The 57077-nt window shown below is 62.0% G+C and carries 53 protein-coding genes (2 of these 53 only partly in view); 28 read left to right on the top strand and 25 right to left on the bottom strand.

Annotated features, from left to right (window positions below):
- Positions 1–357, bottom strand: partial view of a VRR-NUC domain-containing protein gene (locus WH265_RS16085; protein WP_339558936.1) — the 5' portion only. It extends 1449 nt beyond the left edge of the window; the window shows 357 of its 1806 coding nt (coding positions 1–357); the start codon lies at positions 355–357; the stop codon falls past the left edge of the window.
- A 301-nt stretch (positions 358–658) separates the two neighbouring features.
- Between WH265_RS16085 and WH265_RS16080 the strand changes: the two genes are divergently transcribed.
- From WH265_RS16080 to WH265_RS16060, 5 genes are all read left to right on the top strand, one after another.
- On the top strand, positions 659–1144 hold the full coding sequence (locus tag WH265_RS16080) for a DUF2325 domain-containing protein (RefSeq protein ID WP_445228543.1): 486 nt from the start codon (positions 659–661) through the stop codon (positions 1142–1144).
- A complete protein-coding gene (locus tag WH265_RS16075; protein ID WP_021028932.1) occupies positions 1141–1635 on the top strand; it encodes a hypothetical protein in 495 nt (164 codons plus the stop codon). The genes WH265_RS16080 and WH265_RS16075 overlap by 4 nt, the downstream gene beginning before the upstream one ends.
- Positions 1636–1691: 56 nt before the next feature.
- Positions 1692–2318 (top strand): superoxide dismutase, encoded by a 627-nt coding sequence (locus tag WH265_RS16070; RefSeq protein ID WP_021028931.1) that lies wholly within the window; start codon positions 1692–1694, stop codon positions 2316–2318.
- A gap of 60 nt (positions 2319–2378) precedes the next feature.
- Positions 2379–3317: a ZIP family metal transporter gene (locus WH265_RS16065; RefSeq protein WP_445228068.1), complete on the top strand. Its 939-nt coding sequence runs from the start codon at positions 2379–2381 to the stop codon at positions 3315–3317.
- 383 nt (positions 3318–3700) lie between these two features.
- The gene (locus WH265_RS16060; protein ID WP_339558934.1) at positions 3701–4201 is read left to right on the top strand and encodes a hypothetical protein; all 501 of its coding nucleotides are present in this window, start codon (positions 3701–3703) and stop codon (positions 4199–4201) included.
- 206 nt (positions 4202–4407) lie between these two features.
- Here the strand turns inward: WH265_RS16060 and WH265_RS16055 are convergent, their stop codons facing one another.
- Complete coding sequence (locus WH265_RS16055) at positions 4408–4692, bottom strand: helix-turn-helix domain-containing protein (protein WP_256460939.1); 285 nt, start codon at positions 4690–4692, stop codon at positions 4408–4410.
- Positions 4693–4842: 150 nt separating this feature from the next.
- Between WH265_RS16055 and WH265_RS16050 the strand changes: the two genes are divergently transcribed.
- The 3 genes from WH265_RS16050 (at position 4843) to WH265_RS16040 (ending at position 7681) form a co-directional block, all read left to right on the top strand.
- Positions 4843–5178 (top strand): hypothetical protein, encoded by a 336-nt coding sequence (locus WH265_RS16050; protein ID WP_339558933.1) that lies wholly within the window; start codon positions 4843–4845, stop codon positions 5176–5178.
- Entirely contained in the window at positions 5175–5678 is a 504-nt protein-coding gene (locus tag WH265_RS16045) for a ZIP family metal transporter (RefSeq protein WP_445228542.1), read from the top strand. The genes WH265_RS16050 and WH265_RS16045 overlap by 4 nt, the downstream gene beginning before the upstream one ends.
- Before the next feature lie 359 nt (positions 5679–6037).
- On the top strand, positions 6038–7681 hold the full coding sequence (locus tag WH265_RS16040) for an endonuclease NucS domain-containing protein (protein ID WP_339558932.1): 1644 nt from the start codon (positions 6038–6040) through the stop codon (positions 7679–7681).
- A 338-nt stretch (positions 7682–8019) separates the two neighbouring features.
- Here WH265_RS16040 and WH265_RS16035 read toward each other — a convergent pair whose 3' ends face one another.
- The 9 genes from WH265_RS16035 to WH265_RS15995 all read right to left on the bottom strand — a co-directional run bounded on the left by WH265_RS16035 (position 8020) and on the right by WH265_RS15995 (position 20630).
- Positions 8020–8583 carry a hypothetical protein gene (locus WH265_RS16035; RefSeq protein WP_339558931.1) on the bottom strand — a complete coding sequence of 188 codons (564 nt, stop codon included), beginning with the start codon at positions 8581–8583 and terminating at the stop codon, positions 8020–8022.
- A gap of 18 nt (positions 8584–8601) precedes the next feature.
- Positions 8602–9585 (bottom strand): hypothetical protein, encoded by a 984-nt coding sequence (locus tag WH265_RS16030; protein ID WP_339558930.1) that lies wholly within the window; start codon positions 9583–9585, stop codon positions 8602–8604.
- Between the two features lie 1351 nt (positions 9586–10936).
- Positions 10937–13207, bottom strand: a complete 2271-nt coding sequence (locus WH265_RS16025; protein ID WP_445228540.1) for a TonB-dependent receptor — start codon at positions 13205–13207, stop codon at positions 10937–10939.
- A gap of 176 nt (positions 13208–13383) precedes the next feature.
- Positions 13384–14328, bottom strand: coding sequence for a siderophore ABC transporter substrate-binding protein (locus WH265_RS16020; RefSeq protein WP_339558978.1), 945 nt, complete (start codon positions 14326–14328; stop codon positions 13384–13386).
- A 108-nt stretch (positions 14329–14436) separates the two neighbouring features.
- Complete coding sequence (locus tag WH265_RS16015; RefSeq protein ID WP_133857485.1) at positions 14437–15198, bottom strand: iron ABC transporter ATP-binding protein; 762 nt, start codon at positions 15196–15198, stop codon at positions 14437–14439.
- Entirely contained in the window at positions 15195–16163 is a 969-nt protein-coding gene (locus tag WH265_RS16010) for an iron chelate uptake ABC transporter family permease subunit (protein ID WP_339558929.1), read from the bottom strand. Before WH265_RS16010 ends, WH265_RS16015 begins: the two co-directional genes overlap by 4 nt.
- Positions 16160–17101 carry an ABC transporter permease gene (locus WH265_RS16005; protein ID WP_339558928.1) on the bottom strand — a complete coding sequence of 314 codons (942 nt, stop codon included), beginning with the start codon at positions 17099–17101 and terminating at the stop codon, positions 16160–16162. The genes WH265_RS16010 and WH265_RS16005 overlap by 4 nt, the downstream gene beginning before the upstream one ends.
- Positions 17101–18861: an ABC transporter ATP-binding protein gene (locus WH265_RS16000; RefSeq protein WP_339558927.1), complete on the bottom strand. Its 1761-nt coding sequence runs from the start codon at positions 18859–18861 to the stop codon at positions 17101–17103. The genes WH265_RS16005 and WH265_RS16000 overlap by 1 nt, the downstream gene beginning before the upstream one ends.
- Positions 18855–20630: an ABC transporter ATP-binding protein gene (locus tag WH265_RS15995; protein ID WP_339558926.1), complete on the bottom strand. Its 1776-nt coding sequence runs from the start codon at positions 20628–20630 to the stop codon at positions 18855–18857. Before WH265_RS15995 ends, WH265_RS16000 begins: the two co-directional genes overlap by 7 nt.
- A gap of 235 nt (positions 20631–20865) precedes the next feature.
- Here WH265_RS15995 and WH265_RS15990 point away from each other — a divergent pair, with 235 nt between their 5' ends.
- The 10 genes from WH265_RS15990 to WH265_RS15945 all read left to right on the top strand — a co-directional run bounded on the left by WH265_RS15990 (position 20866) and on the right by WH265_RS15945 (position 26038).
- Positions 20866–21489, top strand: coding sequence for a TetR/AcrR family transcriptional regulator (locus WH265_RS15990; protein WP_339537972.1), 624 nt, complete (start codon positions 20866–20868; stop codon positions 21487–21489).
- A 396-nt stretch (positions 21490–21885) separates the two neighbouring features.
- Positions 21886–22113 carry a hypothetical protein gene (locus tag WH265_RS15985; protein ID WP_116927743.1) on the top strand — a complete coding sequence of 76 codons (228 nt, stop codon included), beginning with the start codon at positions 21886–21888 and terminating at the stop codon, positions 22111–22113.
- 74 nt (positions 22114–22187) lie between these two features.
- On the top strand, positions 22188–22520 hold the full coding sequence (locus tag WH265_RS15980) for a hypothetical protein (protein WP_339558925.1): 333 nt from the start codon (positions 22188–22190) through the stop codon (positions 22518–22520).
- Between the two features lie 56 nt (positions 22521–22576).
- Positions 22577–23359 (top strand): multinuclear nonheme iron-dependent oxidase, encoded by a 783-nt coding sequence (locus WH265_RS15975; protein WP_339558924.1) that lies wholly within the window; start codon positions 22577–22579, stop codon positions 23357–23359.
- Complete coding sequence (locus WH265_RS15970; RefSeq protein WP_021028916.1) at positions 23332–23613, top strand: HvfC/BufC N-terminal domain-containing protein; 282 nt, start codon at positions 23332–23334, stop codon at positions 23611–23613. Before WH265_RS15975 ends, WH265_RS15970 begins: the two co-directional genes overlap by 28 nt.
- Complete coding sequence (locus tag WH265_RS15965) at positions 23567–24031, top strand: DoxX family protein (RefSeq protein ID WP_339558923.1); 465 nt, start codon at positions 23567–23569, stop codon at positions 24029–24031. Before WH265_RS15970 ends, WH265_RS15965 begins: the two co-directional genes overlap by 47 nt.
- Positions 24032–24043: 12 nt before the next feature.
- Positions 24044–24613 carry a sigma-70 family RNA polymerase sigma factor gene (locus tag WH265_RS15960; protein WP_312988188.1) on the top strand — a complete coding sequence of 190 codons (570 nt, stop codon included), beginning with the start codon at positions 24044–24046 and terminating at the stop codon, positions 24611–24613.
- A complete protein-coding gene (locus WH265_RS15955; protein WP_021028913.1) occupies positions 24610–24825 on the top strand; it encodes a hypothetical protein in 216 nt (71 codons plus the stop codon). The genes WH265_RS15960 and WH265_RS15955 overlap by 4 nt, the downstream gene beginning before the upstream one ends.
- A gap of 136 nt (positions 24826–24961) precedes the next feature.
- Entirely contained in the window at positions 24962–25363 is a 402-nt protein-coding gene (locus WH265_RS15950) for a DUF3224 domain-containing protein (RefSeq protein ID WP_339558922.1), read from the top strand.
- 189 nt (positions 25364–25552) lie between these two features.
- A complete protein-coding gene (locus WH265_RS15945; protein ID WP_339517185.1) occupies positions 25553–26038 on the top strand; it encodes a hypothetical protein in 486 nt (161 codons plus the stop codon).
- 127 nt (positions 26039–26165) lie between these two features.
- Here the strand turns inward: WH265_RS15945 and WH265_RS15940 are convergent, their stop codons facing one another.
- A complete protein-coding gene (locus tag WH265_RS15940; RefSeq protein WP_339558921.1) occupies positions 26166–28403 on the bottom strand; it encodes a TonB-dependent siderophore receptor in 2238 nt (745 codons plus the stop codon).
- 210 nt (positions 28404–28613) lie between these two features.
- On the opposite strand from WH265_RS15940, the gene WH265_RS15935 reads away from it, so the two are divergent.
- Both WH265_RS15935 and WH265_RS15930 read left to right on the top strand, forming a co-directional pair.
- A complete protein-coding gene (locus WH265_RS15935; protein ID WP_021028909.1) occupies positions 28614–29357 on the top strand; it encodes a response regulator in 744 nt (247 codons plus the stop codon).
- Positions 29347–30807, top strand: coding sequence for an ATP-binding protein (locus WH265_RS15930; protein WP_339558920.1), 1461 nt, complete (start codon positions 29347–29349; stop codon positions 30805–30807). The genes WH265_RS15935 and WH265_RS15930 overlap by 11 nt, the downstream gene beginning before the upstream one ends.
- 84 nt (positions 30808–30891) lie before the next feature.
- Here WH265_RS15930 and WH265_RS15925 read toward each other — a convergent pair whose 3' ends face one another.
- The gene (locus WH265_RS15925) at positions 30892–31299 is read right to left on the bottom strand and encodes a BLUF domain-containing protein (RefSeq protein WP_339558919.1); all 408 of its coding nucleotides are present in this window, start codon (positions 31297–31299) and stop codon (positions 30892–30894) included.
- A gap of 204 nt (positions 31300–31503) precedes the next feature.
- Positions 31504–32070, bottom strand: a complete 567-nt coding sequence (locus WH265_RS15920) for a hypothetical protein (protein ID WP_021028906.1) — start codon at positions 32068–32070, stop codon at positions 31504–31506.
- Positions 32071–32431: 361 nt separating this feature from the next.
- Between WH265_RS15920 and WH265_RS15915 the strand changes: the two genes are divergently transcribed.
- A complete protein-coding gene (locus WH265_RS15915; RefSeq protein ID WP_339558918.1) occupies positions 32432–32938 on the top strand; it encodes a DUF6314 family protein in 507 nt (168 codons plus the stop codon).
- Between the two features lie 61 nt (positions 32939–32999).
- On the opposite strand, the gene WH265_RS15910 is transcribed toward WH265_RS15915, so the two are convergent.
- The gene (locus WH265_RS15910; RefSeq protein WP_339558917.1) at positions 33000–33545 is read right to left on the bottom strand and encodes a MarR family winged helix-turn-helix transcriptional regulator; all 546 of its coding nucleotides are present in this window, start codon (positions 33543–33545) and stop codon (positions 33000–33002) included.
- A gap of 64 nt (positions 33546–33609) precedes the next feature.
- Here WH265_RS15910 and WH265_RS15905 point away from each other — a divergent pair, with 64 nt between their 5' ends.
- Together WH265_RS15905 and WH265_RS15900 are read left to right on the top strand one after the other, a co-directional pair.
- Positions 33610–34482: an EamA family transporter gene (locus WH265_RS15905; protein WP_312990105.1), complete on the top strand. Its 873-nt coding sequence runs from the start codon at positions 33610–33612 to the stop codon at positions 34480–34482.
- Positions 34483–34529: 47 nt separating this feature from the next.
- Positions 34530–35147: a nitroreductase family protein gene (locus WH265_RS15900; RefSeq protein WP_339558916.1), complete on the top strand. Its 618-nt coding sequence runs from the start codon at positions 34530–34532 to the stop codon at positions 35145–35147.
- A 92-nt stretch (positions 35148–35239) separates the two neighbouring features.
- Here the strand turns inward: WH265_RS15900 and WH265_RS15895 are convergent, their stop codons facing one another.
- From WH265_RS15895 to WH265_RS15870, 6 genes are all read right to left on the bottom strand, one after another.
- On the bottom strand, positions 35240–40993 hold the full coding sequence (locus WH265_RS15895; protein ID WP_339558915.1) for a PilC/PilY family type IV pilus protein: 5754 nt from the start codon (positions 40991–40993) through the stop codon (positions 35240–35242).
- Between the two features lie 80 nt (positions 40994–41073).
- Positions 41074–41634: a pilus assembly PilX family protein gene (locus WH265_RS15890; protein ID WP_339558914.1), complete on the bottom strand. Its 561-nt coding sequence runs from the start codon at positions 41632–41634 to the stop codon at positions 41074–41076.
- Positions 41635–41669: 35 nt separating this feature from the next.
- A complete protein-coding gene (locus tag WH265_RS15885; protein WP_339558913.1) occupies positions 41670–42803 on the bottom strand; it encodes a PilW family protein in 1134 nt (377 codons plus the stop codon).
- Between the two features lie 26 nt (positions 42804–42829).
- Positions 42830–43303 carry a hypothetical protein gene (locus WH265_RS15880; protein ID WP_339558912.1) on the bottom strand — a complete coding sequence of 158 codons (474 nt, stop codon included), beginning with the start codon at positions 43301–43303 and terminating at the stop codon, positions 42830–42832.
- Positions 43304–43371: 68 nt separating this feature from the next.
- Positions 43372–43878 (bottom strand): GspH/FimT family pseudopilin, encoded by a 507-nt coding sequence (locus tag WH265_RS15875; protein ID WP_339558911.1) that lies wholly within the window; start codon positions 43876–43878, stop codon positions 43372–43374.
- Positions 43878–44294, bottom strand: coding sequence for a type IV pilin protein (locus WH265_RS15870; RefSeq protein ID WP_339517172.1), 417 nt, complete (start codon positions 44292–44294; stop codon positions 43878–43880). The genes WH265_RS15875 and WH265_RS15870 overlap by 1 nt, the downstream gene beginning before the upstream one ends.
- Positions 44295–45372: 1078 nt before the next feature.
- Between WH265_RS15870 and WH265_RS15865 the strand changes: the two genes are divergently transcribed.
- Positions 45373–46839: a hypothetical protein gene (locus tag WH265_RS15865; protein ID WP_339558910.1), complete on the top strand. Its 1467-nt coding sequence runs from the start codon at positions 45373–45375 to the stop codon at positions 46837–46839.
- 53 nt (positions 46840–46892) lie between these two features.
- Here the strand turns inward: WH265_RS15865 and WH265_RS15860 are convergent, their stop codons facing one another.
- Together WH265_RS15860 and glmS are read right to left on the bottom strand one after the other, a co-directional pair.
- Positions 46893–47183 (bottom strand): putative quinol monooxygenase, encoded by a 291-nt coding sequence (locus WH265_RS15860; protein WP_339558909.1) that lies wholly within the window; start codon positions 47181–47183, stop codon positions 46893–46895.
- A 44-nt stretch (positions 47184–47227) separates the two neighbouring features.
- On the bottom strand, positions 47228–49117 hold the full coding sequence (gene glmS, locus WH265_RS15855; protein WP_339558908.1) for a glutamine--fructose-6-phosphate transaminase (isomerizing): 1890 nt from the start codon (positions 49115–49117) through the stop codon (positions 47228–47230).
- A 124-nt stretch (positions 49118–49241) separates the two neighbouring features.
- Between glmS and WH265_RS15850 the strand changes: the two genes are divergently transcribed.
- The 4 genes from WH265_RS15850 (at position 49242) to WH265_RS15835 (ending at position 55137) form a co-directional block, all read left to right on the top strand.
- Positions 49242–49763 (top strand): Lrp/AsnC family transcriptional regulator, encoded by a 522-nt coding sequence (locus WH265_RS15850; protein ID WP_021028895.1) that lies wholly within the window; start codon positions 49242–49244, stop codon positions 49761–49763.
- A gap of 314 nt (positions 49764–50077) precedes the next feature.
- Positions 50078–51178, top strand: coding sequence for a GGDEF domain-containing protein (locus WH265_RS15845; protein ID WP_339558907.1), 1101 nt, complete (start codon positions 50078–50080; stop codon positions 51176–51178).
- Positions 51179–51287: 109 nt separating this feature from the next.
- The gene (locus tag WH265_RS15840) at positions 51288–52598 is read left to right on the top strand and encodes a sigma-70 family RNA polymerase sigma factor (RefSeq protein WP_339558906.1); all 1311 of its coding nucleotides are present in this window, start codon (positions 51288–51290) and stop codon (positions 52596–52598) included.
- 109 nt (positions 52599–52707) lie between these two features.
- Positions 52708–55137 carry a TonB-dependent receptor gene (locus WH265_RS15835; RefSeq protein WP_339558905.1) on the top strand — a complete coding sequence of 810 codons (2430 nt, stop codon included), beginning with the start codon at positions 52708–52710 and terminating at the stop codon, positions 55135–55137.
- A gap of 34 nt (positions 55138–55171) precedes the next feature.
- Here the strand turns inward: WH265_RS15835 and glmU are convergent, their stop codons facing one another.
- Both glmU and WH265_RS15825 read right to left on the bottom strand, forming a co-directional pair.
- A complete protein-coding gene (gene glmU / locus WH265_RS15830; RefSeq protein WP_339558904.1) occupies positions 55172–56590 on the bottom strand; it encodes a bifunctional UDP-N-acetylglucosamine diphosphorylase/glucosamine-1-phosphate N-acetyltransferase GlmU in 1419 nt (472 codons plus the stop codon).
- A 155-nt stretch (positions 56591–56745) separates the two neighbouring features.
- Positions 56746–57077 carry the 3' portion of a DUF2917 domain-containing protein gene (locus tag WH265_RS15825; protein WP_339558903.1) on the bottom strand. Its footprint extends 91 nt past the window's final position, so the window shows 332 of its 423 coding nt (coding positions 92–423); its start codon lies beyond the right edge, outside the window; its stop codon occupies positions 56746–56748.

The raw sequence follows: 57077 nt of genomic DNA, 5'->3' as shown, positions 1-57077 counted from the left end.
CGTGCGCGCCAAGCCAGCGTTGGCAAATATCTGCAGCAGCTCGGGCTTGGTGTGCAGCGCAAACAGCTCGGCCAGCGCCATGTCGGCATCGGCATCGATCCAGCCCAGCGCCAGCAAGGGCTGTGCGGCGGCATGCACATCGGGGATCTCTTCGTAGACCAGCTTGTCCGCGCGGAACCAGGGCCCGCGCCGCATCAGCATGCGCACCATCAGCGCCTGCGACGGCATGGGGGCTTGGGCAAAGTCCGCCAAAAACTGCTGCTCCTGCGCATCGAGCACATCGCCATAGCGCTGCCCCAGCCACTGCAGCGCGCGCTCGAAGTTGTGCAGGTAGTAGTAGCGGTGGGGGGCCAGCATGGGGGGTCGGATGCGGTGAAGGTGAGTGATAGCTTATCTGTATTTTTATACAGCTATTTTAACTTTGCCGCCATGTCCCCTTCTGGCCGTCAGGCTCGCGCAGCCGATAGCACTATTCCACTGCTTGCAGGCAGGCTATATACAAATGAGTTTGCGAATAGAAACGATTCTCATTTATTATGTTTTTATTTGACGCTGCCTTGATGCCGAGCAAAGTGTTTTCCGTTTATCCCGTGGAGGCGAGCCAACCGTGCCAAACCCAGACAGTGACATCCATCCGTTGGTGCAGGAGCACGGTGTGATGCTGCGCCACTATGCTGCACTGCAAGCGCGCTGCACGGCCCAGGTCGATGCACTGCGCGCGGAAGTCGAGGCGCTGCGCGCCCAGGTCACCCAGCTGCGGGCCCAGGTCATCATGCGCGACAGCGCCCTCATCTGGGAGCGCGAGGACCGCCTGGTGCACCTGTCGGCCATCGCCAACCGCGCGGCCGTCACGGCCGTGCGCCGCTGTGTGGACCCGGCCGCGACGATGGAAGTGGCCGCCGTGCCCCCGCCGCCACCCGATGCCTATCTGCAAGAGCTGGGCCAGCATGCCACCAACCTGGTGATCTGCCAGACCGGCTGCATCAGCCACGGCGGGTACTGGCGCGACCACGACCAGTGCAAGCGCCTGGGCAGCACCTGCCTGCTGGAAGACCCCCAGGCCTTTGTCCCCACAGAAACTGCCAAGGCCTCGCACGCCTGGGTGATGACGGCGGCCAGCGTGCCCGCCAAGGAGCTGCCATGAGCTCGCGTTTTCCGTCCTCCGTATCGGGTCCGCTGCTGCTGCGCGAATGGGAGCGCCTGACCCAGACCGGCGTGGAAGCCAGCCGCGACAACCGCCCCGAGCAGGCGCTGGCCTGGCATGAGCATGCGCTGCGCGTGGCGCACCAGCTGTTCCACGATGCGCCGGCCGGCGTCTGCGCCGATGACCGCCTGGCCGCCTTTGTGGTCGCGCACCTGAACCTGGCCGACTGCTTCAACACCTTGAGCCAGCCAATATCGGCGGGCGAGTGCATCAACTGCGCCCACCACCAGCTCTTGGCCTTGACGCGTGACGACCATGCCAGCGCCGACCTGCGATCGGCCGCCTGCAAGCACCTGCACCACACCTTTGCTGCATTGACCGAGCACCACAACCGCTGCGCCGCCCGCGAGCGCGAGGATGCGATGGAGCGGCAGGCCCACAGCGTTCCCATGCCTTCGGGCAACCCGCCGCCGGGCACGCTGCTGCACTGACAGCCGCCGCACCGGCATTGACCTCCCTGTTCTCCACTCAACAACTGACACACGATATGTCCTATACCCTGCCCAAGCTGGCCTATGCCTACGATGCCCTGGAGCCCAACATTGACGCCCAGACGATGGAGATCCACTACAGCAAGCACCACCAGACCTATGTGAACAACCTCAACGCTGCGGTTGAAGGCACGGAGTTTGCCAACCTGTCCGTCGAAGCGCTGGTGGCCCAGGTGGAATCGCTGCCCGAGAAGCTGCGCCTGCCCGTGCGCAACAACGGCGGCGGCCATGCCAACCACAGCCTGTTCTGGGAAGTGATGTCGCCCAGCGGCGGCGGCCTGCCCCAAGGCGATGTGGCCAAGGCCATCGATGCCGACCTGGGTGGTTTTGAGGCCTTCAAGGACGCCTTCACCAAGGCGGCACTGAGCCGTTTTGGCAGCGGCTGGGCCTGGCTGACTGTGACGCCTGAAGGCAAGCTGGCGGTGGAGAGCAGCGCCAACCAGGATTCGCCACTGATGAAGGGCATTGGCTCGGGCAACACCCCCATCCTGGGCCTGGATGTGTGGGAGCACGCTTACTACCTGAAGTACCAAAACCGCCGCCCTGAATACATTGCCGCTTTCTACAATGTGGTGGACTGGGGCGTCGTTGCCCGCAAGTACGCCGCAGCGCTGGGCAAGTAAGTCACTCCCTTCTTCGAGCACGCGAGCACGCACATGACCCCAGGCAACCAACCGATGGAAATGGACAACCAGCCCGACCCGCGCGATGACGCATCGCGCAGCACCGCCAGCCCTGCGCCCAAACCGGCGCTCAAGCTGCGAACCCGCATCGGTCTGCTGATCTGTGGCCTGGGGGTGTTTGCGCTCGGCGCGCTCATCTGGGATGGCCTCAAAAACGAGCCCTCCGTGCGCAATGCGCTGCTGGGCGGCTGCATGGCCGCCCTGGCCACTGCGCTGGGCACCCTGCCCGTGCTGCTGGCCCAGCGCCCCTCTGAACGCACACGCGACACCTTGTTTGGATTTGGCGCCGGCGTGATGCTGGCCGCCTGCGCGTTCTCACTGGTCATCCCCGCACTGGATGCCGCACGCGCCTCGAATATCTTTGGCGGCAGCGCCTGGGCTGCTGGCGGCGTCGTCGGCACCTCCATCCTGCTGGGCGGCATGGCCCTCCTGGTGATGGACCGCCTGCTGCCCCATGAACACTTCATCAAAGGCCGAGAAGGCGCCAGCGCCCAGCAGCTGCGCCGCACCTGGCTCTTTGTGTTTGCGATCATCCTGCACAACCTGCCCGAAGGCCTGGCCATTGGCGTGGGCTACGCCGGCAATGAAGGCATGCGTGCCAATGCGCTGGCTATCGGCATCTCTATCCAGGATGTGCCTGAAGGCTTTGTCGTCGCCGCCGCGCTGCTGGCCGTCGGCTACAGCCGAGGCTTCTCCGTCCTGCTGGGCATCGCCTCCGGCCTGGTCGAACCCCTAGGCGCCGTCGCCGGCGCCGCCATCATCGGCAGCTCCGCCCTGCTCCTCCCCTGGGGCCTGGGCTTCGCCGCCGGCGCCATGCTCTTCGTCATCAGCCACGAAATCATCCCGGAATCGCACCGCAAGGGGCATGAGTTTTTTGCGACGACGGGGTTGATGGTGGGGTTTGTTTTGATGATGGTGTTGGATACGGCTTTGGGGTGAGGGGGTAAAACCACGCCCTTTGATAGTGCGGGCTTTGTACATCGCAAGCTGCATGTAGACAGGCTGGGCGACTGCTGCTCATGGCGGCATCAAGAAGCTTCGCGTGCTGTCACTGAAGCTAGTCGAAAATCTAAGCCGCAGCCTCCTCACATCCGGTATGAGTTTTGCAGCCGACCATGACCAAAAGTCCAGCCCGATTGGATCCGGGCAGTCCGCTGTTTATGCCGCTGAATGCTCGCTATCGACCCACTTAGTTCACTATCTCAAAATCACGGCTAGCTCTATGCGTAGCCCAGACACTTGATCATCAGTACTATCCCGCATAGTGATCTGCGGGTATCTAACAGTTACACTTAAAGTTAACGAGTGATCAAGGATGAGTCATGCGAGTTATTGGTATCTTATTAGCTGCCATCGGCGTTATATGGGCTGTCGTGGCTTGGAATATGGAAACGGTAGTTGCCACCGAAAGCACAGTCATCGCTGGAATTTATGTGCCGAGCCAAGAGGTGCATAACATAGGTCTGATAGAGAGTAGGCGCAGCCACCTCATGCAGGCCTCTGTGATGACAATTGCTGGCGTACTGCTTCTCGGCTTTGGCGTACTTTCTGGTCGAGGTTCGAGTCGTAAAGAACCGAACTTCCCTCCAAACAATCCTGAACCGGAAGATAACCTTCCGCATCTTTATACCGGTCGCGGACTCAATGGACATGATGTAGATGATCTACCAAAGGCTGAAGCATCGCTTCGTGCCGCTGGCATCATTGTTCGGCGTTCTGGTTCGAAATGGGAACTCCAGGATCAGAACGGGTCGCTGTCATACATATGGAGCCGCGACGACTTAATCGCTATAGCCAAGGCACGAGGAACTACGAGTTCATGAGCCCGATAGCAGGCCTTGCTGGAGTGCGCTATATCTCGTAGCCACTAAGAAAAACAGCCCTGCACTGCTTTCAGCGACCTCATTGAGCGGCGACTTCATCATATCGATGGACTTGCGGCATGCACCTGTATTGACAATCCGCTTTGCTCTGTACATCGTTCCCGCCAGCGGGTTTGCACAACCAAGCGAGTAGTCGCCTGCTCTCTTTAGCTTCGACTTCTCGTCTTTTTGCTAGCTGCAAATAGGTTGCTATCCCGTCTTTCGAGGTATTCCGCAAGGACCTCCAACGGTGGCACACCAAGCGCCTCAGCGAACTCCACCAATTCCACAGCATCAATGCGACGCTCGCCGCGCTCGCACTTGGACACAAATGTCTGCGTGTTGCCAAGCCGCTGTGCCAGCTCCACTTGCGACACGCCCATGCGCTTACGCGTGGAAGTGAGAACAGACAGTAAGAGCTGGTAGTTGGGATTGTGGGTGGAACGGTACATGGTGCGTGGACATAAAACTGCGCCCAAGTTAAAGTCCGTTCTGGAATAGTCTGAAATAGACTATTTCTGTACCCCAATCGCCCTCTGAACGCTTGCATGCGGTCACCCACAAGTATGCGTTCATGCATCAACCTGAAAGGATTCATTGACATGGAGCACGAGCACAAGCGCCATGTCGCGACCGATGAAACCATCAGTCCAACTCTGTTGGGTGAAGGTCGTATCGAAGCCGAAGGGCTTGAACCCTCTGGTCGTGAAGTAGATGAGCAGGATCATGCACGCATGCACAGACAGGCAGCGCGCCGGTTCAGGCCTATACAGCTATGGATCTGTTTGCTGTTTTTCGTTGAAGGAATGTTGGGACTGTTTGTCGTTGGCTGGCCGGCGCTGATTCTTTGCATTCTGGGAACCTTGTATATGGCATGGGTGGCCAAGCGGTCTAATGCGCCAGCAAGAGAGGACATGAATCGAGGCGGGTTGGAATAACAATCGCCTGCGCACAAGGGCAGGGCCCTCAAGCGATTGACACTGCCCAGGCCCAGTTGCTGCGCCGCACCTGGTTCTTTGTGTTTGCGATCATCCAGCACAACCTGCCCGAAGGCCTGGCCATTGGCGTGGGCTACGCTGGCAATGAAGGCATGCGCGCCAACGCGCTCGCTATCGGCATCTCCATCCAGGACGTGCCCGAAGGCTTTGTCGTAGCCGCCGCACTCCTGGCCGTCGGCTACAGCCGGGGCTTCTCCGTGTTGCTGGGCATCGCCTCCGGCCTGGTCGAACCCCTGGGCGCCGTCGCCGGCACCGCAATCATCGGCAGCTCTGCCCTGCTCCTCCCCTGGGGCCTGGGCTTGGCCGCTGGCGCCATGCTCTTCGTCATCAGCCACGAAATCATCCCGGAGTCGCACCGCAAGGGGCATGAGTTTTTTGCGACTACGGGATTGATGGTGGGGTTTGTTTTGATGATGGTGTTGGATACGGCTTTGGGTTGAGGGGTGGCGAGCACATAGCGCCTAATACAAAGTGCATGTGAACTCCACACTATATGTGCTGCGAGCCGTCGACTGCCGAGTTACAAGACATTGGGGGGGGCGTCGCTTATGGGCCAATGCCGTCTAACTCCGCACAATGGGTTTGAGTTACTCAGCCGATAGTGACTAAAATTCCAGTCGGGTTGAATGCGACAAGTTCGCGCTGAGTACACAATATCTACCTATGTACCAGGGTCCGTATAGCATTGCGTGACATCTTTAAAACGCCACCGCTAGGATTTCCCTTTAAGCTACCTATATGTCATCGGCTTGTCCAGCACTCTGGCTAACCTCGGCGCAGAGGGCGTAGGATGGCCCAGTTGACGAACATTGATAAGGGTTGCATCGTGGGAATAAAAGTCGATCCGATACCGGTCCTTGGACTGTTTAAAAACGAAGATGAGCTTCGAGACCATCTGGCTGCAAATCTTGGATTGATTGAGCCTGGACTTACGCTGATTGCTGCTAACTATCCTGTCAGGACTCTACACGGGGCAAACGGCGCTTTAGATATCTTGGCGAAGGATCGCTATGGTTGTTTTGTCATCATCGAGGTTAAGAGGAGCGATCAAGCAGCCCGCCAAGCACTGCATGAGCTCAGTAAATACATTTCTGCGTTCTTGAGCACGCAGCAGGTAGACGAACAAAAGCTGCGATGCTTTGTAGTCTCTACGCACTGGCACGAGTTGCAAACTCCGCTTGCGTTCTTTCGAGCTGCCGCAAAGGTCGATGTCAAAGGATTTCAAGTCACATCTGAAGATGGGAAGGTGAAAGTTGACGAGCGAAAGCTTTCGCCAATTGATAGCCTCCCAAAACTTTGTCCGGATACGCGCCTTCTTCAAGCGAAGAAGGGGAAAATGCTGTCGGTAGTTGAAGATCTTAGGAAGGCATCAGCCCTTGTCCCACAAATTCGTGCTGCACTCCTTCAGTTTGAACCTCTGAATGGAGAAGACGACCTAGCTGTTTTGTGCGTATGGAGGATTGGTGATGATGCCATCGACGACGTAAAGATGATTTGTGGGGCAGAAAGCGTTGATGATGAAGACTATGAACCTCCATTCTACCGATACGAAGGTTGGGAAGAAGAATCATCCCTTCTAGATTGGCTGACAGCTACGTGCAAAGACGTAGAGTTTACGTTCATGACCATGCGGATGGGTACACCGGAGAAAATCACGGCCATTTTAGAAATTCGACCGTTTGAAGAACTTTTTCCTGTTGGTGATTGGCCAAAAAACGACTTAGTTCACGATTTAGCGGAAATGCAACGGTGCGTTGTAGCTCAGGATTTAGGATCGAATACACCACGCATAAACCGTTACCTTTTTAATGCTATTTCTAGCCCAAAATTAGGACCATCTTGGAACTACACCATTAAAGCGTTCGCTGATTTTTTAGGATTTGAGATTTTCTGGAAATCAGAGGTTGAACGTTTTTTAAGTCAATTGGCAGGTACGCCAGATGTGTCGTTCTACGGACAGGATATTCGCCACTTTTTCTTCCGGATTCATCAGCATCTCGAACACAACACTGCGCAGCTTTCACATTTTTCAATTAAGGTTTTAGACACCAACGGCAGGGAAGTTAGAAGTTTGATTGGGGGATGGTCTTGGGACGACAAGACATGCCCTGACGATGAGGTTATGCAGTTGAAATCAACATATGGATCTGTTGATCAATCACGCTTAGCAGTATTAAGCTCCAAAGATATACGTCGATATGAAATCGCTTTTCGAACTCACGGATTTCATCCTTGGGTAATCGAGCTTGACCTTATCAACAACAAAGGGGAGGTGATTTGGAACCATAATGCCCCAGAGGGCATTGATTATCGATGCGGAATAGAAGCTTTTATCGATAATAATCGTGCATATTGTGAACGGATCTCAAAAAATTATGCAGACATTCCTACCAGCCCGGGAGGAAGCAGGGCTCCATTGCTGTTCGAATTAACTGGGAAATGAAAGTCCCGGGCGTAAAAAATCCACGCAACAGTACAGTTCCCTCCCAATTAAAGGTGTAAATTAAGCGAGAAATTCCAGAAGCCATTGATAGGGAAGAGACATTCGCCAACCATCATTTTCCAGATAAGATTGAGACTACCAAGTTTGAGGCGTACAGCTAGCCTCCTAACACAGCCGAGGCGACCTATCCTTTGTCAGCTGCAATAGCTTTTTTGTGGTAATCAACGGAGGCTGGACTTGCATATAAACCGTGGCTGCGACAACAACTAATAGATTGAGAAAAATCGCTTCGGAGACCATTAACAGAAAGCTCTTGAGAAAATGGAAAAATTTCGGAATTAATCAGGGGTGAGCATACGCTCCCCGAGATAAAAGAGTCCCCAGAAAGTAACTAGCATCATTTGAAACAACAAAAAAAGAAAACAAGCTAACCCAGTCCAGCGCAGCCATACAATGGCAAAAGGGAATTCGATCGCAAGTGGCAACGCCAAATTCAGCGCTGCAATACCTGCCAAGCTAAAAATTATGCTTAACGCTGTCAGGTAAGCAAACATAGCTGTAAGGAAACGACGACGTGTAGCAGACACTTTCTGCAAGGCTCCATTGTGCTTGATATACATCGTTGGCGCTGGCTGTGGCATCTCTCGGTCCAAATGTGGACTATTGAAGGACGAAACAGCCGCGAGTGCGGCGATATAGAAGCCAGCAAGAGTTTGAATAAAACTCAATAAGCGATCGATGAGTCCTTGTGATCCAAAGAAATTCAGAGGAACTGAAAATGCTGAAAATCCAATAATTACAGCGGCTGTAACAATGCAAGGCAGCATCCAGTTTACCCAAAGAGGTAGCCTCGACGGCTGTTGGATGGTTAGAAAAGAAAATGGCCTGAAAAGATCAAGCATCTTGAATAGGTTAAAAATTTATGTGGGGACAGATTGCAGCAAAGGCACCATTCCATCCACGATGGTTGGGCTTAAAGAATCTTGTTGCGCCTCGACGTCTGTGTCAAATTCAATGCGTTCCTTAAGCGTAAAAGCTGCATCAAGATGGTCAAGGTCTAAAGTTGCGCTTGTGCTTTTTCCCGCTATAGTCTTGTATCGGACGCGCAATTTGTCATACATCTGACCATCAGGCTGTTTCCTGAACGAACGCACTGCGTTTATGACAGCAGCCCCAGTCACTGTCTCAGGGATAGCTGCCTTCACGCTCAAGCTTCGCTCAACGATCTGCAGATTTCCTCCTGCGTCGAATTGTCCTTGGTCATGGGCAATCAGGTCCATGCTTTCAAATTCACCCGTTTGCAATGCTGCTGTCAGGGTTTGACCTTTGTGAGCATGCGCTGCGAAAATATAACTTACTTTGTATTGGTTCGGGGATCCATCTGGACCAACTGCGCCAGATGGATCATCATAATAAAATAATTTTTTATGTTTTGGGTCTTTGGCAGCATCGCGTGAAAGAGCATTGAGTAAGAACTCAATATCAGCTGCGGAGACTCCTGCACCCATCGTTAAAAGCACTGAAGCAGTTCGATTGCCATTATTAGGTCTCAGCACTATGTGAGCGGAAACTTCGATTCCCTCAGTTCTGGTTTTACCCGCTTTGCGAAGCCGGGTAGTTGGCAAATCACGCAGGGCAACATCTGACAAGGCTGCATTTGCCTTGTTGATCAGTAAAATGTAGCAATTATTGGCAGTATCGTAACGCCAGTCAGCCAACACAGTATGAAGATTGGTAGATTTGCGTATATTATGCGGCAATCCCTTGCCGAGAATCATTGAGTTGAAGCAACTCAGCAAAGGGCCAAGGGGAGCACAAGATGGATTAGTCACCGCGGCAGTGGTGCGTGAAGCCAAATGCAGTTCATAAAAATGAATTGTTCGTTCACGTTGGGGCAAGGACATTAATTCTCCTTTGATTACTATATTCTTTCGAAGTTGTTTGTGGCACTGTCTGGCTAGCACTATTTTCGTAACACACGCTTATATTAACAGCAATATTTACCGCATCAAATACCTTTTCTGGAAGGTTTAGCACATCTCAAATAGAATCCCCCTGCCGCCTCAACAAAAGCTTACTTTGAGGTGACCGTGACGGCAAATGTTAATTAAAGTGGACCCGATCTACGATTATGCAAATCCCCAACTTTATCATTACATGATCCCGAACTTTGCTCTGCAATATAACGAGCGCGATCCATTAAAACTGCTCAAATACTCAGAAAAAACAGTAGCCGAATGGCGAATGCCATCCACTTAACCAACAGTTACACACTCATTCTCGCACACATCAAGAAGCTCAGAACAACTTTCGAAGATTGAGGTTGTTTTGGCTACACGTCATTGTGGATTGAACCAGCGTAACCTTTGACGCTCAGCTACCTTAGGAAGAAATGCGATGGGAAGCCGTGCGTGTATCGCCCGGGGTTGAACTGCTCGCCAGGGGCTGGATGATTACCGTGCCGCTCAGCAGGCTTGTAGAAACAAGGTTTTCTAGAGGTGCTGATTTGAAGAAAAGTCTACATATCGGTGTGAATCCTGATGCCCCAAGCTAAGCGGCCAGCCAACCTCCAAAAAATTTAAGTAAGACAGTGTCGTGGAGGGCTCACCTCTCAATCCCCCACAACCCCAAAGCTTATTTGCGAATGATTCTCAATTGAGCGTATAATGCACCCATGGCGTAGCAATTGCGGCTACTCCAAGGTTCATCGTGGGGCGACTTACCGGAACTGTCCGGAAGTCGTTTTTGCCAGCCAATGGTTCACACTAGCCACGCATTTTTTTGCGATGAACACGGGCCTCGGTAGCGCCATTGCAGCGCAGCGATCCAGGCTCTGACAGCGCCTTTGCCCTGCCTATTGTTGGCAAGCCAGCACCACCAGGCCTGCTGCCCACCCTCCCCTGATCTCTCTATCTACACACATGCCAAGGGCATGTTTTTTTGCGTCTGCACAGTGCATCGCGTTGACGGCATCCAAGCGCTTCACACCGCCCCAACCCAACAAAAAGCCCAGATCATCCCTGCCAACGGCAGCAGCAATCTGGGCTTACCCACCACACCCACCGCAGCGGCAAGCGCTGCAGCAGGCTAGCTACTAAGAGCCGCTAACACAACCCTTGATACGTCGTTGCCTAGCCGGCCGCCTCAGGCCTTGCCGTACGCCTGTACTGTCTGCGGCTTGATGCCTTGTCGGGGGCGCCCAGCCTCAACCGCAAACCTTCGGTTTGCTGGGTCGTGTTAGCGGCTCTGGCTCAATTAAAAATCCACCGACGCCGACAGCGCAAACGTACGCGGCGCGCCCAGCGCCAGGCTGGACAGCTGGGGCATGCCCCAGTACGACTTGTTGGTGGCGTTCAGAACAGAGGCGCGCAAGGTAACAGGCTTGTCGGCCACCTTGGTGCTGTAGCGGGCGCCCAGGTCATAGGTGGTGCGGCCGGCGGCCCAGAGGCTGTTGTCGGCGCTGATGTACTGGCGGGATACGGCGGTGGCGTTGGCGCTGAGGGCGAGGCCCTGCACGCCGGGGACATCCCACTCCGCACCCAGCTTGCCTTGCCACTTGGGGGTGCCGGTGGCGAGCTTGCCTTGGTTGACGCCACCAGCGGTTTGCGTCAGCTTAGGGGCAGTGTAAGCCACGCCGCCCATCAGGCGCAGGCCGTGCATGGCGTTGCCGAAGAAGCTCCACTCAATGCCACGGTTGCGCTGCTCGCCGCCGAACGAGTAGACGTTGGTGACGGGGTCGGTATAGCTGCTGGGCCGGGTGATCTCAAACACGCTGACGGTGTGGGCGAAGTCGCCCAGGTCGAGCTTGAGGCCCATTTCCTTTTGCTTGCTCTTGTAGGGGGCAAACACTTCGCCGGCGTTGGCAGCGGTCATGGGTGCGGTGGCGCCCTGGCTCAGGCCTTCGATGTAGTTGGCGTAGAGCGAGAGGTTGTCGCTGGCCTTGACCAGCAGCGCAGCGGCGGGCGAGGTGGCGCTTTCGTCATAGCGCGAGGTGCGCGCGCCCGAGGTGATGTTGTAGGTATCGCTGATCACCTGCTGCCGGCGCACGCCCAGGGTCAGCTGCACGCGGTCTTGCGCCATCGACAAGGTATCGGCCACGCCGTAGCTGGCCAGGCGCACCTCGGTGTGCGAGATATGCGGCGCGACAAAGTCGGCGGCCGGGCCCCATACCGGGTTGTAGAGGTTGGTGGTCCAGTCTGCGCCGGGCACGCTGCGGCGGCCATAGTCGTTTTGCTTGTGCGCGTAGTGCGTGGCGTTGACGGCCCACTGGTGGCCGACAGGGCCGGTCTGGCTGCGGCCCTTGATGCCGACCTCGCCCGACTGCTTTTTCACATCAAAGGCGAGCTGGCCCATCGTTGTGCGGAAGTCGCCTGCGGTGTTCAGCACCAGGGCCGACATCGCGCCGTTGTACTGGTAGTCGGTCTTGCTCATGCCAAAGGCGGCATAGGCCATGACCTGGTCGTTCAGGTCGTACTCGCCGCGCAGGATGGCGGCCTTGTCCTTGGTGCGCACGGTGGACCAATCGGGGTTCAGCAAGGTATCGCCCTTGGGTGCCTTGGGGATAGGCAGGCCGGGCGACAGGCTGATGCCCCGGTTGACGCCATTGACCCGGTCGTCGCTGGCATAGAAGTCGGCCGACAGGCGGGCGCGGTCGCCACGCCAATCCAGCGCGAGCGATCCCAGCTGCACTTTTTTCTGCTGGTCTTTGATGGAGCCATCGCCATCGCGGTAGACGCCGTTAAAGCGCACGCCCAGTTGCTGGCGGTCGCCAAAGCGGCGGCCCATGTCCAGGTGGCCACCCAACTGCGCATCGGACATATAGGTGGTGGTCAGGCGGGTCAGCGGATCGTTGCCGGCGCGCTTGGGCACCAGGTTGACGGCTCCCCCCACCGAGCCACCCGGCGGCATGCCGTTGAGCAACGCCGACGGGCCCTTGAGCACTTCGATGCGCTCAAACATCTCGGGGGAGGTGCGGTAGTACGGCGCCATGCCGTACAGACCGCCAAAGGTCATGTCGGTGGAGCTGGATGCGAAACCCCGGATCGAATAGTTCTCGGCCCAGGCGCCCGATACACCATTGCTGAACACCGTTGGGTCGGTCGCGGCGATCACATCGGTGATGTTCTGCGCCTGGCGGTCTTCGATGTACTTCTCGGTGTAGCCGATGGTGCTGAACGGCGTCTCCATGAAATCCTTGTCGCCCAGCAGGCCCACGCGGCCGCCGGTGGTGACCTGGCCGCCGGCATAGGGCGCCGCGACCTGGGCGGCTTTTTCTTGCACCGTTATGGGTGCCAGGGTGACGGCGTTGTCTGCCGCTGCTGCCGGCTCTGCCGCGCTGCTGGTTTGCGCGTTGGCCAGCGGCGCGGCGACCAGCATGGCACCAATGGTCAGGCCCAGCAGCACCTGGGGGCTGAGGGGGTTGAGCGCGCTGGGACGCAGTGCAAACGGGGCCGCATGCTGGGCGGCGGGCCGTGCGCTGCGCAGGGCGCTGGCAGCAGGGTGCTGGGGGTGAAGGCGTTCTGGCATGCCTGGTTCCTTAGAAGTGATGGATACAGAAAAAGCAAGGGTGGCGCTCTGGCGGGCGCCGGTGCTTGGCGCACGGCGGTGCCCAGCGCAATGCGCCTGGAGGTTTTTTGGCTGGGTCGGAACCTGGCTACAACGGGAGGGGAAAAGAGAAGCTCGATGTGGTGGCTGGCAGGCGGTCAGCCCGGGTAGCCGCGCAGCACGTCGTCGATCAGCAGGCTGAGCGAGCTGGGGCTGGCCCCGGTCGTGTACCAGGCGTCGGCATCGACAAAGACGACGCGGCCGCTCTTCCAGGCCTTGGTCTCGCGCAGCAAGGGGTTGGCCAGTTGGTCGGCGGTCATCACCGCGTGGCGCTCCATCACGGCAGTGCGGTCCACCACATAGAAGATGTCGGGGTTGGCCTGCTGGATGAACTCGCTGGAGATGGGCTGGCCATGCAGGCTGCCCTCGGCATCGGTGCTGGCAGGCTTGACGCCCAGATCGCTGAACACAAAGCCGTAGCGCGACTGCGGGCCAAAGGAGCTGAAGGCGCCGTTGTTGTGCAGGACGATCAAGGCCTTGTCGTTGCTGCCGGCAATGCGCTGGCGCGCCTGCGCCAGCTTGGCATCCAATGCGGCTACCTTTTCTGCGGCCAGCGCCTCCTTGTCAAAGATGCGGCCCAGGGTCAGCAAATGGTCTTTGACGACTGCGATGTGCTTGGCATGGCTGTCCTTGAAATCCACATCCAGGTGGATGGTGGGCGCGATCTCGCTGAGCGCCTGGTAGTGGTTGGCCTGCAGGGGCGTGATCAGGATCAGGTCGGGCTTGAGCGCATGCACGCGCTCCAGGTTGGGCTGCACGATGGCGCCCAGATCTTGCACCGCTGGGTCGGCCTGGTACTTGGCCAGAAAGTGCGGCACATAGTCCTTGACCATGCCGGCAATCGGCACACCGAGTTGGTCGAGGAAATCGGCCTCGTTCATCTCCAGCGCGGCCACCCGCTGCGGGGTGCGGGGGATGACGGTGCTGCCCAGTTGGTGTTGCACGGTGATGGGCGCGGCGGCCGGCGGGCTGCTGGCAGCAGTGCTGGCCGATGGCGCATCAGCGGCCGAGGTGGATGCGCGGTCGCAGCCGCTCAGGGCCATGGCGATGGTGACAGCGGCGGCTGCGGCGATGGCCGTAGACAGGGGCCGCCAAAGGGTACGGGTGCAGGTGTGAGTGCAGATGCGAGTGCGTTGCATGGCAAAGGTTTCCTAGGTCTTGAAGTAGTTGCACAGGCATCCCTGCGCGGTGCGGCTGATGTCAAACCGCAGCTCAAACAGCTGCGACAGATTGGCTTCGGAGATGACGTCATCGCTGGGGCCGCTAAAGCACAGCATTCCGCCTTTGAGCGCGACGATGTGGTCCGAGTAATTGGCGGCAAAGTTGATGTCGTGGATGACGAGGATCACCGTGCGGCCTGCCTCGTCGCAAAGCCGGCGCAGCGCGCGCATGATCTGCACGGCATGCTTCATGTCCAGGTTGTTCAGGGGCTCGTCGAGCAGCAGCACATCGGTCTGCTGGGCAATGGTCATCGCCAAAAAGGCCATCTGCCGCTGGCCGCCACTGATCTCGTCGATATAGGCGTGGCGCAGTGGCTCCAGCGACAGGAAGGCGATGGCCTCATCGACGGCCTGCTGGTCTTTGCTCGTCAAGGTGCCGCGGTGGTGCGGAAAGCGGCCAAAGCCGACCAGCTCTTCGACCGTCAAGCGCATCTGAAAACCAGGCGACTGGCGCAGGGTGGCGATGCGCAGGGCATAGTGGGCCACCGAGATGGTGGCAATGCTGCGGCCATCAAGCTGGATCTCGCCGCTGCTGGGCGCCAGCAGGCGGGCAATCATCATCAGCAAGGTGGATTTGCCGGCGCCATTGGGGCCGATGAGCGAGGTGATGCGCCCGGCCGGGAAGGCGGTGCTGACGCCGGACAGCACGGCGCGGCTGCCATAGGATTTATGGAGGTTGCTGACAATGATCATGAGAGAGCCCGGCCGCGCACCGTCAGCGCCAGAAAGTAAGCACCGCAGACCAAATTGACCAGGATGCTGACGGTGGTCTTGTAGTTGAAAACATGCTCCACCAGCAGCTGCGCTACCAGGAAGATGGCGATGGCGACTGCGCAGCCCATCGGCAAGGTGTAGCGGTGGCGCCATTGCGGTGCCAGCGCGTAGACGATGTTGGCCACAAAGATGCCCATGAAGGCCGTTGGCCCGATGAGGCTGGTGGACACCGCCACCAGCACCGCCACCAAGGCCAGGTACAGGCGCATGCAGCGCGCATGGGGCACGCCCAGCGATATGGCCTGCTCGCGGCCCAGCGCCATCACATCGAGCACCGGCAGGGTTTTGTGCAGCACCAGGCAGACGGCGCCCACGGCCAGCGCCGCATAGGCCAGGGTATCGGGCCGGGCGCGGTGAAAGGACGCATAGCTCATGCCCTGGAAGACGGCGAACTCGCCCGGGCTGATGCGCAGCTGCACAAACTGCGTGAAGGTGCCGATCACCATGGTCAGCACCAGGCCGACGAGCAGCAGCACATAGATATCGCCCTGCCCCCGGCGCAGCAGCCAGCGCTGCAAGCCCCAGGAATACACCAGCATCAGCGCCACCGATACAAAGAAATTGCCCCGCTCGCCCAGCATGCCCATGCCCTGCGTACCCAGCACCAGCAGCAGCATGGCCTGCCACAGCAAAAAGACGGCCTCGTAGCCCATGATGGCGGGCGTCAGAATGCGGTTGCCCATCAGGGTCTGGAACACGATGGCCGACACCGCCACGCAGATGCCGCCCAGCGCAATAGTGGCCAGGCGCAGCAAACGCCGGGGGATGACATAGCCCATGTCCAGCCCTGAGCCCAGCAGCACAAAGCCCAAGGCCAGCACGGCGATGCCCAGCCACAGCGCATGGCTGGGGCTGAACGCCTTCAGGGTGATAGCGCGCTTCATCGCCGCCCCCGCAAAATCAGCACCAGAAACACCACGCCGCCCAAGGCGCCAGCGGTGAGGCCAATGGGCACCTCAAACGGATAGATCAGCAGGCGCCCGGCGATATCGCAAACCAGCAGCAGGCTGGCACCGCCCAGGGCGACCAGCGGCAGGGTGCGGGCCAGATGGTCGCCCTTGTACAAGGCCACCAGCTGCGGCACCACCAGGCCCACAAAGGGGATGGCGCCCACGGCAATGACGGTGGCCGAGACGGTAACGGCGACCAGCACCAGGCCCAAGGTGGCAGTCGCTGCATAGCCCAGCCCCAAGCTCGTCGCCATCTCCTCCCCCATGCCCAGCACGGTAAAGCGCTGCGCATACAGATAGGCCAGCGCCACCACCGGCACGATGATGTAGAGCATCTCGTAATGGCCTTGGACGATGCGCGAAAAATCGCCCAGCAGCCAGCCCTGCATGCTTTGCAGGATGTTGTTGCGGTAGGCATAGAACTCGGCCACGGCGCTGAGCACGCTGCCGTACATCAGCCCGATCACGGGCACCAGGACGGTGTTCTTGAAGCGGATGCGCGCAATGATCGCGACATAGAGCAGGCTGGACAAAAAGCAGAACAGCAGCGCCAGCGCCATGCGGCCCGGGGCACCGGCAGAGGGCACCAGGGTCATCGCGATCAGAATGCCCAGCTTGGCGGCATCAAGCCCGCCCGAGGTGCCAGGCTCGACAAACTTGTTGCGCACAATGTGTTGCAGGATCACGCCGCAGACGGCCAGGCCCGCGCCGGTCAGCACCAGCGCCGCCAGGCGCGGCAGCCGGCTGGCCGTCAAGGTGAGCCAGGCATCACCCGACAAGCTCCACAGCTGCGACCAGGCCATCTGGCGCGCACCCACCAACAGGGACGCCAGGCACAGCAGCGCAAAGCCCAAGCACCAGCGCAGTCGCATCAGCCCTGCTCCCCAGCTGCAGCAATGCGCCAGCCCTGGGCGTGCGCCCGCTGGGCCAGCCACTGTGCATAGCGGCCCGCATGCGCTGCCAGCTGCGCAGGCGTGCCTTGCTCCACCACTTGGCCTCCCTCCAGCACCAGCACCTGGTCGGCCATGGCAATGGTTGACAGCTGGTGTGCAATCACCACCACCGTGCGCTGGCCACGCAGGCGCTCCAGGGTCTGGGCAATCAGCGCCTGGTTCTCGGTATCGAGCGCGGCGGTGGCCTCATCTACCAGCAAGATGGGCGCGTCTTTGATCAGCGCACGGGCAATGGCAATGCGCTGGCATTCGCCACCCGACAGCTGGGCGCCACCCTCGCCCACGGGGCTGTCCAGCCCGCCGGGCAAGCGCTGGGCGATGCTGTCCACGCCTGCTTGCTGGGCGGGTTGCCATACCTGGGCATCGCTGGCACCGGGCCGGCCGATGCGGATGTTGTCGGCGATGCTGCCGGCAAACAAATAGCTGTCCTGAAAAATCTGGCTGATCTGCGCGGCCAGTTGCCCCTCATCCATCTGCCGCACATCGGTGCCACCAATCAATACCCCGCCCTGGTCCACATCCCAAAAGCGCGCGATCAGCCGCACCAGGGTGCTTTTGCCGGAGCCCGATGCCCCCACCAAGGCCGTCATGCTACCGGGCGGCACATGCAGGTTGATGCCGCGCAGCACGGCGGGCTGGTCTGCGCCATAGGAGAAATGCACATCGCGCAGAGTGATCGATGCATCACGCGGCAGTTGCGGTTGCTGCGCCTGCGGCAAGGGCTGCTGCGCCAACAGCGCATCCATCGCATCCAACTGGCCGCGCGCACTGCGCAGCGCCTCGGCATAGCCCACCAGCTCCAACAGCGGCTCGACAAAGCGGCTGATCAGCAGCATGGACAGCACGGCGCCGATGACCTCACCAGGCGCCAGCGCCTGGGCGCTCTGCTGATCGAGCCCGATGGCAACAGCGACCAGCAAGGCTGCCAACACCGCCTGCACGGCCCAGACATTGAGCACCGACGACAGCGCGGACACCGCAATCAAGCGCCCGGCCGACTGGCGCTGCTGGTCCATCGCCTGCGCCACAAAGCGGGTGCTCTGACCGCCGCCCTGGAAGGCGCGCAAGACCGACTGCGCCTGCGCAAACTCCACGATGCGTTGGCCGGTCTGGGCAAAGTCGCGCTGAAACGCGGCATCGGCCCAGCGGCCCATGCGGGCGGTCAATACCAGCACGCCCAGCAGCAAGGGCAAGGCCAGCAGGCCGATAAGGCCCAGACGCCAATCCTGCACAAACAGCAGCGCCAGCACCACCAGCGGCGCCACCACGCCGCTGATGACGGGTGTGAGCACATGGGCCGGCAGCTGGGCCACGGCCATCATCCCTTGGGTGACCAGGTGGCTGACCTTGGCGGTGTTCTGCGCGTTGAACCAGCCCATGGGAAGGCGCGCCACATGGGCACCCAGCCGGTGGCGGCCGGTTTGCAAGATCGCAACTCCAACGCCCACCCCGGCTTGCTCCACCCGGCCGCGCCACCACCAGGCCAGCACCACGGCGGCCAACATGGCCAGCAGCCAAATGCCAGCTGCGCGCCACTGGGCCTGCAGCAGCTGGGCCATCAGTGGCAGCAGCAGGGCCGTGCACAGGCCGCAGAGCGCGCCATACCAGGCAGCCATCCAGGCGTAGCGGCGCAACAAAGGGGCCTGCTCGCCCAGCAGCAGGTTCAAGGTTTTCAGCATGGCGATGCCTCCTGTGCGGCGGCATAGCCCCCTTCGCGCCACAGGCGGGCATAGCGCCCGCCTTGGGCCAGCAGATCGGCGTGGCGCCCCTGCTCCACCAGGCGCCCCTCGTCGATCACCAGGATCTGGTCGGCCTGCATGACGGTATCGAGCCGGTGGGCAATCACCAGCACCGTGCGGCCTTGCGCAAAGCGCGACAGCGCGCGCTGAATGGCAGCTTCGCTGTCGGCATCCGCAGCGGCGGTGGCCTCATCCAGCACCAAAATCGGTGCATCCATCAGCACCGCACGGGCAATGCTGATGCGCTGGCGCTCGCCGCCCGAGAGCTGCGCGTCCTCGCCCAGCACCGCGTCATAGCCGCGTGGCAGCGCGCTGATGCAGCCATGCACATCGGCGGCGCGCGCAGCGGCTTCCACCTCGGCCTGGCTGGCTGTGGGCCGGCCCAGCGCAATGTTGTCGCGCAGGCTGGCGTGGATCAGGCGCACATCCTGCAGCACAAAGCCAATGCGCTGGTAGAGCGCTGCGCTGCCAATGGCGCGCAGGTCCGCACCGCCCAGCGTGATGCGGCCCTCGGTCGGGTCAAAAAAGCGCAGCAGCAAACGCGCAATGGTGGTTTTGCCAGCGCCCGAGGGGCCAACGATGGCGGTGACCGTGCCCGGCGCTAGCTGGAAGCTGATGTCCTGCAGCACCTGCTGGCCCGGCGCATAGGCATAGCCCACCTGGTCAAAACAGAGCTGGTGGTTCAGCGGTGACAGCTGCTCGCTGGGCGCCGGTTGCGCCAGCACGGGCGTATCGAGCAGCGCCAGCACGCGCTGGGCCGCTGCGGTGGCGCCCTGCAGGTCATGCAGCAAGGTGTGCAGCAGCAGCACCGGCGCGCAGATGCCCGGGGCGACCAGCACAAAGGGCAGCAGATCCAGCGGTGCCAGCGCACCCAGGCTGCCCAGCAGCCAGCCACCGGCCAGCACAAAGCCCAATACGGTGACCGGGGCGGCCATGCCATGGGCATGGGCCATGGCAGCGACCAGGGGGCGCACAAAATCTCTAAAGGCCTGCGCAAACGCATCGACCGCGCCCTGGTAGCTGGCCTGGCCCTGGCCGCTGTTGCCAAAGGCCTTGATGACCGGCATGCCGGCAACAAAGGCCACGGCGGCCGATTGGATGCGGCCCATGTGGCCGGCAAACACGCCCATCTGCGCGCCGCTGGAGCGCAGCGCCCGGCGCAGAAACCAGACATAGCCGGGAAACGGCAGCAAGGCGATCAAGGCCATGCGCCAGTCCTGCGCCAGCAGGTAGGCCACAGCGACCAGCATCGCGCCACCCGCGCGCGCCACCGAGGTGTAGAAATGCGCGCTGAGGCTGTGCAAGGTGGCCATGTCGTCCTGCAGGACCTGCTTGACCTCGCCCGACGAGCGGCTGCTGAACCAGCCCAGCGGCACCTGGCCCAGCCGCTGCACGGCTGCGCGGCGCAGGCCGTGGGTGAGCTGGTTGTCTGCCCTATGGGCCAGTACCTCGCCGGCCAGCACTAACAACGCGCCGCTAAAGAGGCAGGCCAGTGCCCCCCACAGCAGCGGCCAGATGCTGCCGGTGCCCGGCTCGCCCAGGCTGAGCTGGGCCATGCGCACCATTGCCGCGAGCGGCACCAGGCTGAGCATGGCCCCCAGGCCTGACAGCAGCGCGGCCACGGTCAAACGCCCGCGAATCGGGTGGAGCACCCGCCTGATCGGACCGGGCCCTGGGGCTGCGGCAGCCGCCGCGTCATCTGGATGCATGGGAGCAAGACCTAGAGAAAAACGGATGCGCTCACGTGCAGACGGCGCCGTCGCGCTACAGCGCCCGGCGGCGTGACTGCGCTGCGCCGGGCCTGCGATAGACAGCCCGCCCCAACGCGAAACGCAATAGGAACAATAATTAGTTGCATCATACTAAACTAATAAATTACCGTACATCTTTTACAGCTATCGCAGCAGCGGTTTGGCTGACAATGGCCTGGTACCTGGAGAGAACATGGACCCCGAGAAAAAAGCAGCCCCGCGCGGGCGACCGCGCCTGATCACGCAAGAGCGCATCGCCGATGCAGGTATCGAGATGGGCTTGCCCAACATCACCTTTGTGGGCGTGGCCAGTGCGCTGGGCGTGACGCATATGGCGCTGTACAAGCATGTGCCCAGCCTGGCCGAGCTCAAGCACATGGTGGCCGAGGAGATTTTTCGGCGCTGGGAGTTTTCTCTGCCCAAGGTGGGCGAGCAAGAGGGCCTGCAGGACTACCTGGTCCGCTTCAGCGATTCGGTGCGCCAGTTCGCCAAGACCTACCCGGGCGTGACGCCCTATGTGATCCGCAGACTCGTCGCCACCCCGGCAATGCTCGAGAAGATCGATACCCACCAGGAAGAAGTGGCGCAGGCCTACCGCATCGGCAAGGAGCAGTCGCGCTGGCTGCTGGCGACCATCGCCTTCCACGGCCTGGCCGCTGCCGACTCGGTCTACTCGGCCGCACGCCAGGAGAGCGTGGTGCCCACCAGCTACGAGGCTGAGACCGCCGAGATGGAAGGCGATCTGGCCCAGGGCATGCATGCGCTGATCGCCGGCGCGCTGCTGCAGCTGCAGCTCGACCCGCAGCTGCAGCCCTGACGCTCTCGGGTCTGCCCCAGGCGCCCTCTGCCATGCGCCCTGCTGCAGTCTGAACGCAGGCCTCGCTGACCCGCTGCATGGTCAGCCTTGGCAATTACTACGGCTCGCCTTCCAAAGACGCCTTGCGCCTCATCGCTATCCGCGTCCATGCCATGGGCGCGAGCTCTGCAGCCACTAGGTAGTTGCGAGCCCGCAGCATCCGGACTGCGCCTCCTCCTGAAAGCACCCCCGCCCTGGCCACTTTGGCGAGGTGGGCGCAGCCTTGCGCCGGCATTTTTTGGGCGGTCTCGATAAATATTTTCAAAAAGATGTCAGGAATCGATCAGGTCGAACGACTTCATCAACGTGGCAGCGCTGTGCTGTGCACTTTCAACCTTTCATCACAGGAACTACACCATGAACATCAAGACCCTCACCACCTTGGCCGCCGCTGTGCTCGCCACCTCCGCCTGGGCCGCTGGCAGCCAGGACAGCAAATGCGGCGCAGGCAGCTGCGGCAAGAAGGAATCGAGCACCAAGGACGCCAACTGCTCCAAGAAGGACGGCGGCTGCTCGAAGAAGGACGGCGGTTGCTCCAAGAAGGACGGCGGCTGCTCCAAGAAGGATGGCGCGGGTACCCACTGACCCACTCCGTCATAAACAACACCAGGGTGAGCCTCCCACGCTCACCCACCCCCACCACAGAAAGGGTTCACACCATGTTGACCACCACCACGATCACCACCCGTCTTCTTCTGGCTGCCAGCCTGGCCTTTGCCGGCAGCGCCCAGGCCATGAGCACCGCCCCCGTGGGCAATGGCTCGGACTACCCGGCTTACGCCCCCTCAAACAGCAGCCTCAGCCGCGACCAGGTCCGGATGCAGTTCACCCAGGCCCGCATGGACGGCACGTTGCGTTTCGACGGCAATTTTGATGCGCCGCAGTTCAAAGGCCAATCCGGCATGGGCTTGAGCCGTGCGCAGGTCATCGAGGCCGCCTCCCAGGCCCGCATGGCTGGCACCTTGCCACAGGGTGAAAACTTTGGTGGCTAACGTTGGCGGCGGGTTGGCCAAGCGCCAACTCGCGCCTGCACAGAAATGAGGACACCATGATTGGCCTTGGCTTTCGACGTGAAATGCTCGACTGGGACATGTCCGCCGTGCATGCCGACTTCTTCGAGGTCGCACCCGAGAACTGGGTGCGCCGGGATCTGGCACCACTGCAGGCGCTGATCGACTCGGGCCGCCCGGTCCACCTGCATGGCGTGGCCCTCAATCTGGGCGGCGCCGCACCACTGGACAGGTCCTTTCTGCGCGATCTGCGCCAGCTGATTGATGACCTGGGCACCCCGCTGTACTCCGACCACCTGGCCGCCAGCGGCGACAGTTACCAGCTCTACGACCTGTTTGCCGTGCCCTTTACTGAGTTACATGCGCGCCGCGTCGCCGACCGTATCCGTGCGGTGCAAGATGCCTTGGGCATGCGCATCTCGGTCGAGAACACGACCTGGTACACCAATGTGGGGGCAATGCCTGAAGCGGATTTTCTCGGCATGGTCCTCGACCTGGCGGACTGCCATCTGCTGCTGGACCTGAACAACCTGTCGGTCAACCACAAGAACCATGGCGGCCCCAGCCCCGGCGACTTTGTGCAGGGCCTGGACATGGGCCGCGTGAGCTACATGCATGTGGCCGGCCATGAATTCGATGCGCGCTTTGACCTGTTCATGGACACGCACAGCCAGCCGGTGGAGGCACATACCCAGCAGCTCGCACGCAGCCTCGCCGAGCGCCATGGCACCCCCGTGCTGCTGGAGTGGGACAACGACGTTCCCGGCATGGAGGTCATCAACCAGGAGCTGGCATGTCTGCGCACTTCTACGACTATGTAAGAGGCCTGTCCGACCAGGTGCCCCCGGGCTACAGCGACAACGGCATGCGTGCCTACCGCCACCTGGTCTACCTGGGCGCCAGCCAGATGGTGGAAGCCCATTTTCCGGAACTGCGCGAGCAACTGGGCGACGAGGCCTGGCGGGAATTGATCACAGCCTTTGTGCGCGACTCGCGCTGGAGCTCGCCCTACTATGGAGATATGAAAGATGCATTCCTTGAATTCATTGCGCGTGAAAGCACGCGAGAAGATTGATGGCCTGGGCCTGCTGCTGCTGCGCCTGTGGGTGGGGCAGGAGTTTGTGCAGGCGGGTTTTCGTAAACTGTCATCGGGCTGGGAGGCACCGGCCTGGTTTGCCGGCCTGGACTTTCCCATCCCAGTGAGCTGGCTGCCCGCGAGCTTAAATTGGGGCATTGCAGGCCTTACCGAGCTGGTGCTGGGCGTGGCGCTGATCATCGGGCTGGCATCGCGCATTGCCGCGCTGGGGCTGATCTTCATCACCTATGTGGCGGTGTACAGCGTGCACTTTGACCTGGGTTGGGCCGGCTGGAACCAGATCGACAGCGATGACGGCCTGGGCTTCAAGGTGCCCTTGATGCTGGGCATCATGCTGGTCGCCATTGTCAGCCAGGGAGCGGGCCGCTGGTCCCTGGACCGTTGTTGCCACCGTTAAGCCAAGGAGTGTATGCACACCATCGCAGCAGAGATCACCGTCCAATGGCGCAGCGCCATGCTGCGCTTTGCACAGCTGCACCTGCCCTCGCGCGAAGAGGCCGAGGATGCCGTGCAAGATACCTTGGCGGCGCTGCTGCAGCTGGACCGCAGCAGCTTTGACGCTGCCCAGGCCAAGAGCTACCTGTTTGGCATCCTGCGCAACAAGATCAGCGACCGGCTGCGACAGAAATACCGCGCACCCGTCAGCTATGACGAGGCTTTCCAGGACGACCTCGACCAGATCCTGTTTGACAAGCGGGGCCATTGGGTTGAGGGCGTTGCGCCCACCACCTGGGTCAACCCCCAGCAGCAGCTGCAAAACGACCAGTTCTTCATCGTCGTCGATCTGTGTGTGCACAAGCTGCCGGCCAAGCCAGCGCGGGTGTTTTCCATGAAGGAGTTTCTGGAATGCGAGGCCGAGGAGATTTGCAGCACCTTGGGCATCACCAAGGCCGATTACTGGCAGTGCATGAGCCGCGCGCGCAAGCAGCTGCAGCTGTGCCTGCACCAAAACTGGTTTGACAAAGAGACTGCTTCATGAAATGCCGTGACTATATTTTTCAACTCACCTCCGGGCAAATGGAGGAGGCCGGCACGGCGGGCAAAATCGCTGCCTGGCAGCACCGCATGATCTGCTTTCGCTGCCGCGCCTTTACCCGCAATGACCAGGCGCTGCAGGACATGCTCAAGGGCTACAGCGAACATCTGCAAACGCCACCGACCCCACCCGCCAAGCCCTCTTCGGAGAACTAAGGTCCTGGCATGATCGCCGGGCCATCGTCCCAACGACGGGTTGCCCCGATCCACCCGGCATCATCGCTGCGGCAATCAAAATACTGTACATAAATACAGCAACGTGCAAAAATTGCATTTTTGCCTGGACTCTGCCATGGACCATATCGCCACCGGACGCTTTGACATCAAGCTGCAACCCGAAGGCCTCAGCCCGGTTGCCGAGGCCACGGGCCTGGGCCGGCTCTCGCTCGACAAGCAATTCAGCGGCGATCTGCAGGCGGCCAGCCAGGGCGAGATGCTGTCGTTCCGCAGCACGACCGCCGGTTCGGCCGGCTATGTGGCGATGGAACGCGTGCAAGGCAGCCTGCATGGCCGCAGCGGCAGCTTTGTGCTGCAGCACAGCGCCAGCATGGCACAGGGCGCGTCCACGCAAAGCATCAGCGTCGTGCCCGATTCGGCCACCGATGCACTGCAGGGCCTGCGCGGCAACATGCAGATCACGATCGACAACGGCCAGCATTCCTACCGCTTTGTGTACCAACTGCCTGAGGCTTGACGAGCCCCCAGCACCTTCGGCGACTGAAAAGTCCCGGGCCTGCAATCGCATGCAGGCCCGGGTTTTTTTACATGGGGCATCGTGGCCATGTTCCGAAAACGTAACCGCCCCGTAGAATCCAGAGCCAAGCCTGTTCCCCTGGCCAAGGCAATCAGGGAGCACCCACACACCAGCGCATAGAGGCATGACATGACCCATGGCTTCCGCGACTCCCCCGATGGCCTGCGTTACGAGGAGCACATCAGCTGGCCGATGCGGCTGTTTGTCGCGGTGATTGGGCTGGCGATGTTTTTGATACCTGTGCCCTTTTTGCAGCATGGCCACTGGGGCCTGCCTTGGTGGCAACTGCTGCTGCTGGCCGCCTGCATCACGGCGCCGGTGGTGCTGGGGGTGTTTTTCCTCTGCCTGGCAGCTGGGCGCTGCCTGCGGCTGCATTTTGACCAGCGCCAGCGCTGCCTGGTGCGCCATGGGCGCCTGCCCCTGCCCCCACGCGCCATTCCCTACGCCGATGTCGAGCCGCCCAGCGTGCTGGAGCGCAGCGCCGAAGATGGGCCCTACTATGTCGTTCGCCTGCGTGTGCGGGGCGAACGCGCGATGCACCTGAGCAGCTTTGGCCTGCAGGCAGAGGCCCAGGTTTGGTGCCAGCGCATCGCGGACGAGCTCCAGCAGCGATAGCGCAGACGGCCATAAAAAAGGACTCTGCAACGCCAGCACAGGGCTGGCACTGCAAAGTCCAGGGCTGCAGAGTGGGCTGCAGCATGGCAGATCTTGGCGGATCTGCCTTAGGAACGCGATCCTTGGTTTAGAACGTGGCCTTCAGGTTCAGACGCACGGTCCGGGGCTCGCCATAGATGGCGCCCGAGTAGAAGCCATACTGGCGGTAGTAGGTCTTGTCGAACAGATTGGAGATGTTCAGGGTGGCGACCAGGTCCTTGTTGATCTCATAGCGCGCCATCGCATGGAACAAGGTGTAGGCCTTCAGGTCGATATTGACATTGGCGCCCTCGGTGGGGTGGCTGGTGCCGGTGGCGACCTGGTGCATCTTGCTTTGTGCCGTGAGGCCCGTTCCCAGGGTCAGCTTGTTCCAGTTGCCGGGCAGGCGGTAGCTGGTGTTCAGGCGCAGCAGGTGCTTGGGGTCATCTTCTGCGCCGGTGGAATTGGGGTTGTTCACCGACAGATAGGTGTAGCCGCCATAGACGTTCCAGCTCGGCGTGATGCGGCCGGAGAAGTCCACTTCAAAACCCTTGGTCGTCACGCCCGATGCGCCATTGACATAGGCGGTCACGCCCTCGTCGCCGGTCACGTAGAGCGGGTCGCCGCTGGCGTCACGCGCAATCGTGGCCACATCCTTTTGCTTGTTGCGGAACACCGCCAGCGAGCCATCGAACTGGCCATCGAGCCATTCGCCCTTGACGCCCACTTCCATCGCGGTGCCGGACTTGGGGTCGAGATAGGTGCCATCGACGCGGCGCTGCGACTGGGCTTCGAACACATCGGTGTAGCTGGCGTAGAGCGAGTAGTTGCGGTTCAGGTCATAGACGGCGCCCAGGTAGGGCGTGACCTGGTGGCTGAAGTCCGAGGTGACGACGCCGTTGGAGAAGTTGCGCTGCCAGCTCAGCCGCGCGCCGACGATCACCGACAGCGGATCGGTGATGCTCAGGCGCGTGGCCGCATAGCTGCCATAGGTCTTGATGCGGGTGACGGTGTCCTTGCCGTTGCGGGCGGTGGTCACTTCGCCAATGCCTTGGCCGGTGCGGATGAACTCGCGCCAGTCGCCAATCGCAAAGCCGTTGCTGATGCGGTTCATGCAGGCGACGGACTTGCCGGCGCTGTTGAAGCAGTCCAGGCCGTAGGCGGTCGATTGGTTGTCGTTGTAGTTCGCGCCCATCATGAACTGGTGGCGGCGGCCCAATGCCTCGAAGGGGCCGTTGAGCGTCCACTGCAGGTTCTTGGTGGTGCTTTGCGCCTCGGACAAATAGGTGTTCAGGTAGGCACCGCTGCCATCCTGCGCCCAGTAGCCTGCCGATACCGTGCCCCGGTTGGCCTTGGCCACGGCCAGGTGGCTGTCCACCTCGCCACGCGTCCAGGAGCCCGAGAGCTTGGTCGTCCAGTTGTTGTCAAAGCGGTGCTCCAGCGCGCCAAAAATGGTCTTGCTCTCGCGCTCGCTGTAGCTCCAGTCGGCCGACGAATTCAGGCTGCGCTTGAAGTTGGTCTCGGTGCCATCGGCATACCAGATGGGGACGTTCGTGCCCCAGGTGGCACCATCGATGCGGCGGCGCTCGTACTGAAGGCCCAGGGTTGCCTTGGTGTCGCGGCTGATGTCGGCAGCAAAGCTGGCCAGCAGGCCCAGGGACTTGTCCTTTTCGCGGTCGCGGAAGGTGCTCGAGTCATCGCCGCTGATCACAAAGCGCGAACGCACGCTGCCGTCGGCATTGAGTGGCTGGTTCAGATCGGCAGCCAGGTGGCGGCCGCCGTGGCTGCCCAGGGTCACGCCGACGCTGCCAAAGCGCGTCTTGCGCGGCTCCTTGCGCACCATGTCGACCACACCGGCCGGGTCGCCAGTGGCGCCCAGCAGGCCATTGGCGCCGCGCAGAATCTCGACGCGGTCATACAGGTCCATGTTGAGCGCCAGGCCCTGGCCGGAGAAGCCGGTCTGGCCGTTCTGCAATGCGCCATCCACGCGGAAGTTGGTGATCTCAAAGCCCCGCGCGCGGTAGCTGGTGCGGCCGCCCACATCGAGCTGGGTGGCCGAGATGCCGGTGGCGTTGAGCAAGGCGTCATCCAGGGTCTGCACGTTTTCGTCGTCCATCTGCTGGCGGGTGACGACGCTCACCGACTGCGGGGTTTCGCGGCGCGTCAGCAACAGCCCCGTGGCGCTGGAGACGGCCGGATTCTCGTACGAGCGTGTGGCTTCGCTGGCATTGGTGGATTCGGCGCTGACCACCACCTCTTCGAGCTGGGTGGTCTCTGCCGTGCGCTTGGCAGCCGTGGTGTCTGCCGGCGCGGTTTGCGCCAAGGCCGCCTGGGAACAGACCGCCAAGGCGGCACACACCACCGGGCTCAACCGCAGCCAAACCGCCCCCCCTGCCACCGCTGCGCGCTTTTGATTCACCACCATGCCAACCACCTTTTTTATTGCAAAGCTGGCACTGTAAAAAGGGTGGCCCCGCGCCATGTATTCGCCGTGTACGGAAATGAAATGAAATGTATTCTCATTCGCATGTCCCGTTTACAATAGCCGGCCACAGCCATGGAAAACCTGCCCCTGATCCTGGTGGTCGAAGACGACGCCGACATGCGAGAGCTCATCGTGAGCTACCTGGCCAAATCGCGCCTGCACAGCCAGTGCGCGGGCGATGGCGAACAGATGGCGGCCGCGCTGGCCGAGCGCCTGCCCGATCTGATCCTGCTCGACATCATGCTGCCCGGCACCGATGGCATGGTGCTGTGCCAGCAGCTGCGCGCCAACCCGGCCACGGCCCATATCCCCATCATCATGCTGACGGCGCGCGACAGCGTGCTCAACCGCGTGGTCGGCCTGGAGCTGGGCGCCGATGACTACCTGAACAAGCCCTTTGAGCCCATGGAGCTGCTGGCCCGCATCCGCGCGGTGCTGCGCCGCGTGCGGCCCCAGGCCCAGCCCATGCCCGGCATGCCCGAGCCGCCAGCACCGATGCTGCTGCGCTTTGGCAGTTTTACGTTGGACCTGGCCCAGCGTCACCTGCTCTCGCCCAGCAACGTGCTGATCAGCCTGGCCAGCTCGGACTTCCGCATTCTGGAGCACCTGCTGCGCCACCCGCACCAGGCCGTGAGCCGCGACCAGCTGATGGACCTGGCCTTTGGCCGTGAGCGCGCGGCCTCGGACCGGGCTGTTGATGTCTGCATCAGCCGCCTGCGCGGCCATATCGAGCTGGACAGCCGCAAGCCGCAAATCATCCGCACCGTGCGGCATGAGGGCTATATGCTGGTGCCGCCGCCTGTGCATGGCGACTGACGCCCCCCATATGCAGGCCAGCGGCTGGCGCAAGCGGCTGGTGCGCTGGCTGCCAGATACCTTGTTTGGCCGCCTGGTGCTGGTGCTGGCCGTTGGCATGCTGGCCACACAGTTCCTCACCAGCAGCATCTGGCTGGACCTGCGCCACACCCAAACCCTGGAAACCCCCACGCGCGTAGCAGCCGAGCGCCTGGCCGATGCGCTGCAGGTGCTGGCCCAGAACAACCAGGACCCGCAAGCGCTGCGCTACCTGGCTGGCCCCGGCCTGCAAGCCCGGGTGCTAGATCAGGCGCAAGCCCGTTACCCAGTGGAAGACGCCGAGCTGCACCAGGAGGCCGAGGCACTGGTCAACCGCGTGCTGCATGCGCGGCTGCCCCAGGCGGGCCAGGCCCAATTGCAGCGGCTGCAGTTAACTGATGCGCATGGGCATGCGGTGCCGCAGTCCAGCTATTTCGGGCTCAGCCCTTTCACGGTGGACTATGGCCTGCAGATTGCGCTGGCGCCCGGCCGCTGGCTGGTGCTGGAGACGCAACTGAGCCCCGGCTGGCATGCACAAAGCGGCTGGGAAGTGCTGGCCGATGTGCTGCTGCGCGTTTACCTGTTCCGCATTCTGGTGGTGGTGTTGCTGGTGCTGCTGGCAGTGCGCTGGGTGGTAACCCCGCTGCTGCGCATGGGCCAGGCCGCGCAGGCGCTGGAGCGCGATGTGGTCGCCGCACCGCGCATGGACGAGGACGGCCCACGCGAAGTGCGCCAGGCCGCCCATGCGCTGAACCGCATGCAGCAGCGCATTGCCGCCAATCTGACCGAGCGCACGCATTTTCTGGCCGCCGTATCGCACGATCTGCGCACGCCCATCACCCGCATGCGGCTGCGCCTGGAGCTGCTGGACAGCGCCGACCTGGACAGCGGCAAGCAAAAGCTGCGCGGCGACCTGAGCTGCATGGAAGGCCTGATCGACAGCACCTTGGCCTTTATCCAGGCGCGGGAGCACCAGGGCCCGCTGCAGCAGATTGACCTGGATGCATTGGCCCGCAGCATCTGCCAGGACCGGCAGGAGCTGGGCCAGCCCGTCGATATCCGCGGCCATATCCGTGCGCCAGTGATGGGCCAGCCTGTGAGCCTGCGCCGCGCGCTGGACAACCTGATCGACAACGCGCTGCGCTATGCCGGCAGCGCCAGCCTGGTGCTCGATGAAGATGAGGACTTTGCCCAAATCTGCGTGGAGGACCGGGGCCCGGGCATTGCGCCCGCGCAGCTCGAGCGCATGCGCCAGCCTTTTGAGCGCGGTGAAGCATCGCGCAACCAGGACACCGGCGGCCATGGCCTGGGCCTGAGCATTGTCGATGCCATTGCGCAGGCGCATGGCGGCGCGCTCTTGCTGCGCAACCGCGAAGCGCAGGGCCTGTCGGCCGGCATACGTATCCGCAAAAACAGGGCCAGCGCACGGTGATAGGCCTGGAGCGTCTTGCTGGCCAAGGGTCCGCCACCACGATCGAGCGCGTTCGCCATCAGCGAGGGCGGCTAGTCCTGTCCGTCAGAGAATATCCAAGGTCTTGACTGCGTGGGCAAAGCGCTCCAGCGCCTCATAGGCATCGGCCTGGGCCAGCGCCGAGATGTTCAAGCCGCTGCTGTCGATATCGCCATCCGCATAACCCATCACCCAGTTGGGAAAGCGCCGCTCGGGGCCGGACAGCCCCGCATCGATGACCCGGAAATCGGAATGCCGAGGGTCTGCCTGCAGATGGGATTCGAGCACCCGCATGGCATCAGGTGCGCCCTCCACATACTGCGCAAACCAGTCACCATCGAACACCAGCACACCGGTGATGCCATGGATGGCGTTCAGCTCCCGCGCCTGCTTGACGATGCGCCCCACCTCGGTGGGCCCATAGCCGGGAGCCAGCCTGCTGGTGTAGAGAAGGGATCGGAGGGAAGAAGGCATGGCTGGGCTCTCGCTGTCAATATGTATGCAATGTACTGCTTGCCTCGGCGGGTGGGTGCCGGTTGAGGTCTTTTTTCTGCTTCAGAGCCCGGCAGCGATAGCAGGCACTTGCTATCACCGCACAAAACCAGCCCCTGATGGCCATCGCAGATGGTGCATCAGGGGCTAGTGACAGCGCCTTGGCAGGCGCAGCATCAACGCGACTTACTGGCCAAATTTGCGCTTGGCATCGGTCACGCAGGCATCCTTGGCATCACCGGCCATGGCATCGCAGCGCTCCTTGGCAGCCTTGTAGTCGGCTTCACGCGACTTGTCGGCAGCGTCCTTGCGCGCATCGGCCACATCCGATGGATTGGACGATGGCTTGGCGCTCACCTCCGCGACCTTGGCGGCTTCCAAGGCCTTCACATGGGCTGCCTTGGCTTCCTTCTGGCAGACGTCCTTGGTGTTGCCCGTGGCGTCGTCGCACTTTTCCTTGGCCACGTCGTACTCGGCATCTGCCTTGGCCTTGGCCAGGTCGTGGCGGTGGCCTTCGGTAGGTTCTGCACGGTGCTTCAGATCCGCCAAGGCGACCTTCTTTTGGCCATCGGCCTGCTTCTTGCAGACATCCTTGGCATTGCCCTTCATGGGCTTGCACTGGTCGCTGGCAGCCTTGTGCTCGGCTTCGATACGGTCCTTCTCGACCTTCTGCTCGGCAGAGGTCATGGCGAAAACGCCACCGGAGAAGAAAGCGGCTGCACACAGGGCGGCGATGGTAGGTTGGAGCTTCATGGTGTTGTTCCTTGGATCGTTATGGTGAAAGAGCTGACTATTTTTTGCACCCATCAATGAAGCGCAAAAAATAGTCTCCTGGCATGTCATTCATGCAATACCGCCACAATGGCTGCGTTGCTGGCCTCAATGGCGTGAATGAATTATCAGCAGCCCCAAGCGCGCAGGCTGTGGGTGGCAGGACGGACACATGGTCAGATTTCACCTACCGCGCCAAAGCCTTGCGCCAAGCCGTTTGCAGCGCTATGGCGGCTGAGAAAACCCTGGCAAAATCGCCGCAGCCCACCGCATCTCAGCACCCGGGCAGCAGGGTGCTGACAGGGCCTGCGGCAGAGATGCTCCGCCTATGGAAAACACCGCAATGACTACCGAGCACCAGCCCCTCTGGGTGGCAGAACACCTGCTTGCCGCGCTGCAAGGCGAATGGCGTTTTTCGCGCAGCCTGCAGGATCTGGTGACCCGCAACCCCATTGGTACCGTGCAGGGCCTGGCGAGCTTTACCCCGGAGGGTTCCAGCGGCGCCCACTATGCCGAGAGCGGCCAGATGGTGCTGCAAAGCGGCGGCGCGTTTCGCGCCAGCGGCAGCTATTTTTTCAGCCAGCAGGGGACGGATTTGTGCATCTATTTCGATGCCCAGCAGCAGCGCCTTTTTCACCGGCTGCATCCCGCCATCGACCAGGACGGGCAGCTGAGCGCCAGCAGCTCGCACCTGTGCATTGCAGACCGCTATGACAGCAGCTATGCGTTTTTGCGCAGCGGTGGCTTTGTCATCGAGCACCAGGTGCGCGGGCCGCACAAGTCCTACCGCAGCTATACCTTGTATGAGCGGCTGGCGGGCGCCCCGACCAGCAGCAGCACAGCGGTCTGAGACGCCTGGGAGGCAGCCTGGACCAGCGGATTGAAAGTCCGTATATCTCCTCAACAACGCATCAACTGCCCTGCTCATCCTCTGAGCTGCCTGCGCCGCCTTCCAGCACCGCCAGCAACACCGACAGATGCGTATTGAGCGCCGCCAGGCTTGCAGCGGGCAGGGGCTGCAGCAGCGCACGTTCCTTGTCCACATGGGCGGTAACGGCGGCATCAATGCGCTTGAGGCCGGGCTTGGTCAGCTGCACCAGCATGCTGCGCGCATCTTGCGCATGGGGTACCCGCTCGATCCAGCCATTGGCTTCCAGGCGCTTGAGCCGGTGGGTCATGGTGCCCGAGGTCACCATCAGGGTGGAGAACAGCTCGGTGGGGCTGAGCCGGTAAGGCGCGCCCGAGCGCCGCAGCGCGGCCAGCATATCGAACTCCCAAAAGCTCAGGCCGAACTGCGCAAAGTTCGCATCCAGGCTTTGCTCGATCAGCGCCGCACAGCGCTTGATGCGGCCAATCGGGCCCATGGGGCTGGCATCCAGATCGGGGCGCTCGCGCGCCCATTGCGCCAGGATTGCGTCCACGGCATCACCCGCAGGGGACAAAGGTTTTTTTGGCATTTGTCTTGATATCAAGATATTTAAGCGTTAGCATTCATTTTATCTTGATTTGAAGATAAAACCCATGCAAGCCCTCCCACGCCCTTCCCGTTGGCAAGACATCGCCCTCACCGCACTGGCCCCCATGGTCTGGGGCTCCACCTATATCGTGACCTCGGAGCTGCTGCCGCCGCACCGCCCTTTCACCGCCGCGCTGATCCGGGTGCTGCCCGCAGGCCTGCTGCTGGTGCTGGCCATGCGCCGTCTGCCCGCGCAGCAGCACTGGCTGCGCTTGCTGATCCTGAGTGCGCTCAATATCGGCGCCTTCCAGGCGCTGCTGTTTGTGGCGGCCTACCGCCTGCCCGGTGGCCTGGCCGCCGTGCTGGGCGCCATCCAGCCGCTGATGGTGATGGGCCTGGCCTGGTGGGCCGATGGCCAATCCCCCGCCCGCAGCACCTTGGCGGCGGCCGTGGCCGGGGTGCTGGGCATGGCGCTGCTGCTGATCTCACCGCAGACGGTATTCGAGCCCATCGGCATTGCCGCGGCCTTCTTGGGCGCCGCCTGCATGGCCAGCGGGGTCTGGCTCACGCGCCGCTGGCAGCTGGACCTGCCGGTGATGGCGCTCACCGGCTGGCAGCTATTGCTGGGTGGCCTGATGCTCGCCCCGCTGGCCTGGTGGCTGGATGCACCGCTGCCATCGCTCAGCGCCGTACAAGGGCTGGCCTATGCCTATCTCTGCCTGGCAGGCGCGCTGCTGGCCTATGCGCTGTGGTTTCGCGGCATTGCACGTTTGCCCACCGTGGCTGTCGCATCGCTGGGCCTGCTCAGCCCCCTCACCGCCGTCGTGCTCGGCTGGGCGCTGCTGGGCCAATCGATGACCGGCATGGCGCTGGCCGGCCTGGTGGTGGTGCTGGTCAGCGTGCTGGCCGTGCAGTGGACGGCGGCGCCATCTCGATAACGCCAACCTGTCCGTTTTTTTTCAGCCCTCACCCTCTTAACCTGACCATGACCAATCCCGTACAACAAGCCATTGAAAACCGCATCTCCGTCCACCGTTATGTCGATGGCCCCCTGCTCGATGACGGCCGCATCCAGGCCCTGATCGAACAGGCCACGCGTGCCCCATCGGCCTACAACATGCAGAACTGGCGCTTTATCGCCGTGCGCTCTGACGATGCCAAGGCCCGCCTGAAGGCCGTGGCCTATGGCCAGCAGAAGGTGATGGACGCCGCGGTGGCCTTTATCGTCTGTGGCACGTTGGCGGCACACCGCCAACTGGCAGCTGCACTGCAGCCCAGCGTGGATGCAGGCGCCCTGCCCCAGCGCACCGCCGATGCCTGGGTCGCCCAGGCCATCCAGGCCCATGAGGGGGATGCGCAATTGCAGCGCGATGAAGCGGTTCGCTCGGCATCGCTGGCGGCGATGACCTTGATGCTGGCAGCGCAAGGCGCGCAGCTGGGGTCTTGCGCGATGGTGGGCTTTGATGCGCTGGCCTTGCACCAGGCGTTTGGCCTGGCGCAGCACGAGGTGCCAGTCGTGCTGGTCACCGTGGGCTACCCGGCCAAAGAACAAGGACCTCAGAAACCGCGCAAGGCGGTGCAGGAGGTCCTGGAGATCATCTGACAGCATTGCGCCAGGCAACGCCGGGTAGGCCATACCGGAGGGCAGAGCAGGACGGGGGCAGCAATCCACCGCCGCCCTGCTTCTCACTGCCTTTACTTGTTCACCAACTCGCGCCAGCTGATGCGCTTGCCCAGTGGCTTGGGCGTGGCGACCGGGATCTTGATGTCGATCGGGTTCTCTGGCACCTGGCTGGGCGATACGTGGCTGGTAACATCGCCGTTTTGGTTGGCGCTCAGGTCGTTGCCCGAGATCAGGCCATCCACGGACTCACCAGCCATGTTGGTGCTGGTGTTCACAGCACGCCCCGTCTGGAAGTCCAGGTAGTTGATCCAGCCCTTGCCGCCGGCCACGCAGGGTTCGTTCGACGGCACATTGCTCGCGACCACCAAGGTGGTGTTGGCCAGGCGCAGATCCACATTGACGCGCTCGCCGGTGTCGGGAAGGTCCACATACCAGCTCTTGGTGGCATCGTTGCACACCGCATCAGACACCGTCGAGGCACATTGGAGCGTCCGCGTCTGCTTGCCACCAGCAGGAGGTTGGTTAGCCAACACCGACTGCTTCAGGCCAGCACGGAACGACGCACCGCTGTTGCTGTAACCATCGGCTACATCATCAATGCCATAGATGGTCTGCTGGCCCGTTGTGCTCAGATCCCCCATACCCAGCAGCTTGCCGGTGGCAACCAGGATACGTGGCAGCGCGCTGAGGTTGGGGCTTTGCACCAGTTCCAAACGGGTGGTGATGGGTTGCTCATTGCCGCCCTCGTCCTTGAGCTGCACGACCTTCTTGGCCTGGTAGCTGCCACTGCTCCACTGGTAGCGCCAGATATTGCCCTGGATGTCGCCACCGTAGAACAAGGTGCTGGTGTTGTTGCCGCCGGGGTCTTTCATGAAGTTGTTCAGGTCCTTCATGCCCGCGCCATCGGGGTTGGTGATGGTCTGGATCACCGCACCGGTGCCGGCATTGAGCACATAGACATAGCCCTTGCCATCGGCATTGTTGTAGCCCGAGGTCAGCAGTGCCACCCAGGTGCCGTCCGGCATCTTGGTGATCAGCGGCTTGCCATAGCTTTGGCCCATGGTCGAGGCACTGGCTTCCCAAAGACCTTTGGGCGATTCAGGGTCGGTGATATCGAGCGCATAGTAGCCATTGCCGCCCTTGTTGAAGCCGCCCACCAGGATGGTTTTCCAGGCGCCATCGTGGAAGATATCGGCCATCACCGGCGATCCATCGACAAAGTAGCGGTGGTTGCCGTCATAGTTATTGCTGGCCAGAGCCGGCATCGCAGGCATGACGGCCTTGGGCACAAAGGCCCAGGCTTCACGCGCAGCAGGGTAGACCAGCTTTCCGCCAATCGTCTGTTGCTTGGTCAGATCGGTGTCCGCATAGAAAGCATGCAGCATGCCGTCATTGCCGCCCACATAGACCATGGCACGCCGGTCCTTTTGTGCCAGGCGGAAGGCGGCATAGCCAGCATCGCGGTACTTGCGCTGGGGCTTGCCCACATACAGCGGCTGCGAGCCGATGATGTCACCCAGGCGGCTTTCACGGCTGCGGTAAAGCTTGGTGTCGTCGCCTTGAACATAGCCCTCCTTGGTGCGCTCCCCTCGCAGGAACTTCACCAGGTTCTCACCCAGCGCTGCGGTCTTTTGCGTGTCGCTCATCGCGCTGTACTGCGACAGCAGTGCTTGGGCCGCCGTGCCATTGAAATGGCTTTGCAAACCGCCCAGTGTTGCCCAGTTGAAGCTCTTCAATGCCGCGCCGTCCATGAAAAAGATACGGCGGTCGTCACTGGCCAGATCACGCGCATCCAACTTGGTCTTGGCAGACCAGTTGGGGATCAACGTGCGCACACCCGAGCTGACATTGATCTCATAGGCCTGCACCTCGCCCGACCAGCGGCCGCTGCGGTACAGCGCGCCGTAGGCGAAGTTGTTGTCCGTCTCGACCACGGCCGACGACACCGCCACACCGGCGCCCGAACCCACGGCTGCGCGGATATCGGAGAACACCTGGCCCAAGCCCGACTTGATGGCCTGGGGGTCGTTGGCGCTGAAGTAGAGTCCACGGCCATTGACGGCGGTATGCCAGAAGTCGTCGATGGACTGGGGCTGCTCGTAGTTGGTGACACCGGGCGCGGGCCAGACCGGCCAGGTCTTGGTGCCATTGCGGATGCCCGCGAAGTCACCCGCACCATTCTTGTAGTCCTTGTCGAACTTCAAGGTGCCCGAGACGCCCATGCCGATCACATAGGTGGCCATGTGCTGCCAGGTCACCTTGTCATCTTCCGCACCAGTGCCAGCTGGCTTTACCAGGTTGGCCAGTTCAGGGCGCAGATCGGTGCCGTAGTAGTACTGGGCCACATCGGCCAGCGAATTGCGGCTGCCGCCAGTGACATTGCTTTGCTCCACGGCATCGCAAGGCAGCTTGGTGCAGGCCTGGTGGCCGGCGGGCAGGCTGCCCCACACCACCGTGTTGGCTGGCACAGGGCGGCCATTGCTGGGCAGCGTCATACCGGCAGCCTCCGTCGCGCTGTAGCACTGCGCGGGCGATTCCAGCTCCGTCACAGGGATCGTCACGGTGGAGATCAGCTGTGGTGTGCTCTCCGTCGACCCCAGCAGGTTCACGCGATGCGTGGTCGCCGTACCGGAGAACACCTTCTTCTTGCCCATCACCTGCGAGCAATCGGTCGTGGCGCAATTGGCGGGTTTGTCCGGAGTGAAGACCGACGTACTGCTCTCGACATTGCAGACCGTGACCTTGTGGGTCAGCGGATCGTAGCCGGCAGCACAAGCCTGGCCTTGCGGCACAGTGATGGTCGTGGGGCCTTCTTGCTCGCAGATGGTTTCCACACCATTGGCAGCGGTGCCGTTGGTGCAAGCGGCGTAATCAGCAGCGCTGCTCAGGTAGGTCACCTGTTCCACCTTCTGGCAGGTCGTCGTCGTCCAGCCGTTGTCGCTGGTCGGGCCCGATTCCACACAGGCGCCGTAGCCCATGTCCGTGGCCGTGCTCTGGGGATTGCAATTAGTCACCCCGGTCTGCGGGCAGCTTTGTACCGGCTGGTTGTAAAGGTTGTTGGCCACACATTGGGTGGTCACCCAGCCATTGGCCGCAGATGGGCCAGGGGTTGTGCTGCAGCTGGTGGTTTCGACCGGATCCGTGGTCTTACTCTCACAGGTCACCAGGAAGCAGCCGTTGGCCGGCGTCGGGCCAGCCGCCGTGCAGCTTTGCACGGCGCCATTGGCCATTGAAGTGGGTGAACCCGTGGCGGGTGTGCAGGTGCCCCCTCCCGTACTGCATTGGGTCCCCGTCCAGTTGTTGCCCGCAGAAGGTGCTTGCGCGGTGCAGCTTGCGGCATAGCCCCAGTCCGAATACTTCATCTCGCAAACCCTGTCGCCCGTACAGCTGGCAGGGTTGACTGCCGTCGTACCAAAGGTAGTGGTATAGGGCTCTTCGCAGGTGGTAATGGTGGGTGACGAGGAGGCCACGCAAGTGCTCAGTGCGACCGCTGAACTGGTGCGCTGCTCAGGAGCACCACAGACCTGGTCCATCTTGGTCGCATTGTTGGACAGATCAGCAGGGCAGGAATTGACAAAGCTGGTGCTCGCCTTTTTCGCACTGCAGACGGTGTACACATTGCTACTGCTTACCCCTGCGGAGCAATAGTTGTTGGTCGAAGACGAACCATATGTCTGCTTGGCAACGCAAGTCGAGCGTTTGAAGTTCGGCGCCACCGGGCTGGTGTTCACGCACTGCGCATCGGTGACATAGGTGGTTTCGCTGTAGCTGCTGTTGCAACCGCTGAACAACACCATGCTGGCGGTCACGCCACTCGCCACCAAATCAGGGTGCAGCGTTCCACAAGCGGGTACAGGCCCGTTGATCGCTGCCACACCGGGCTTGCCTTCGCAGTAGATGGTGCCTTGGCCGGGAACGAACTGCCCATTGTTGCTGCAGTTCGAGGCACTGATGGGCACTTCGCTCTCCTGGCACTCGACCTTGTAGTCGCCATCCATGCCAGGCGTACAGCTGGCGTTCACCAACTGCCACTGGTCATAGCCCACCAGGTTGCAGCCATAGGGTTCGCAGACACTCTTGTCGGTGGTCTTGAAGGGAATCTCACCAATCGCCTGGTTGATGTAGGAGTAGAAGTAGCGCTTTTGCTGCACCCGCTTGTACACGGCCTTGCCAAATGGCTCCTGCTTTTCGGTGGCCCAGGTGGTGATCAAGGCATTGCGGTACTGGCTCTGCGTGATGGAGTTCCAAGTGTATTTGTGTTGGTAGGTACGCTTGTAGACCATCTTGGTGGCAGCGACCGTCCAGTAGGTGCGCATGGCATTGGCAAAGCTGAGCTCCAGCTTGGCTTTTTGCTCGGTCCACAACGTGCTCTTGTAAAAACCCAGCACGGTGCCATAGGTCACCGCCTGGGTCTTCACACTCTTCTTGGTGATCTTCTTGTAGGTGGTCTCGGTCTTGGTGCCACCGCCAGGAACAATGGTTTGCCAGCCCAGGCCGCAGGCGCTCCAGTCATAACCGATGCTGGCATCCCGGCGCAGCAAGGAGCCACTGGTGGAGCCGTCATAGATCGGGCGCGGGGTGAGGCCATCGGGCCCGGTGAGAGGCCGGTTGTAAGCCGGATCACTGTCAGGGCCGTCTTGCTGCCCAACCAAGGTGGTGCCATCGAGCTGCATGGGGCCCTTGGTTTCCTGGCCGACGTTCCAGTAGCCGTCGGTGGTCACAATCGCATAGTGGCGCTGGCAGGCAGAGACAACCGGGTCCACAAAGGGCGCCATGGCCGTGTTGATGCTGTCATCCTTGTTGGCGTAGTAACGTCCCACGCGGGCCAGTGCTTCACGCGTGGGCGAGCTGCCGCCTGTCTTGGCCGACTGGATGGTCTGGAACCAGTTGGCCTTGTCGGTGCTTTCAAAATCCTTGACGGGCATGAACTTGAAAGTACTGGTGTCGGGCTTGGCGGCTGTCAGAAAGCCGATCCGGAAGTTGTTGTCCAGTGCATTGAAGGCCAGGCTGATGGAAGACTTGGCCATGTTGATACGCGTGCGGTAGAAGCTGTACCAGTTGGCGAAGTTCTGTTGCTGCGCAGCGGTCGTGATGCCCCGGCGAATCCAATAGCCATCGGGGGCCGTCGTGCTGCCGGTATTGATATTGGCACTGGCCTGGTTGAGCAGCAAGCTGCCGTTGTCGGCCTTGATGGTGCTGTTGGTCACCTTGTTGCAGGCGCCAGCTGTCACATCCGCACCTTCGAACGAAGGCTGCACCCCGCCAGTCACGCGCGGCACCCATTCAAAATAATAGGCCGCTTGCGCAGGGTCGTTGTAGATAGACTCCTGCCGCAGGCGGGTGGAGATGTCATAGGCCTGAAAGCTGGTTGCCAGATTCACCACGCCTTTGCTGGTGTCATAGCCGTCAATCCAGGCACCGGCAAAGCTGGGCTCAGGGTAGGCCGTGCCATCGGGCTGGGCAGGCAGCTCGTACTTGGTGGCAGGGTTGTAGTACAGGCTGTTGCACAACGAACTCTTGTATCCCATCGGGAAGAAGGTCGCCGAATAGGTGATGGGATCCCAATCGTCAGGCATGTGGGTCCACTTCATCGAGTCCGACGTGTCCATCAACAGCATCACATTGGGCTTGTCCTGCTGTGCAAAGGTGTTGACTGGCACGTCCGAGATGTCGACCGGGTTATGGGGCGTGTCGGCAATGGCCATGCCGCCGCCCACAGCCCCAGCCAGCGAGACCACCAGGCCCAGCGACCACAGCAGCCTCGGGCTCCAGGCGCGCGCCGGACTCCGGTGTTTCTCTCTATCTGCGAAAGCTATATTTTTCATCTATTCGCACTCCTCTTATTAATCTAGAATTTTTTGCCTGACCCAACGCAACCATGCCCGGAGGGTGATCCGGGCAGGTCTCAGTAGGTGCTCATCTGCACATAGCTTTCGGTGTCTCGGGGACCGGACACCTTCGCGGTGATGCGGTACATGGGCCGCTGCGTGCAGCTGGAGACGCTGCCTATCGATTCGCTGGAACCCGAGCAACCTTCACCCTGGGGCATGACACAGCTTTGCCCGGCAGCGTTGAGCGCTTCTGCCTTGCTGCAGAGCCGATGGATCAGGTAACGCACCTCGTTGCCCAAGCCATCGTTGGTGGTGACCACAGGGGCACTGCCCCAGGCCAGCGATTGAGCGGATGCCTTCGGATCAACGCTGGCGTAATAGCCCAAAGAGCTGTTGTTGGCATCGAGTGCACTGGTGCCCGTGGCTGCCAAGACTTCGAGCTTGGCCAGGCCAGTTTCCAGCCCCAAATCAGCGCCCGATGTGGCCGCCTGCTTGAGTGCCAGACTGCCTGAGACGCCAGCGCCCAAGGTGCTGGTGCGCACGAGGGCCAGGCCGGTGATCGTCATCACCAGCAGCACGACCAGGGCGACCAGCAAGGTCACGCCCTGCTGTTGATACCGTGGAGCGAGAGCCATGGGCGGCGTTGCACGAAGGCATGGCAAGTGTTTGGTCATTGTTGTTGTCCCCAAATCGTGTTGCGCAGCGGGATCACGCTTTCGTATACGCGGTAGCGGTAATGCGGCCATTCGTCACCCGTACCCATCTCGAATGACTTGCTGCCATTGGCCCACTTGGGTGCAGCAGAGGTCACCGCTTCGCGCTCATACTGCGAGCTACGCACCAGGATGGCGACACGCACCGCCATCAGACGCCCCAGCTTGGTGGCGACCAGATCTGCATCGGAAGATGTCCACTCATCCTCCTTGTCGATCTTGCCGCTTCCATCCTTGTCAAAACCGTATTCAGCCACCATTTGCAGCACGTCCTCGGCGACGGCCACGCTCTTGGTATCGGTCTCATCCAGAAAGTTGTAGCGCATCAGCTGGTTGTCCTTGACACGCCAAACGTTGCGAGTGGGCTGGTTGCCCAGGCTGAACAGCCAACCCTCACCCAGGCTGGCGGCGCCGCCATCGAGCATGTCGACCGAGGAGCCGCCATTGCGCTCAGGCGTTACTGAGGCAGCGGTGTAGAAGCTGGTATAGCCACTGGTCATGTGGCGCACCGTCGGATCCTCTTCTGCAACACCTCCCGGACCGGTGATGGACGAGCCAGCGCCGGCTGTCACTTCCATCAGCAGGCACTTGCTGGGATCCGTGTCGCTGGTCCCCACGGCCACATCGCCGGCCTGAAAACCGGCATTGCTGCGCTCCATCGTGAAGACACCGCTGGCACTGGCGCTGTAGCGCGCGCCAATAAACATATTGGGCGATGAGCCGGTGAGCACCCGCAGCTCATTGCCGCTGACGATCTGCACCGGCATCAGCGGAAATGTGTACTGGGCCGGGTCGCGGCCCGTGCGCTTGTAGGCCTGCACTTCGCAGCCCAGGTAGGCGGAATCCATGCCTGCAAACCCCAGTCCGGCCGAGCGAATATCGCGCTCGATGGCAAACAGCGCCAGGGACCCAGCCGTTTGCGCCTGACTGACTGCCGAGGTCGTGCGTCGCCGCCCCTCCGATGTGGAGAACAACTGGTAGATGGCCAGCAAAGTCAGCAGGCCGATGGCCAGCCCGATCATGATTTCGATGATCGTGAAGCCCTGCATGCGCCCATCCGGCGGCGATCTTCGCGGCGCAAAACCTTTCATGGCAATGGTCCTCTCTTGGTATTTTTCTAGTGCACGAATGCCTGTATTTCGTAGATGCGCTTGGCCGTGTCACTGGGCCCTTGCCAGCACAGCCGCACCGTGACCTGGTTGAGATCGTTGCCGGTATTGACGACCACTTGCTGGCCACTTTCGGTAGCACCTGGCAGCCCCAGCCCGGGGTTGGCCGTGTCTGCCCCCCGCGCCGCCTTCAGAACCTTGCCCAGTTCCGAGGTCTCGCTCAGTTCAGTGCCGCTGTAGGCACAGCGTTCCGTGCCGTCTGGCTGGTGCTCAAAGGCCTTGAGCGACTGCGCCAGCGTGCTCGCTGAGCTGCGGTCCACACTCAACGACACCAGCTGGATGATCTGGGCGGCGTAGATACCCGCTTCGGTGCGGTACTGCGCCTGGCCACTGAGCGCCATCGATTTGGCCGTCAGTCCTGCAATCCCCAGGATTCCCAGCAGCAGCAGCAGGATGGAGACCATGGCCTCGATCAGCATCATCCCGTGCTGCGGGCGGGCAGCTGGCCTTTGCACGGGAGAGCGCCTGCGCCGCGTCAAAGAAGGAGTGCTCAGCATTTGCGGTTGTCTCCAGCGGCGGTGATGGTGGGATCGCAGAGGCGCACCTGGCCGCCAGGCGAGACCAGGATGTTCAGGCAGCGCTGGGGACCACTGGCCAGGCACTGCGCACTGTCGCCCGGCATGAACTTGACGGTGTTCGCTGCCGAGGCATTGCCCAGACCATTGAAGGTCACATCCGCCGCTGTGGCCGTGATCGTGAGCGGAGCGGCAGACTCTGCAGGCTTGGCAGCAAGCGTGGTGCCGCCAGTCACAATCGACCATCCCCGGTTGGATTCACTGAGGCTGATGGTCACATCGCCATTGCGGCGCAAGGCTTCTGAGCGTGCCTGCTGCGCGCCGTCGTAGTAAGCCTGGGCCGCTGCACGGATCTTGGTGTCCAACAGGTACACGCGGATGCTGGGCATCACCATCAGCAGCAAAAAAGCGATGATGCCAATCCCCACCAGCAGCTCAAGCAAGGTGAAGCCATGGGCGCGCTTAGCCACAACAGGCAGCATCAGCAGCTCCCATCCTTGCGGGCCGACCAGCAATTGGTACCGGCTGTCCAGCCTGAAGGCGTGCCTGTAGTGGCGCGCTGGCCTTGCTGGTTGAGTGTGAACACAAAGCCGGACATGCTGCCAATACCGGTGGCGGTCACCGTGTAGGTCTTCACATCCAGCGCACAGGTGTATTTGAAGCGGGCGGTGGCCGCCGGCGCTGGCGCCAAGCCGCTCGTGCCGCAGGCGTCTTCGTAGGTCCGGTTATCCTGAAAATACTGCTCCAGCTTGCCGCCCATATCGGCTAACGGCACCAGACCATCCACAATCTGGCCTCGCTTGATATATTCTTGGTACGCAGGCATCGCAATGGCAGCGAGGATGGCAATAATCCCCACCACGATCATCACCTCAATCAAGGTAAAGCCACGCGACATACCTCGCCGCATGCAAGCACCCCTCTGCTTGGCAGAAAGATGCGACCGGCGACTACTTCCCCACCCCCCACCACTGCACGCTTGGCACAGGCGGTCGATATTTTTTTGAAGCATGTTGGACCAACGCCTATTATTAAAATTAATACACCGGCACCCCCCCCCGATCTGTTGGTCTGTTATTTTTATCAATCAGTGGAAACACCGTCAAAAAAGCAAAAAATCTTGCAAAATCAAAGATGAAATTTTTCTGGATTTCCTTATCACGCACCAGGCACAGCACCGATAAGCAGGCACTTACTCATCTTCAAAAATGATCCATCTGCCACCCTCATGCCGATCATCCCCAAGCATGACAATGCAAGGCTAGGCGCTACAGATAAACGGATCGCCCTCCAGAGATACCAATTCATCATTCCTGCGCTTGCACCCCGCGCAACAGGCGGCAGATTATGAATTCATGTTTCTTATGGTTTCTTATTTTTACTCAATGAAATCTGCAGCCGGAGTGTAGCCGCTTACCCAAAGAAACATTCAATCCAATTGTTAACATAGTTTCTACCAGGCACTAATTGACATATTTACAACAATTCATTCCGACTATCCTCAAGATTGATTTGGATCAACGAATCGGGCCAAACCCTGTGCGCAACAGCGCCAAGGCAGAGCAGGCGGGCTGCCAAGCCTTCATGCCTCCGCCCCCAAGATGGGTGCCTTGAAGAGAACCAAGTGTTCCTCCACCACGATGACCAACAGGGCCTCAGAATTGCTTGGATACCAGGGTGAAAATTCGGCTCCATCAACAGAGGACTGACCACATGCCAAGCCGCAGCAAGGCTGTGACCAGAGGTCCAGAAGTTGAGTCGCTTGGGCCAGCAAGACCTGCTCAAACACCAAGCCTGCAGCGCAAAGCGAGGCGACTTTTCATCGCAGCTCCCGGTGGATGCGAAGCCAAGGTGACTGGGCAAACCCCTAGAAGGCCGGAGAATCGTTGTAATAAATAACGACACCTCTTCTATGCCAGGCATGACCCTAAAAGCGCTCTGTTTACAGCCAGCCGCCCCACAGCAACAGCGCGGCGATGCATAGCTACCTGCTGTGGGCAACGCCCACCTTGGTCGTGGCGCTGGCCATTGCCTTTCTGAAGTGGAACGCGACCCGGGCAGCGCTGCTGGGTCTGGCCTTGACGGTGCCCATCGCGCTTTTCACCGGCCCGATTACGTTTTCCATCGACAAGCTCGGTGAGTCGCTCATGCGGGGGGCTTGGATTGGCGGGACCATCGCGCCCTATATCCTGGGCGGCCTGCTTTTTTGGCGCGTCGCGTCCAGCAAGCATGCGCTCGACGGCGCTGATGGCCCCTCTGCGGGTCTCGACCCCTATGCCCGCCGCAGAAGGCTGTTCTTTGCCTGCTTTTTGGTCGGCCCTTTTGCCGAGTCCGCGACCGGCTTTGGCGTCGGCATGGTGGGCACGGTGATGATGCTGCGCCACCTGGCCCTGGCGCCTCGCCACTTGATGGTGTTTGCCTTGCTCAGCCAGACCTTCATTCCCTGGGGTGCAATGAGCAGCGGCACGCTGCTGGGTGCCGCCTACCTGCGGGTGTCGCCCACGGACCTGGCTCTGTATTCGGCCGTTCCTGTCGCGACCTTGATGCTGCTGTGGCTGGCCCTGTTCTGGGTCACTTTGCGCCAAGCCAAAGAGCACATGTCGCTCCGCGAGTGCGCATGGGAGTTGCTCTGGGTGGCGGCAAGTCTGGTGAGCCTCGTGGCCTGCACCTACTTGCTGGGTCCGGAGACGGCACTGCTTGCCGCCTTCAGCCCGCTCATCATTCTTCGCTACCTGGTGGATGAGCGCCCCGATGGGCAGCAAGTTCGCCAACGTGCCATCGCCTGCCTGCCCTATGGCTTGATCATCGGATGGCTGGCCGCGACCAGGCTCTTACCCAGCCTCAGGGAATGCCTGTCGACGCTGCTATGGTTCCGGCCCTTTCCCGACCTGCCCACCTTGCTGCCGCTGATGCATTCCGGCCTGTGGTTCCTGGTGGCCGCACTGTTGACCGCTGCTTTGCGCCGGCGCACGCACACGCTCAAGGCCGAGGTTCTGGCCTCCTGGTCCACCGGCAAGCAGGCCGTGTGGACGGTGTTTCTGTTTGCGATGATGGCGGAAATGCTGAATAAATCGGGCATCGCGCAAGGCCTGGCCAACGGCCTCTTTGCCGCCTTGGGGCCCGATGCCATGGTGCTCACCCCAGCGCTGGCGGGAGCGCTGGGCATCATTGCCAATACCGGCAATGCCGGCAACAGCCTGCTGCTGCCACCGCTCTCCACGCTCGCGTCTCAGGCCGGTATCAGCCTGCTGGCCACGGGCGCGGTGGTGCATGTCTCCGGGCTGGCACTGGGCTTTTTCTCACCGGTGCGCATGTCGATTGCGGCCAAGCTCAGCCATGGGGCTGCAGAGGAGCGGTCGGTCTACCTGTTCCTGCTGCCGTTTGCGCTGGTGGCTTTCGCGGTGATGACCGGTTATGCCTGGCTCAGCACCTGGCACAACTAGCACCCGCCCAGTGCATCCGTTTCAGTAGTGAGGGAGATGGGGACCGAGGCCGGCTAGCCCGGCCCCTGCCACTCGACAAATTCCACCCTTTGGGATTCACACAGGCGGTTCAGCGCAGCGACACCCAGCACAAAATGTGCCTCCGTCTCATGCGCCGCCAAAGCCTGGCGGTCGGTCCATACCTCAAAGAGATAGACCAGCTCCTTGCCCACCGCAACGTCGTAGCGCAGGCAGCCGGCTTCTTGCCGGCTGGCCTGCGCCAAGGTTGTGAGTGTCGAGACGACATCCGGCAAACAGCCCGCGCGGGGCTGCAGCGTGACGACCAGGTTCAGGGCTTCCGTCAAACCAGGGCTCCTGGGGTGCGCTGAGCAAACCATGCCGGCATGTCTTATTCCACCGTAACCGATTTGGCCAGGTTGCGCGGCTTGTCCACATCGGTGCCGCGTGCCACGGCCGTGTGGTACGACAGCAGCTGCAGCGGCACCACATGCAGGATGGGGCTGAGCACGCCGTAGTGCTCGGGCATGCGGATCACATGCATGCCCTCTTCGTTCTCGATATTGGTGTTGGCATCGGCCAGCACATAGAGCACGCCGCCGCGCGCGCGCACTTCCTGCATATTGCTTTTCAGCTTTTCCAGCAGCTCGTCATTGGGGGCGACGGTGACGACGGGCATCTCGCTGTCCACCAGCGCCAGTGGGCCGTGTTTGAGCTCGCCTGCCGGGTAGGCTTCGGCGTGGATGTAGCTGATTTCCTTGAGCTTGAGCGCACCTTCCAGCGCGATCGGGTAGTGGATGCCACGGCCCAGGAAGAGCGCGTTTTCCTTGCGCGCAAAGTCCTCGGCCCAGCTCACTACCTGGGGTTCGAGCGCCAGCACGGCTTGCAGGGCCAGCGGCAAGTGGCGCATTTTTTCCAGGTAGGCATCGGACTGGGCTTCGGTGATGTGGCCCTTGCTCTGGCCCAGGGCCAGGGTCAGCAGGAACAGGCCCGCCAGCTGGGTGGTAAAGGCCTTGGTCGAGGCCACGCCGATCTCCATGCCCGCACGGGTGATGTAGCTCAGCTTGCACTCGCGCACCATGGCGCTGGTGGCCACATTGCAGATGGTCAAGGTATTGGTCATGCCCAGGCCCTGGGCATGGCGCAGTGCAGCCAGCGTATCGGCCGTCTCGCCCGATTGGCTGATGGTGACGACCAGCGCCCGGGGGTTGGGCACGCTCTTGCGGTAGCGGTATTCGCTGGCCACTTCCACATTGCAGCGGATGCCCGCCAGGCCTTCGATCCAGTACTTGGCGGTGCAGCCGCTGTAGTAGCTGGTGCCGCAGGCCAGGATCAGCACCTCGTCGATCTCCTTGAACACGCGCCAGGCGGCATCGCCCTCCACGCCATCAAACAGCTCGGGCACCACGCTTTGCACGCCTTCGAGCGTATCGGCAATCGCGCGCGGCTGCTCGAAGATCTCTTTTTGCATGTAGTGGCGGTAGGGGCCCAGCTCCACCGCGCCACTGTGCGCATGCACGGTCTTGACCGGGCGGTCGGCCGCCTCCAGCGTCTTGCCGTTGTGGTCCACCACCCAGTAGCGGCCAATCTGCAGGTCGACCATGTCGCCTTCAGCCAGGTAGACGATCTGGTCGGTCACGCCGGCCAGCGCCATCGCATCGCTGGCCAGGAAGTTCTCGTTGTTGCCCACGCCCAGGATCAGCGGCGAGCCGGCACGTGCGCCGACCACGCGGTGGGGCTCGTCCTTGTGCATGACGGCAATCGCATAGGCGCCGCGCAGGGACTTGATGGCTTGCTGCAAGGCCGTGAACAGGTCGCCGTCGTAGTGGCTGTCCACCAGGTGGGCAATCACTTCGGTATCGGTCTGGCTCAGGAACTGGTAGCCCTTGGCCTGCAGCTCGGTGCGCAGCGCTTCGTGGTTCTCGATGATGCCGTTGTGCACCAGGGCCACGCGGCCCACGGCTTGCACATCGGCCACACCGGGGCCAGCGCTGAAATGCGGGTGGGCATTGTGCACGGCGGGCGCACCATGCGTGGCCCAGCGCGTGTGGGCAATGCCGGTGGCGCCCTGCAGCTGCTCGCTCGCTACCTGCTCCACCAGCTCGGCGACGCGGGCCGTGCTGCGGGCGCGGCGCAGGCCGCCGGGCTGGCGGCCGTCGAGGCTCGCTTCATGCACGGCCACACCGCAGGAGTCATAACCCCGGTACTCCAGCCGCTGCAGGCCTTGCACCAGCACAGGGACGATATTGCGCGTAGAAACTGCACCAACAATGCCGCACATAGCATTCACTCCTTGATCAACAATGGCTGCAGTGTAGACAGGTCAGCATTTTATTTTCTTTCCATTTTTGCAAGTTTTTGAAATAATATTTCTCATTAAATATCTATTGAAATAAAATTTCATAATGAACGATGATTTGAATGATTTCACGCTGGATATCATCGACCTTCAGCTGCTCGATGCCTTGCAAAAGGACGCCTCGGTCAGCAACCACGCGCTGGCCGACAAGGTGCATGTCTCGCCCCCCACCTGCCTGCGGCGCATCAAGCGCCTGCGCGAGCTGGGCCTGATCGCCGCCGAGGTCGCCTTGCTCTCGCACGATGTGCTGGCCAAGGTGCAGGGCTTTGGCCTGTTTGCGCTGGTCGAAGTGAGCCTCGAGCGCCAGGGCGCCGAAGAGCTCGATGCCTTTGAGGCCGCCGTGGTGCAGAACGACCAGGTGCAGCAATGCTGGCGCGTCAGCCCGGGGCCGGACTTTGTGCTGGTGGTCTACGCCCATGACATGCCCGGCTACCTGGCGCTGACGCAAAAGCTCTTCACCTCACAAAGCAATGTACGCAATGTGAAAACCTACTTCGCCACCAAGCGCAGCAAGTTCATCACCCGCATCCCCCTGCCCAAGGGTCCGCACCTGTCGCACCATAGCTAAAGCCAGCCAACGCCTCAACAGCAGGCTTGGCGATGCCAACGCCCTCTGAAGCCCTGCGATTACCCGCTTGGTAAAAACGGGCATTGGGCTACGGCCTTGCCACCCCAGCCCTCCGCAGCCACCGTGCATGGCTGCGATGTGCATGACCACTCTCGGGCAGTCGTTGTGGACGAAAAACATTCAACAAATGTAACAAGCCCGGACTGGCTTGTCTTGGCGATGGTCCGGCCTCATACTTACACCGGGAGTATCAAACAGTAACATTGACAGGTATGCCTGCAACGACTGTGACCCACGGCTAGGAGAGGCTATACATGGTGCATATCAAAATGGACAGCACCCAGCAGCGCAGTGACTGGGGCCGCATTGTTTTTCTGGCGTCCTGTGCGCTGGCCGCCGCAGGCGCGCTGTGGCAGCGCAATGCCTCCTGGCCCATCTGGCTGGCTGTGGCGCTGCCGCTGCTGGCCTGGCCCCTGCTGGCCCGCTGGCGCACCCGCCGCACGGGCGGGTCGGACGTCAACGATGTCATCCTCAGCTTTGTCGACGGCCTGGTCATTGGCGTCTGGGTGGCGCTGGTGCATTTCCACCTGCTGACCAGTGCCATCATGCTGATGGTGCTGGTGCACTGCACCTACGCCATGCAAAGTGTGCGCCACGCGGCCCTGGCCGTCGTCGGCGCCATTGCGGGCCTGGCGGTCACCGGTCTGCTCACCTCGTTCGAGGTCCAGCACCACACCAGCACCTTCACCATTGTCGGCAGCCTGCTGGCCGTCGCCCTGTACCTGGCCATGCAAGGCATTGCCACCGGCCACCTGCTGCGCAGCCTGGCCCACAAAGAGCAGATGCTGATGGTGATGCGCCGCGTCGATGCGATGACCGGATTTTTTGGCCGCATGTACTGGCAGGATCTGGCGACCCGCCTGTTCGCCTATGCCAAGCAAAAAGACATTCCGGCATTCCTCATCGTCGTCGATGTGGATAACTTCCGCGAGCTCAACAGCCGCCATGGCGAGACCGCTGGCGACGAGGTCATCATTGCCGTGGCCAACACCTTGCGCACCTGCGTGCGCCCGGGCGACGCCACCTGCCGCTTTGGCGGCGACTCGTTTGCCGTGCTGCTGTCGGGTGTGAACCTGGACATTGCCAACCAGATTGCCGACCGCATCCACAGCCAGGCGCTCAACCGCCGCCTGCGCGACTGGCCCGATGTGCAGATCAGCGTCAGCATCGGCATTGCCAGCCTGGCCAAGTACCACCAGTCGGTAGATGACTGGATCGTGCAGGCCGAAGCGGCACTGGAACAGGCCCGGGGCGCCCCGCGCATGTACGGCAGCTATGCCGAGCTGGAACCAATCTCGGCCGCGCACCTGGCCGAGCTGGCCAATATGCCGGGCCCGGCAGCAGCGGCCAGCTGATCCTCTCCCGCAGGCAGGCCATCCCCGCCTGCCTGCCCCCGCATCGGCATGGCGAAGGTCTAGAAACTAGAATGATAGTCATTCTCGTTTTCAGAGCTTTGCCACCTCCATGCCATCTTCTCTTGCCCCCTGGAGCGCCCAACGCTGGCATGCGCTTTTCTGCGCCCACCAGCCGCAGCTGCTGGCCTACCTGACCGGCAAGACCGGCAGCCGCGATGAGGCCCGTGACCTGGTGCAGGAGACCTGGCTGCGCTTGGCGGCCGCCCCCGCGCAATTGCCCGATGGCAGCTCCCCCAGCCAGGAAGCCGCCCGCGCCTACCTGTTTGCCACCGCCAAGCACCTGGCGCTGGACCATTTGCGCCAGCGCGGCGTGCAGCAGCGCAGCCTGCAGGATTGGCAGCAGCTGCAGCCCCCCAGCGCCAGCGATGTGGCCGACCAGGCCATGTACCGCCAGGCGCTGGATCTGGTGGCCCAGGTCATCGCCGAGCTGCCCGCACGCATGCAGTCGGCCCTGCTGGCCCACCGCCTGCAGGGCCAGACCCATGCGCAGATTGCGCAGACCCTGCAGGTATCGCTGAACACCGTGGAGCGCGACCTGATGCAGGCCGATGCCTGCCTGGAAGCCGCTCTGCTGCGCTGGCGCGGCGATGCCCAGGGCATGCAGCAGGCCGCTGCGCGGCGCCGCCGCCGGGGCGCGCTGGGCGCGTTGCTGGGGGTGGCGGGCCTGGCCTGCGCCGGCTGGCCCGCCTGGCAGCTGTGGCAGCAGCGCCTGCTGTGGCAAGGCAGCCTCGCCAGTGGCACCGGCATGCAACGCAGCCTGGATCTGCCCGATGGCAGCCAGCTGCGCATTGATGCCGCCAGCCATGTGGAACTGCGCTACCGCGCAGGCCTCCGCGAGGCCCAGCTGCTGGCGGGCGCGGCCTTCTTCAGCGTGGCGCGCGATACCAGCCGGCCCTTTGAGGTGCAGGCCGGCGCCGTGCGCATCCGCGTGCTGGGCACCAGCTTTGGCGTGGAGCTGGAGCCCGATGCGGTGCTGGTGCAGGTTGAATCGGGCCAGGTGCGGGTGGAGCAGCTGGGCAGCCAGCTGCAGATCGTGCTGCAAGGCCAGCAATCGCTGCGCGTGCCGCTGGCCGCTGGCGCAGCTGCCTGGCAGGTACAGGCCCAGCCCCGGCCTGCCGCCTGGCGCGAGGGCGAGCTGGTCTTTGACCAGCAGCCGCTGGGCCAGGTGGTCGAGCGCCTGGGGCGCTACAGCAGCCGCCCGCTGCAGATTGATGCGGGCGCTGCGCAGCTGGCCATCAGCGGCCATGTGCGCATCGTGCAGGCCGAGCGCTGGCTGCGCAACCTGCCGCAGCTGGCGCCGGTGCAGGTCAAGGCCCAGGCCGATGGCGCCTTGCTGATCAGCCTGCGCAAAAAGAGCTGATGTATTTTTCAGGGTTTTGCGGCCTGGTTCGTATTTGCTTTCAGAAGACCGGTCTGGCCCTCCAGGCCTCGGTCTTTGGCCATCCCCTTCGCTCTTGCTGAAAGCCTTTATGCCTCTCGCCCCTGCGCCCTCCGTTATTTCCTCGCGCTCTTCCCCCTTGCGCCGCCGCTCTACCCTGGCCCGCGCCTGCGCTGCGCTCTGCCTGGGGCTGCAGCTGCAGCTGGCCTCTGCCCAAAGCCTGCAGCTGGAGCTGCCCGCCCAGCCCCTGTCCGCTGCGCTGAGCCAGTTTGCCCGCCAGGCCGGCCTGCAGCTGACCTATGCCTCCGAGCTGGTGCAGGGCCGGCAGTCACAGGCGCTCAGCGGCCGCTATGAACTGCAGCAAGGCCTGGCCCAGCTGCTGCAGGGCACTGGCCTGCAAGGCCGCATCGCAGGCGGCACCTTGACCCTGGAGCGCATACCAGCGCCAGCCCCTGCGCCAGCCCAGGACCCCACCCTGCCCCAGGTCACCGTGTCGGCCGGCGACCAGTATGTCAACCTGCTGCCAGCGCCCTATGCCGGTGGCCAGGTGGCCAAGGGGGTGCGGCTGGGCGTGCTGGGCAACACCAGCAATATGGATGCGCCCTTCAGCACCACCAGCTACACCGCCCAGGCGGTGCGCGACCAGCAGGCCAGCACCATTGCCGAGGCGGTGAACCGCGACCCCTCGGTGCGCTACACCGTGCTGCCCGGCGGCAATGTGGACAATCTCTATATCCGGGGCTTTCCGATCTGGGAAGGCAACTCCGGCGAAATCGGCTTTGACGGCATCTACGGCATTGCGCCCAACTACCGCGTGCGCACCGAGTATGTGGACCGCATCGAGGTCATCAAGGGCCCCGGCGCGCTGCTGTTTGGCATGTCGCCCAACGGCTCGGTCGGCGGCGTGATCAATATCGCGCCCAAGCGCGCCAATGAAGAGGTCGCCAGGCTGACCCTGGGCCACAGCTCCGACAGCCTCTGGAACACCCATGCCGATGTGGGCCGGCGCTTTGGCGACGAGGGCCAGTACGGCATCCGCATCAATGCCAGCAAGTACCAGGGCGATACGGTGGTGGACCAGCAGCGCAGCAATGGCAATGTGCTGGCCCTGGCGCTGGATTACGAAGTGGCGCAGTTCCGCGCCACGCTTGACATCCTGTCGCAGGACGAGCGCATCGACGGCGTGGGCCGGCCCATCATGCCCAGCGGGCTGACCGCGCTGCCGGCAGCCCCCAGCGGCAAGCGCAATGCCTCGCAGGCCTGGGAATGGTCGGACAACCGCGAGCGCGCGGTGCTGCTGCGCACCGAGTTCGATGTGACCGAGCAGCTCACGGTGTTTGCCAATGTGGGCCAGTCGCGCGCCGATGTGGACCGCCTCTACGACTCGGCCCCGCGCCTGACCTCGGCCTCCGGCGCCACCAGCAGCACCCCCACCTATGCGGTGTTTGATGTGGACCGCAGCACCATCGATGCGGGCCTGCGCTCGCGCTTTGCGCTGGCGGGGGTCAAGCACTCCGTCACGCTGCAGCTGGCCAGCTACCGCGAGGAGTTCCACCGCGCGCTGCAAGCGGGCAGCACGATCCAGTCCAACATCTATGCGCCCATTGCCAACAGCCCGCAGAGCATTGCCCGGCCGAGCGTCATTCCGCGCATCCATGACAACCGCAACACCAGCCTGGCGCTGGTCGACACGGTGGGGCTGCTGAACGACCGCCTGCAGCTGTCCCTGGGCCTGCGCCACCAGGTGATCAAATCGACCAACTTCAATGCGCTGACCGGCGCCACCGCCAATGTCTATGACGAGCGGGTCACCACACCTGCGCTGGGCGTGGTCTGGCGCCAGGCGCCCCACTGGTCGCTCTACGCCAACTACATCGAAGGGCTGAGCAAGGGCGATATCGCGCCGCCGTCGGCCAGCAACTACGGCGAGGTGCTGCGCCCCTACAAAAGCCGCCAGTACGAGATCGGCAGCAAGTACGACCTGGGCAGCTTCATGGCCACGGCCTCGCTGTTCAGCATCGAGAAACCCAGCGGCGGGCTGAACCAGGGCGTCTACCAAAGCAATGGCGAGCAGCGCAACCTGGGCATGGAGCTGTACGCTTATGGCGAAGCCGCCAAGGGCCTGCGCCTGCTGGGCGGCCTGACCGTGCTGAAGCCGGAGATCACCCGTGCTGCGACGGCCGCACTGGTGGGCAACCGGCCCATTGGCACCTCGCGCCTGCTGGCCAATGTGGGGGTCGAGTGGGATGTGCCCGCCCTCCAGGGCCTGAGCCTGATCGCCGACCTGGCCTACACCGGCGCCCAGTATGCCGACCAGGCCAACCAGCTGCGCATTCCGGCCTGGACCCGCGCCGACCTGGGCCTGCGCTACACCACCCGCATCGCCGACCGCAAGACCACCTTGCGCGCCACCGTGCAGAACCTGGCGGACCGCAATGCATGGGCAGGGGTCACGTCCTGGGGCGCGGTATCGCCGATGGTGCCGCGCACCTTTGTCGTGTCGGCGTCGGTGGATTTCTAAGGCTGCTGGGCAGCGCCGGTTCTAGAAGAGGCGCTTAGCTTTTCTTCTGCGGCCGGTCCCAGTTCGCAATGCTGACCTGCTTGCCGCGCGCCACGCTCAAGGCGCCCGGCGGCGTGCTCTTGGTGATGGTGGAGCCGCCGCCCACGGTGCCACCGGCGCCAATGGTCAGCGGCGCTACCAGCACGCAGTTGCTGCCCACATGCACATCGGCTTCGATCACGGTGCGGTGCTTGTTGGCGCCGTCATAGTTGGCGGTGATGCTGCCCGCGCCGTAGTTGACCCGTTCGCCAACCTCGGCATCGCCCAGGTAGGCCAGGTGGTTGGCCTTGGCGCCATCTGCCAGGCGCGAGTTCTTGACCTCGACAAAATTGCCGATGTGCACCTGCTTGCCCAGCTGGGCACCAGGGCGCAGTCGGGCAAAGGGCCCGACCAGCGCGCCCTCGCCCACCAGGGCGCCCGCAGCCTCGCCATCGATATGGGTAAACGGGTGGATCACCGCATCGGCGGCAATCTCGGCATTGCTGATATGGCAGTAGGCGCCAATGCGCGCGCCATCGCCAATGCGCACCTGGCCGCCAAAGATGCAGCCCACATCGATCTCCACATCCTGGCCGCAGATGAGCTGCGCCTTGCCGCCGCGCGCATCGTCGCGCAGGTCAAAACGGGCCGGGTCGGCCATGCGCACACCCTGGGCCATCAGCGCCTGGGCCTTACGCATCTGGTGGGCACGCTCGAGCTCGGCCAGTTGCTGGGGGCTGTTGATGCCGGCCACCTGCAGCACATCGGCAATGCAATGGCCTTCCACGGCCACGCCATCGGCAACGGCCATCGCCACAATGTCGGTCAGGTAGTACTCGCTCTGGGCGTTGTGGTTGTTCAGCTGGGCCAGCCAGGGCTTGAGCCGGCGCAGCGGCACGGCCATGATGCCGCTGTAAACCTCAGTGATCGCGCGCTCGTCCGCATTCGCATCCTTTTGCTCGACGATGCGCTGCACCGTTCCCTCGGCATTGCGCACAATGCGGCCGTAACCCGTGGGGTCGGGCATGTTGACGGTGAGCAGGGCCATGCGGTCGCTGCCTGCGGCATCAAGCAGGCCCTGCAAGGTGTCCGCCTGCGTCAGTGGCACATCGCCGGACAGCACAATCGCCATGCCATCGTCGGCCAGCAAAGGCACCGCCTGCTGCACCGCGTGGCCCGTGCCCAGTTGCGGCTCCTGGCGCGCAAAGGCCAGCTGGCTGATGCCGGCGCGGTTCTGGCCTATCGCCGCCTCCACCTGGTCAGCGCCATGGCCGGTGATCACCACCGCCGAGCGGGCCTGCAGCTGGGCAGCGGTATCGAGCACATGCTGCAGCAGCGCGCGCCCGGCCAGCTTTTGCAACACCTTGGGGTGGCGGCTTTTCATGCGCGTGCCCTTGCCGGCGGCCATGATGATGATGTCGAGTGGAGCGGTCATGGTGGATCAGCGAGGCGGCGCCGGGCACCGCCTCTAAAAGACAAAACCCTGTGATTATCGCGCGCTCTCTGGCTCAGCACCCGTAGGGGCGCAAGCGCTTTCGGGCAAAAAAACAGCCTGCACGAGGCAGGCTGTCGTTGGAGAAGGCACAGAGCTTAGATGCTGTAGAGCATGCTGCCGTCGGTCTTACCCCATTGGAAGCGGGTGAACCAGCGTGCGGGCTGCTCGTCCAGGTTCGGCTGGCCGCCCTGGTTCTTGGGGAAGTGGTAGACCAGCGCATCCTGGCGCTTGCTCTCGATGACGACCGATTGGCCGGCCTTGAGCACAACCGTGTGGCCGGCGTGCAGCACCAAGTCACCGGCTTGCAGGCTGGCTTCGTTGCTCAGACCCAGGCCCAGGGTTACCCAGGCGGTGCCTTCGGAGATGCGCAGCACAGTATCGCGCTGGGGCACAAAGCTGATGGCCTTGCCGGTGGGCAGAATGCGCA

The sequence above is a fragment of the Comamonas sp. MYb396 genome (assembly GCF_037479555.1).
Classification (GTDB): Bacteria; Pseudomonadota; Gammaproteobacteria; order Burkholderiales; family Burkholderiaceae_C; genus Comamonas.
The sequence above is the reverse complement of the archived record's forward strand: the minus strand, read 5'-3'. Positions and strand labels throughout refer to the sequence as shown.

Bases quoted from the DNA above. Each gene is read 5' to 3' on its own strand.
- WH265_RS16080 (WP_445228543.1), top strand. From the start codon at position 659: ATGCTGCGCCACTATGCTGCACTGCAAGCGCGCTGCACGGCCCAGGTC.
- WH265_RS16075 (WP_021028932.1), top strand. From the start codon at position 1,141: ATGAGCTCGCGTTTTCCGTCCTCCGTATCGGGTCCGCTGCTGCTGCGC.
- WH265_RS16070 (WP_021028931.1), top strand. From the start codon at position 1,692: ATGTCCTATACCCTGCCCAAGCTGGCCTATGCCTACGATGCCCTGGAG.
- WH265_RS16065 (WP_445228068.1), top strand. From the start codon at position 2,379: ATGGACAACCAGCCCGACCCGCGCGATGACGCATCGCGCAGCACCGCC.
- WH265_RS16060 (WP_339558934.1), top strand. From the start codon at position 3,701: ATGCGAGTTATTGGTATCTTATTAGCTGCCATCGGCGTTATATGGGCT.
- WH265_RS16055 (WP_256460939.1), bottom strand. From the start codon at position 4,692: ATGTACCGTTCCACCCACAATCCCAACTACCAGCTCTTACTGTCTGTT.
- WH265_RS16050 (WP_339558933.1), top strand. From the start codon at position 4,843: ATGGAGCACGAGCACAAGCGCCATGTCGCGACCGATGAAACCATCAGT.
- WH265_RS16035 (WP_339558931.1), bottom strand. From the start codon at position 8,583: ATGCTTGATCTTTTCAGGCCATTTTCTTTTCTAACCATCCAACAGCCG.
- WH265_RS16030 (WP_339558930.1), bottom strand. From the start codon at position 9,585: ATGTCCTTGCCCCAACGTGAACGAACAATTCATTTTTATGAACTGCAT.
- WH265_RS16025 (WP_445228540.1), bottom strand. From the start codon at position 13,207: ATGCCAGAACGCCTTCACCCCCAGCACCCTGCTGCCAGCGCCCTGCGC.
- WH265_RS16020 (WP_339558978.1), bottom strand. From the start codon at position 14,328: ATGGCCCTGAGCGGCTGCGACCGCGCATCCACCTCGGCCGCTGATGCG.
- WH265_RS16015 (WP_133857485.1), bottom strand. From the start codon at position 15,198: ATGATCATTGTCAGCAACCTCCATAAATCCTATGGCAGCCGCGCCGTG.
- WH265_RS16010 (WP_339558929.1), bottom strand. From the start codon at position 16,163: ATGAAGCGCGCTATCACCCTGAAGGCGTTCAGCCCCAGCCATGCGCTG.
- WH265_RS16005 (WP_339558928.1), bottom strand. From the start codon at position 17,101: ATGCGACTGCGCTGGTGCTTGGGCTTTGCGCTGCTGTGCCTGGCGTCC.
- WH265_RS16000 (WP_339558927.1), bottom strand. From the start codon at position 18,861: ATGCTGAAAACCTTGAACCTGCTGCTGGGCGAGCAGGCCCCTTTGTTG.
- WH265_RS15995 (WP_339558926.1), bottom strand. From the start codon at position 20,630: ATGCATCCAGATGACGCGGCGGCTGCCGCAGCCCCAGGGCCCGGTCCG.
- WH265_RS15990 (WP_339537972.1), top strand. From the start codon at position 20,866: ATGGACCCCGAGAAAAAAGCAGCCCCGCGCGGGCGACCGCGCCTGATC.
- WH265_RS15985 (WP_116927743.1), top strand. From the start codon at position 21,886: ATGAACATCAAGACCCTCACCACCTTGGCCGCCGCTGTGCTCGCCACC.
- WH265_RS15980 (WP_339558925.1), top strand. From the start codon at position 22,188: ATGTTGACCACCACCACGATCACCACCCGTCTTCTTCTGGCTGCCAGC.
- WH265_RS15975 (WP_339558924.1), top strand. From the start codon at position 22,577: ATGATTGGCCTTGGCTTTCGACGTGAAATGCTCGACTGGGACATGTCC.
- WH265_RS15970 (WP_021028916.1), top strand. From the start codon at position 23,332: ATGTCTGCGCACTTCTACGACTATGTAAGAGGCCTGTCCGACCAGGTG.
- WH265_RS15965 (WP_339558923.1), top strand. From the start codon at position 23,567: ATGCATTCCTTGAATTCATTGCGCGTGAAAGCACGCGAGAAGATTGAT.
- WH265_RS15960 (WP_312988188.1), top strand. From the start codon at position 24,044: ATGCACACCATCGCAGCAGAGATCACCGTCCAATGGCGCAGCGCCATG.
- WH265_RS15955 (WP_021028913.1), top strand. From the start codon at position 24,610: ATGAAATGCCGTGACTATATTTTTCAACTCACCTCCGGGCAAATGGAG.
- WH265_RS15950 (WP_339558922.1), top strand. From the start codon at position 24,962: ATGGACCATATCGCCACCGGACGCTTTGACATCAAGCTGCAACCCGAA.
- WH265_RS15945 (WP_339517185.1), top strand. From the start codon at position 25,553: ATGACCCATGGCTTCCGCGACTCCCCCGATGGCCTGCGTTACGAGGAG.
- WH265_RS15935 (WP_021028909.1), top strand. From the start codon at position 28,614: ATGGAAAACCTGCCCCTGATCCTGGTGGTCGAAGACGACGCCGACATG.
- WH265_RS15930 (WP_339558920.1), top strand. From the start codon at position 29,347: ATGGCGACTGACGCCCCCCATATGCAGGCCAGCGGCTGGCGCAAGCGG.
- WH265_RS15925 (WP_339558919.1), bottom strand. From the start codon at position 31,299: ATGCCTTCTTCCCTCCGATCCCTTCTCTACACCAGCAGGCTGGCTCCC.
- WH265_RS15920 (WP_021028906.1), bottom strand. From the start codon at position 32,070: ATGAAGCTCCAACCTACCATCGCCGCCCTGTGTGCAGCCGCTTTCTTC.
- WH265_RS15915 (WP_339558918.1), top strand. From the start codon at position 32,432: ATGACTACCGAGCACCAGCCCCTCTGGGTGGCAGAACACCTGCTTGCC.
- WH265_RS15910 (WP_339558917.1), bottom strand. From the start codon at position 33,545: ATGCCAAAAAAACCTTTGTCCCCTGCGGGTGATGCCGTGGACGCAATC.
- WH265_RS15905 (WP_312990105.1), top strand. From the start codon at position 33,610: ATGCAAGCCCTCCCACGCCCTTCCCGTTGGCAAGACATCGCCCTCACC.
- WH265_RS15900 (WP_339558916.1), top strand. From the start codon at position 34,530: ATGACCAATCCCGTACAACAAGCCATTGAAAACCGCATCTCCGTCCAC.
- WH265_RS15895 (WP_339558915.1), bottom strand. From the start codon at position 40,993: ATGAAAAATATAGCTTTCGCAGATAGAGAGAAACACCGGAGTCCGGCG.
- WH265_RS15890 (WP_339558914.1), bottom strand. From the start codon at position 41,634: ATGGCTCTCGCTCCACGGTATCAACAGCAGGGCGTGACCTTGCTGGTC.
- WH265_RS15885 (WP_339558913.1), bottom strand. From the start codon at position 42,803: ATGAAAGGTTTTGCGCCGCGAAGATCGCCGCCGGATGGGCGCATGCAG.
- WH265_RS15880 (WP_339558912.1), bottom strand. From the start codon at position 43,303: ATGATGCTGATCGAGGCCATGGTCTCCATCCTGCTGCTGCTGCTGGGA.
- WH265_RS15875 (WP_339558911.1), bottom strand. From the start codon at position 43,878: ATGCTGCCTGTTGTGGCTAAGCGCGCCCATGGCTTCACCTTGCTTGAG.
- WH265_RS15870 (WP_339517172.1), bottom strand. From the start codon at position 44,294: ATGTCGCGTGGCTTTACCTTGATTGAGGTGATGATCGTGGTGGGGATT.
- WH265_RS15865 (WP_339558910.1), top strand. From the start codon at position 45,373: ATGCATAGCTACCTGCTGTGGGCAACGCCCACCTTGGTCGTGGCGCTG.
- glmS (WP_339558908.1), bottom strand. From the start codon at position 49,117: ATGTGCGGCATTGTTGGTGCAGTTTCTACGCGCAATATCGTCCCTGTG.
- WH265_RS15850 (WP_021028895.1), top strand. From the start codon at position 49,242: ATGAACGATGATTTGAATGATTTCACGCTGGATATCATCGACCTTCAG.
- WH265_RS15845 (WP_339558907.1), top strand. From the start codon at position 50,078: ATGGTGCATATCAAAATGGACAGCACCCAGCAGCGCAGTGACTGGGGC.
- WH265_RS15840 (WP_339558906.1), top strand. From the start codon at position 51,288: ATGCCATCTTCTCTTGCCCCCTGGAGCGCCCAACGCTGGCATGCGCTT.
- WH265_RS15835 (WP_339558905.1), top strand. From the start codon at position 52,708: ATGCCTCTCGCCCCTGCGCCCTCCGTTATTTCCTCGCGCTCTTCCCCC.
- glmU (WP_339558904.1), bottom strand. From the start codon at position 56,590: ATGACCGCTCCACTCGACATCATCATCATGGCCGCCGGCAAGGGCACG.